The sequence below is a fragment of the Stenotrophomonas sp. STEN046 genome (genome assembly GCF_056759755.1).
The window spans coordinates 1-48193 of sequence record NZ_JBRRDR010000036.1 but is presented as its reverse complement, the minus strand read 5'-3'; the positions used below and the strand labels follow the sequence as shown (position 1 = coordinate 48193).

Annotated in this window: 40 protein-coding genes and 1 riboswitch; of the genes, 28 read left to right on the top strand and 12 right to left on the bottom strand. The window is 66.2% G+C overall.

What is annotated here, in order from left to right:
* A partial coding sequence (locus tag ACVOLJ_RS15685) for an IS3 family transposase (protein ID WP_481564529.1) occupies positions 1 to 124 on the top strand: 124 nt, incomplete at its 5' end.
* Positions 125 to 589: 465 nt separating this feature from the next.
* On the opposite strand, the gene ACVOLJ_RS15680 is transcribed toward ACVOLJ_RS15685, so the two are convergent.
* From ACVOLJ_RS15680 to hemH, 3 genes are all read right to left on the bottom strand, one after another.
* Positions 590 to 2686: a methyl-accepting chemotaxis protein gene (locus ACVOLJ_RS15680; RefSeq protein ID WP_481564528.1), complete on the bottom strand. Its 2097-nt coding sequence runs from the start codon at positions 2684 to 2686 to the stop codon at positions 590 to 592.
* A 291-nt stretch (positions 2687 to 2977) separates the two neighbouring features.
* Positions 2978 to 3835: an alpha/beta fold hydrolase gene (locus tag ACVOLJ_RS15675; RefSeq protein WP_481564527.1), complete on the bottom strand. Its 858-nt coding sequence runs from the start codon at positions 3833 to 3835 to the stop codon at positions 2978 to 2980.
* Positions 3832 to 4794 carry a ferrochelatase gene (gene hemH, locus ACVOLJ_RS15670; protein ID WP_475280825.1) on the bottom strand — a complete coding sequence of 321 codons (963 nt, stop codon included), beginning with the start codon at positions 4792 to 4794 and terminating at the stop codon, positions 3832 to 3834. The genes ACVOLJ_RS15675 and hemH overlap by 4 nt, the downstream gene beginning before the upstream one ends.
* A 166-nt stretch (positions 4795 to 4960) precedes the next feature.
* On the opposite strand from hemH, the gene ACVOLJ_RS15665 reads away from it, so the two are divergent.
* The 4 genes from ACVOLJ_RS15665 (at position 4961) to tatC (ending at position 7388) form a co-directional block, all read left to right on the top strand.
* Positions 4961 to 5857, top strand: a complete 897-nt coding sequence (locus ACVOLJ_RS15665) for a lipid-binding SYLF domain-containing protein (protein WP_475280667.1) — start codon at positions 4961 to 4963, stop codon at positions 5855 to 5857.
* Positions 5858 to 5931: 74 nt separating this feature from the next.
* Complete coding sequence (gene tatA / locus ACVOLJ_RS15660) at positions 5932 to 6159, top strand: Sec-independent protein translocase subunit TatA (RefSeq protein ID WP_475280668.1); 228 nt, start codon at positions 5932 to 5934, stop codon at positions 6157 to 6159.
* Positions 6160 to 6174: 15 nt separating this feature from the next.
* A complete protein-coding gene (gene tatB, locus ACVOLJ_RS15655) occupies positions 6175 to 6642 on the top strand; it encodes a Sec-independent protein translocase protein TatB (RefSeq protein WP_481564526.1) in 468 nt (155 codons plus the stop codon).
* Complete coding sequence (tatC, locus tag ACVOLJ_RS15650) at positions 6639 to 7388, top strand: twin-arginine translocase subunit TatC (protein ID WP_475280670.1); 750 nt, start codon at positions 6639 to 6641, stop codon at positions 7386 to 7388. Before tatB ends, tatC begins: the two co-directional genes overlap by 4 nt.
* Positions 7389 to 7458: 70 nt before the next feature.
* Here tatC and ACVOLJ_RS15645 read toward each other — a convergent pair whose 3' ends face one another.
* The 3 genes from ACVOLJ_RS15645 to ACVOLJ_RS15635 are packed head-to-tail and all read right to left on the bottom strand — an operon-like array spanning position 7459 to position 10980.
* The gene (locus ACVOLJ_RS15645; RefSeq protein ID WP_475280671.1) at positions 7459 to 8370 is read right to left on the bottom strand and encodes a BPSS1780 family membrane protein; all 912 of its coding nucleotides are present in this window, start codon (positions 8368 to 8370) and stop codon (positions 7459 to 7461) included.
* Between the two features lie 50 nt (positions 8371 to 8420).
* Positions 8421 to 9173, bottom strand: a complete 753-nt coding sequence (locus ACVOLJ_RS15640) for a glutamine amidotransferase (RefSeq protein WP_481564525.1) — start codon at positions 9171 to 9173, stop codon at positions 8421 to 8423.
* Positions 9145 to 10980: a GspE/PulE family protein gene (locus ACVOLJ_RS15635; RefSeq protein WP_153676200.1), complete on the bottom strand. Its 1836-nt coding sequence runs from the start codon at positions 10978 to 10980 to the stop codon at positions 9145 to 9147. Before ACVOLJ_RS15635 ends, ACVOLJ_RS15640 begins: the two co-directional genes overlap by 29 nt.
* 83 nt (positions 10981 to 11063) lie before the next feature.
* On the opposite strand from ACVOLJ_RS15635, the gene glyQ reads away from it, so the two are divergent.
* The 5 genes from glyQ (at position 11064) to ACVOLJ_RS15610 (ending at position 19980) form a co-directional block, all read left to right on the top strand.
* Entirely contained in the window at positions 11064 to 11975 is a 912-nt protein-coding gene (gene glyQ / locus ACVOLJ_RS15630) for a glycine--tRNA ligase subunit alpha (RefSeq protein ID WP_025878768.1), read from the top strand.
* A gap of 72 nt (positions 11976 to 12047) precedes the next feature.
* Positions 12048 to 14123, top strand: coding sequence for a glycine--tRNA ligase subunit beta (gene glyS, locus ACVOLJ_RS15625; protein WP_481564524.1), 2076 nt, complete (start codon positions 12048 to 12050; stop codon positions 14121 to 14123).
* A gap of 25 nt (positions 14124 to 14148) precedes the next feature.
* A complete protein-coding gene (locus tag ACVOLJ_RS15620; RefSeq protein ID WP_481564523.1) occupies positions 14149 to 14286 on the top strand; it encodes a hypothetical protein in 138 nt (45 codons plus the stop codon).
* Between the two features lie 34 nt (positions 14287 to 14320).
* Entirely contained in the window at positions 14321 to 16117 is a 1797-nt protein-coding gene (locus ACVOLJ_RS15615) for an autotransporter assembly complex protein TamA (RefSeq protein WP_475280826.1), read from the top strand.
* Complete coding sequence (locus ACVOLJ_RS15610) at positions 16114 to 19980, top strand: translocation/assembly module TamB domain-containing protein (protein WP_481564522.1); 3867 nt, start codon at positions 16114 to 16116, stop codon at positions 19978 to 19980. The genes ACVOLJ_RS15615 and ACVOLJ_RS15610 overlap by 4 nt, the downstream gene beginning before the upstream one ends.
* A gap of 155 nt (positions 19981 to 20135) precedes the next feature.
* Here the strand turns inward: ACVOLJ_RS15610 and ACVOLJ_RS15605 are convergent, their stop codons facing one another.
* The gene (locus ACVOLJ_RS15605; RefSeq protein ID WP_481564521.1) at positions 20136 to 20897 is read right to left on the bottom strand and encodes a hypothetical protein; all 762 of its coding nucleotides are present in this window, start codon (positions 20895 to 20897) and stop codon (positions 20136 to 20138) included.
* 330 nt (positions 20898 to 21227) lie between these two features.
* Here ACVOLJ_RS15605 and ACVOLJ_RS15600 point away from each other — a divergent pair, with 330 nt between their 5' ends.
* Positions 21228 to 23375, top strand: coding sequence for a S46 family peptidase (locus ACVOLJ_RS15600; protein WP_481564520.1), 2148 nt, complete (start codon positions 21228 to 21230; stop codon positions 23373 to 23375).
* 174 nt (positions 23376 to 23549) lie between these two features.
* A complete protein-coding gene (locus ACVOLJ_RS15595; protein ID WP_481564519.1) occupies positions 23550 to 27002 on the top strand; it encodes a hybrid sensor histidine kinase/response regulator in 3453 nt (1150 codons plus the stop codon).
* Positions 27003 to 27071: 69 nt separating this feature from the next.
* Here the strand turns inward: ACVOLJ_RS15595 and ACVOLJ_RS15590 are convergent, their stop codons facing one another.
* The 3 genes from ACVOLJ_RS15590 to acs all read right to left on the bottom strand — a co-directional run bounded on the left by ACVOLJ_RS15590 (position 27072) and on the right by acs (position 30731).
* Positions 27072 to 27647 (bottom strand): manganese efflux pump MntP, encoded by a 576-nt coding sequence (locus tag ACVOLJ_RS15590; RefSeq protein WP_475280678.1) that lies wholly within the window; start codon positions 27645 to 27647, stop codon positions 27072 to 27074.
* A gap of 88 nt (positions 27648 to 27735) precedes the next feature.
* A riboswitch (yybP-ykoY riboswitch) is annotated at positions 27736 to 27825 on the bottom strand.
* A gap of 175 nt (positions 27826 to 28000) precedes the next feature.
* On the bottom strand, positions 28001 to 28666 hold the full coding sequence (locus tag ACVOLJ_RS15585; RefSeq protein ID WP_006477308.1) for a response regulator transcription factor: 666 nt from the start codon (positions 28664 to 28666) through the stop codon (positions 28001 to 28003).
* Positions 28667 to 28787: 121 nt separating this feature from the next.
* Positions 28788 to 30731 carry an acetate--CoA ligase gene (gene acs, locus ACVOLJ_RS15580; RefSeq protein ID WP_475280679.1) on the bottom strand — a complete coding sequence of 648 codons (1944 nt, stop codon included), beginning with the start codon at positions 30729 to 30731 and terminating at the stop codon, positions 28788 to 28790.
* 245 nt (positions 30732 to 30976) lie between these two features.
* On the opposite strand from acs, the gene ACVOLJ_RS15575 reads away from it, so the two are divergent.
* Positions 30977 to 32398, top strand: coding sequence for a DcaP family trimeric outer membrane transporter (locus tag ACVOLJ_RS15575; protein WP_475280680.1), 1422 nt, complete (start codon positions 30977 to 30979; stop codon positions 32396 to 32398).
* Between the two features lie 78 nt (positions 32399 to 32476).
* Positions 32477 to 34132, top strand: coding sequence for an MFS transporter (locus ACVOLJ_RS15570; RefSeq protein ID WP_475280681.1), 1656 nt, complete (start codon positions 32477 to 32479; stop codon positions 34130 to 34132).
* Between the two features lie 140 nt (positions 34133 to 34272).
* Here the strand turns inward: ACVOLJ_RS15570 and ACVOLJ_RS15565 are convergent, their stop codons facing one another.
* A complete protein-coding gene (locus ACVOLJ_RS15565) occupies positions 34273 to 34938 on the bottom strand; it encodes a hypothetical protein (RefSeq protein ID WP_475280682.1) in 666 nt (221 codons plus the stop codon).
* A gap of 282 nt (positions 34939 to 35220) precedes the next feature.
* On the opposite strand from ACVOLJ_RS15565, the gene ACVOLJ_RS15560 reads away from it, so the two are divergent.
* The 5 genes from ACVOLJ_RS15560 to xth all read left to right on the top strand — a co-directional run bounded on the left by ACVOLJ_RS15560 (position 35221) and on the right by xth (position 39552).
* Complete coding sequence (locus ACVOLJ_RS15560) at positions 35221 to 35661, top strand: hypothetical protein (protein WP_481564518.1); 441 nt, start codon at positions 35221 to 35223, stop codon at positions 35659 to 35661.
* A 231-nt stretch (positions 35662 to 35892) separates the two neighbouring features.
* Positions 35893 to 36432, top strand: coding sequence for a Tli1a family immunity protein (tli1a, locus tag ACVOLJ_RS15555; protein ID WP_481564517.1), 540 nt, complete (start codon positions 35893 to 35895; stop codon positions 36430 to 36432).
* Positions 36433 to 36609: 177 nt separating this feature from the next.
* A complete protein-coding gene (gene tli1a / locus ACVOLJ_RS15550) occupies positions 36610 to 37152 on the top strand; it encodes a Tli1a family immunity protein (protein WP_475280685.1) in 543 nt (180 codons plus the stop codon).
* A gap of 124 nt (positions 37153 to 37276) precedes the next feature.
* Positions 37277 to 38686 (top strand): coniferyl aldehyde dehydrogenase, encoded by a 1410-nt coding sequence (locus ACVOLJ_RS15545; RefSeq protein WP_481564516.1) that lies wholly within the window; start codon positions 37277 to 37279, stop codon positions 38684 to 38686.
* 98 nt (positions 38687 to 38784) lie between these two features.
* Positions 38785 to 39552: an exodeoxyribonuclease III gene (gene xth, locus ACVOLJ_RS15540; protein WP_475280687.1), complete on the top strand. Its 768-nt coding sequence runs from the start codon at positions 38785 to 38787 to the stop codon at positions 39550 to 39552.
* A 76-nt stretch (positions 39553 to 39628) separates the two neighbouring features.
* Here the strand turns inward: xth and ACVOLJ_RS15535 are convergent, their stop codons facing one another.
* A complete protein-coding gene (locus ACVOLJ_RS15535; RefSeq protein ID WP_106469532.1) occupies positions 39629 to 39880 on the bottom strand; it encodes a GlsB/YeaQ/YmgE family stress response membrane protein in 252 nt (83 codons plus the stop codon).
* An 84-nt stretch (positions 39881 to 39964) separates the two neighbouring features.
* Between ACVOLJ_RS15535 and ACVOLJ_RS15530 the strand changes: the two genes are divergently transcribed.
* From ACVOLJ_RS15530 to ACVOLJ_RS15490, 9 genes are all read left to right on the top strand, one after another.
* The gene (locus ACVOLJ_RS15530; protein WP_475280688.1) at positions 39965 to 40564 is read left to right on the top strand and encodes a 4'-phosphopantetheinyl transferase family protein; all 600 of its coding nucleotides are present in this window, start codon (positions 39965 to 39967) and stop codon (positions 40562 to 40564) included.
* A 39-nt stretch (positions 40565 to 40603) separates the two neighbouring features.
* Positions 40604 to 41242 carry a 16S rRNA (guanine(527)-N(7))-methyltransferase RsmG gene (gene rsmG, locus ACVOLJ_RS15525; RefSeq protein WP_475280689.1) on the top strand — a complete coding sequence of 213 codons (639 nt, stop codon included), beginning with the start codon at positions 40604 to 40606 and terminating at the stop codon, positions 41240 to 41242.
* 112 nt (positions 41243 to 41354) lie between these two features.
* Entirely contained in the window at positions 41355 to 42152 is a 798-nt protein-coding gene (locus ACVOLJ_RS15520; RefSeq protein WP_475280690.1) for a ParA family protein, read from the top strand.
* The gene (locus ACVOLJ_RS15515; protein WP_475280691.1) at positions 42152 to 43075 is read left to right on the top strand and encodes a ParB/RepB/Spo0J family partition protein; all 924 of its coding nucleotides are present in this window, start codon (positions 42152 to 42154) and stop codon (positions 43073 to 43075) included. The genes ACVOLJ_RS15520 and ACVOLJ_RS15515 overlap by 1 nt, the downstream gene beginning before the upstream one ends.
* Positions 43076 to 43198: 123 nt before the next feature.
* A complete protein-coding gene (locus ACVOLJ_RS15510) occupies positions 43199 to 43924 on the top strand; it encodes a suppressor of fused domain protein (protein WP_481564515.1) in 726 nt (241 codons plus the stop codon).
* 45 nt (positions 43925 to 43969) lie between these two features.
* Positions 43970 to 44935 (top strand): NAD-dependent epimerase/dehydratase family protein, encoded by a 966-nt coding sequence (locus ACVOLJ_RS15505; RefSeq protein WP_481564514.1) that lies wholly within the window; start codon positions 43970 to 43972, stop codon positions 44933 to 44935.
* An 88-nt stretch (positions 44936 to 45023) separates the two neighbouring features.
* The gene (locus ACVOLJ_RS15500; RefSeq protein WP_481564513.1) at positions 45024 to 45746 is read left to right on the top strand and encodes a glycosyltransferase family 2 protein; all 723 of its coding nucleotides are present in this window, start codon (positions 45024 to 45026) and stop codon (positions 45744 to 45746) included.
* Complete coding sequence (locus tag ACVOLJ_RS15495) at positions 45746 to 46087, top strand: lipid-A-disaccharide synthase N-terminal domain-containing protein (protein ID WP_475280695.1); 342 nt, start codon at positions 45746 to 45748, stop codon at positions 46085 to 46087. The genes ACVOLJ_RS15500 and ACVOLJ_RS15495 overlap by 1 nt, the downstream gene beginning before the upstream one ends.
* A 260-nt stretch (positions 46088 to 46347) precedes the next feature.
* Entirely contained in the window at positions 46348 to 48120 is a 1773-nt protein-coding gene (locus ACVOLJ_RS15490; protein WP_475280696.1) for a DUF885 domain-containing protein, read from the top strand.
* The last annotated feature ends 73 nt before the right edge of the window (positions 48121 to 48193 follow it).

Here is a 48193-nt window from a genome sequence, read left to right as displayed (position 1 = left end):
GGAACAAGCCAGCCAGTCCATCGCTGCTTACATCCACGGCTTCTACAATCCAGCCCGGCTACACTCGGCGCTGGGCTACCATTCGCCTAACAACTACGCCCGGCAGCTCAGGACTGCCGCCTGAAACGGCTTCATGGCGTCCGTTTTCAGGGAGCCAGATCAGGAACCCCCATGCCAACCAAGGTTGGCAGCTACCAGGGGCAGGCTGCCTGCAGTAGATCCACGCCATGCGTGGATGCCCCCCGCGCTGGAACCCCGATGCCAACGAAGGTTGGCAGCTACCAAAGGCAGGCTGTCTGCAGTAGATCCACGCCATGCGTGGATGCCCCCGCGCCGGAACTCCGATGCCAACCAAGGTTGGCAGCTACCAAGGGCAGGCTGCCGACAGTTGATCCACGCCATGCCTGGATGCTCCCGCGTTGGAACCCCGATGCCAACCAAGGTTGGCAGCTACCGAGGGCAGGCTGCCGGCAGTAGATCCACGCCATGCGTGGATACCGTGCGCCCGCTGTCGTGCACCCAGCGCAAAGAAAAAGGGACGGCGCCCTGCGGGCGCCGTCCCTGCCAGAACATCAGTGTGAACCGCTGATCAGTCTGCCATCGCCGTCTCGCGCTGGCGGAACACCGAAACCGCCTGGTTCAATGCACCGGCCTGTGACTCCAGTTCGCGTGCGGCGGCGGTGGCTTCTTCCACCAGCGCCGCGTTCTGCTGGGTCGCCTGGTCCATCTGCACCACGGTCTGGTTGATCTGTTCAATACCGCTGGACTGCTCCTGCGATGCCGTCGATATCTCGTGCATCAGGTGGCTGACGTCCTCCACGCCGCCGACAATCACACGCATGCGCTGGCCAGCGTCGATGACCAGCTGCGCGCCGTCGCTTACCCGGTGCCCGGCCTCGTCGATCAAGCCCTTGATCTCCTGCGCCGCCGCCGCCGATCGCTGGGCCAGCACGCGCACTTCGCTGGCTACCACCGCGAAGCCGCGGCCCTGTTCACCGGCACGCGCTGCTTCGACCGCGGCGTTGAGCGCCAGGATATTGGTCTGGAAGGCAATGCCGTCGATCACGCCAGTAATATCGCCGATCCGCCTGGAAGCGACCTCGATGGCCTGCATGGTGTCGATCACCCGCTGCATCGCTTGATTGCCGTCGTTCGCTGCGCTCTGGGTGGAGCCTGCCAGCTCGCTGGCCTGTCGGGCATGCGCCGCGTTCTGGCGTACGGTCGCGGTCAGCTCCTCCATGGATGCTGCCGTTTCCTGCAGATGTGCGGCCTGGCGCTCGCTGCGCTCGGACAGCGCACCGTTGCCGGCGGCGATCTCGCTGGCTGCGGTGCTGATGGCCGACGCACACTGCTGGATGTGACCGACCATGGTTGAGAGCTGGCCGGCGGTGACATTGGCGTCGCGCTGGATGGCGGCGAATGCACCGTGGTACTCCCCGTGCATGCGCCGATCGAGGTCGCCGCTGGCCATGGCCGCGAGCATCTGTCGTACTTCATCGACCGTGTTGCCCAGCGTGTCCAGCAGTGTATTGATGCCGCCGGTCAGGCCTTCCAGGAAGCCGGCGCCCTCGCTGGCCTGCAGCCGCTGTTGCAGATCGCCATGTGCAGCGGCATCGACAATGCCGGCCACGGCGTTCTCCAGCACCAGCTCCTGGGTACGGTCGTGCCATTCCACGGCGAAGCCAAGGCGCACGCCCTGCGCGTCGAATACGGGAGTGACCACCTGGGCAAAGTGCACCGGGCCGATCTGTATCTTGCCGTTGTGGGTCACCTGCAGGTTGTTGAGGATGCCGCGGATGCGCTCGGGATTGGCGTGGAAACGATGGATGCTGCTGCCGACCAGGCGTTCGGCATCGAAGTCGGGGAAGGCCTGGCGCAGGTTGGCCTGCTGGTTGCGCAGCAGCGCAACCACGGATCGATTGACGTAGCGGATCACGTGATCGTTGTCGGCGATCATCATTGCCGTCCGCGAAACATCCAGGGCCAGGCGGATCTGCGCATTCTCGCCGTGGCTGTCCAGCTCGCGGGCGCGCTGCGCCTGGACGTGGCGGGCGGTGCTGGCCAGGGCATGCGCCAGCGAACCGGGCGCGTGCCCGGCAGGGTCGGTGTGCTGGCCAAGGTCGGCACCGGTGGCGATATCGCGCGCGAGGGCGGCCAGCCTGCGTGGCCCTTGGCCAAGGGCCTGGCTCTGCTCCCGCAGGCGCAGGGCGGTCTGGCCGAGCAGCACGGCCAGCGCCGCCAGCGCCGCCGCATTGAGCAGCGGCTCGCGCAGCCCTTCGCCCTGCATCAACGGCACCAATGCCGCCAGTACGCCGACGCTGCCGGCCAGCCACAGCGGCAACCGATCGCGATGTCCAAGCAGGGCACCGAGCAACAGTGCAAGCGGCAGGACGGCATTGACTGCGCCGATCCGGCAGAGCAGTGCCAACTGCAATGCCAGCAGCACGGCCAGGCCATTGCGCGCCAGCGGCTGCCCGGCCAACCGCAGACCGAGCCAGGTGGCTGGCAGCGCGGCGGCGGCGACCACGGCGGCTGCCGCTGGCGCGGTACTGCCGATGGCAAGTACCAGACCCAGTGCCGCCAGGCCGACACTGCACAGCAGCAGGCGGCGGTCGCCGCGCTGTGCCAGTTGCTGCAGATAGGGAAGGCGGCCCGGATCGGGCGGACGTGAGGCGACAAGGGACATCGGAAACTCCTGGATCAACGAACGACAACGGCCACGCCGCGCTGCCTGCGGAATGCATGGCAACGGCATGGACGGGAAATGCGTGGGAATGCGCTGCCGGCGGCGGCGCGAGGGACAGGCACCGTGGCCACATCCTGTGGATGACGGAGCAGCAGACGGGACATGCGCGCTTCCTTGCAGAACCAAGAACGAACCGCAGGCATGGTGCGCCCGCAAGCTGCGGGCGCAGGGGCCCGCTACCGTTCTATCGGCCGCGCGGCTGCAGAGTGAAGTGCGCGCGCCAGCGTCTGCTCAGCTGGCGTTGACGCTTCCGTTGAGGAATGCATCGATCACTGCTGCGATCTGCGCGGGATGTTCCATGTGCAGATGATGATTGCCGGGGAACACCGCCAGGCGGCCATCGCGAAGATGCTGCAGGCGTTGGCTGCGCATTGGTTCGGGATAGTAGGACTGCGCGGGAGTGGCGTAGATCACCTGGGTCGGGCAGGCGATGGCCTGCAGCAGGTTGTTGATCTGCCTCTCGCTGAGGCGGATCGCTGTGGGAAGCATCAGGCGCGGGTCGCTGCACCAGCGGTAACCGCCCTCGACCGGCTCCACGCCGCGCTCGACCAGCAGGCGTGCGCAGCCTTCGCTGAGCTGGTTGGTCATCATCCGCGCGCGGACAGGTGCGGCCAGATCGGGGAATACCCGCAGCGGCCTGCGCCCGAGCGCCCGCGTGGCCTGGACGTGCTCGCGCAGGCGGCTGGCGGTTTCCTCTTCCGGCCCGCGCAGGCCGCCGAGCGCTTCGATGGCGACCAGCCGTTCGACACGATCGCTGACCGCCGCGGTGAGGCTGGCGATGCCGGCGCCCATCGAATGGCCGATCAGGGTGAAGCGATCCCAGCCGAGCGCGTCGGCGACATCGAGCACGTGGGTGATCGCCGCCGGCGTGGTGTAGACCGCGCCACTGGGCAGGTGCGCGCTGTGGCCATGTCCGGGCAGGTCGATCGCCACCAGCTCCAGCTGCGGCAGATGCGGCGCCAGCGGTACGAAGCTGGCCGCATTGTCGAGCCAGCCGTGCAGGGCAAGCACGCGCGGACCCGTGCCTGCCTGGCGCAGCCCGGCAACGCGGGCACCGGCAACCTGCAGTTCAAACGGCTGCAGGCTCATGCCAGCGAAGCCACTGCCAGACGTGCCAAGGCACGGGCGTGTTCGGGTTCGGCATTGAGGCAGGGGATGTAGTGCATCTGCGTGCCGCGCTCGGCCAGCGTTTCGGTAAAGCCCATCGCGACCTCTTCCAGTGTCTCCAGGCAGTCGGTGGCGAACCCCGGACAGACCACATCGATCCGCTTCACCCCGGCTTCGGCCAGCGCCCACAGGCTGGGTTCGGCGTAGGGCTGCAGCCAGCGCTCGCGACCGAAGCGCGATTGATATCCCAGCTGCCAGTCATCCGCGCCGAGGCCCAGCGCGCTGGCGATCGCACGTGCGCTGGCTTCGCAGCGCTGCGGATAGGGATCGCCGGCATCGGCCAGGCGCTGCGGAATGCCATGGAAGGAGAACATCAGCTTCTGGCCACGGCCATGCTGCTGCCAGTAGCGCTGGATGGAACCGGCCACGGCGGCGACCCAGTCCGGATCGATCGAATAGTCCTGGACCAGGCTGACCGTGACCTGCGGATGCCTGCGCTGCCACGCGTCCACGCGGTCTTCTATCGAGGCGGTGGTGGTGGTCGAGTACTGCGGATACAGCGGCAGCACCACGATGCGGCGCGCGCCCTCGGCCGCCAGCCGATCCAGCTCGGCACTCAGCGCGGGCTGGCCGTAGCGCATGGCATGGCGCACGCGCAGCGTCGGCAGCAGTGTCTGCATGGCCTGCGCCAAGCGCCGGGTATGGACCATCAGGGGTGACCCTTCCGGTAGCCATACCTGCGCGTACTTGGCAGCGGAGCGGCCACTGCGCAGGGGCAGGATCAGCCCGCGCAGCAAAGGCTGCCACAGCAGTGCCGGGATCGAGACCACGCGCGGGTCGGAGAGGAATTCGGCCAGGTAACGACGTACGGCGGGAGCCGTCGGCGTCTCGGGCGTGCCTAGGTTGACCGCCAATACGGCGGTGTCGGGTGCGTCGAGCATGGGCGCTATTGTCGCCGATTCCATCGCCGCCCCGGTATGCAGCGTTCGGATCGATGTCATCGATGAGGTCAATGTGAGCAGCCAACGCTCATTGGAGATTCATGACAACACTACTAATTTCAGTCACTTGCTATATCTTCCTATGGACTGACTTCTGGAGCCTGCCATGCGTCGCCCGATCCAAGCCCTGCTGATCGCCGCCAGCCTGCTGTCCAGCCAGGCCATGGCCGGACCGCAGGAAGACCAGCGCGCCCGCAATGCGGTGCGTGTACTGGCTGAAATCCAGGAAATCCCTGAACAGGGCATTCCGGACAAGTTGCTCGACGAAGGCCGCGCGGTCATCGTCATTCCCGACACGATCAAGGCCGGACTGGTCATTGGCGGACGCCGTGGCCATGGCCTGATGTCAGTGCGGATGCCCAATGGCGCCTGGTCCAACCCGGTGTTCATCAAACTGACCGGCGGCAGCATCGGCTTCCAGGCCGGTGTGCAGTCGTCCGATGTGGTGCTGGTGTTCCGCAACGACCGCAGCCTGGACAATCTGGTCAACGGCAAGTTCACCCTCGGTGCCGATGCCGGTGTTGCCGCAGGCCCGGTCGGTCGCAACGCTGCCGCCGCCACCGACGGCCAGTTGAAGGCCGAGATCTGGTCGTGGTCGCGTGCCCGCGGCCTGTTCGCCGGCGTCGCCCTGGACGGCGCGATCCTGCAGATCGACGACTCCGCCAACCTGGATGCCTACGGCACCAACACTACTCCGCGCATGATCTTCGAAGGCCGCGCCGCCGGTTCGCCGTCGATGGATGTGGTGGCCTTCCGTGATCGTCTGGAAGAGGCGACCTACGCGGCGCGCAACAACCGCAACGGTGGCACTGCCGCGCCGCGACCGGCCGCAGCATCCGCCCCGGCGCCGGCGCCGGCGCCTGTTCAGGCGGCACCGGCGGCACCGGCCGAAGCGACCACCGCGCCGCTGCAGGCTGTTCCGCAGACCCCGCCGCCGGCCCAGCAGGGTTTCCAGCCGGTCAACGACGGCGAAATCCGCACTGAAACGCTGGGCAACAACTGACTTTCGTCACGCGCGCCGGCTTACAGCCGGTGCGCTATGCTCGACACTCTGATCACTAACGCAACGAGCGACTTATGGGCAGTTTCAGCATCTGGCATTGGTTGGTCGTGCTCGCCATCGTCCTGCTGGTGTTCGGCACCAAGCGCCTGACCAGCGGTGCCAAGGATCTCGGCTCGGCGGTCAAGGAATTCAAGAAGGGCATGCACGACGAGGACAAGTCGAAGCCGCAGCTGGGCGACGAGTCGCGCAGCCAGGACGCCTCGCGCACCGCGCAGGACGAGCACGACCGCAACGCACGTTGATCCGGAGCGGTTGCGGTGTTTGATATCGGCTTCAGCGAACTGCTGGTGATCGCCGTGGTCGCCCTGGTGGTGCTCGGCCCCGAGCGTCTGCCCAAGGCGGCACGCTTTGCCGGGCTGTGGGTGCGCCGCGCGCGCAACCAATGGGATTCGGTCAAGCAGGAACTGGAACGCGAACTCCAGGCCGAGGACATCAAGCGGCAGATGCAGGACGTGCGCCAGGGCATGCAGGACACCGAAAACCAGCTGCGTGCCAGCGGTGAGGCGGTACGCCGCGAGGCCGAGCAGATGCAGCAGCACAGCGATGCGCTGGCGCAGCAGGTTCGCGCGCCGGCGCCAGCGGACCAACCGCCACACCTGGCCGACGCGGCTGTGCCTTCGGCGCCGGAGGCTGATCCACTCGCGCCCACCGCAACCCAGTCCGAGGGCGATCCCGCCCCTGGAGCCCCGGCCGACGTGCCTGCCACCACGGAGCACCGGCCATGAGCGAGCACGACTTTGGCGAAAGCTCGCTGGTTGAACACCTGGTTGAGCTGCGCGCACGCCTGGTACGCGCGCTGCTGGGCCTGGGCGTCATCCTGCTGGGGCTGCTGCCCTTCACCCAGAAGCTGTACAATGCGCTGGCCGAACCGCTGGTTTCGCAGCTGCCCAATGGGCAGACGATGATCGCCACCAATCCGGCCGGTGCCTTCTTCGCACCGTTGAAGCTGACGTTCTTCGTTGCTCTGTTCCTGGCGGTGCCGTGGCTGCTGTACCAGCTGTGGGCATTCGTGGCACCGGGTCTGTATGCGCGCGAGAAGCGCCTGGCCGTGCCGTTGCTGGTGTCGTCGGTGGCGCTGTTCTATACCGGCTGTGCGTTCGCCTACTTCCTGGTGCTGCCAGCGGTGTTCCACTTCCTCACCACGTTCAGCCCGGACGTGATCGCGATCACTCCGGATGCGAACGCTTATCTGGATTTCGTGCTGGCGATCTTCTTCGCCTTCGGCGGCAGCTTTGAACTGCCGGTGGCGATGGTGATCCTGGTGCTGCTGGGCTGGGTGACGCCGCAGCAGTTCAAGGAAGGGCGCGGCTATGCGATTGTCGGCATCTTCGTGCTTGCCGCGATCCTGACCCCGCCGGACGTGGTCTCGCAGCTGATGCTGGCCATCCCGATGTGCCTGCTGTACGAGCTTGGCATCCACGCCGCGCGCTGGCTGGTGCCATCGTCGGTGGTCAAGAAGCCTGCGGCCTGATGCCCGGCGTTCGTGGGGCGAGATGACATCCATCCGCCGGGCATGGCCCGGCGCTACCGTTGAGCCCCGCTCAGGCGTGGAAGACGTCGTTGGCCGGTGGGGTGGTCGGCACCGGCGGTGCGCCACGGCTGCCGCGATGCACGAACATCTGCTTCCAGGCGGCATAGACCGCGCCGACATACAACGGCATCAGCACCGTGGTGAACACCAGCTGCGCGATGAAGGCCGCCGCCAGCGGGCCGCCCACCAGCATGCCGAGCTGGACCACGATCACAAACAGCACATACACGCAGAACGCGGCGATCAGGCCGAGCACGGTGAACACCGCGGTGGCGCCGATGTTCTCGATGCAGCCCTGCAGGCTCAGGCGCAGCGCGTGCATGCCGCTCTGGCGGTCGAACACCACCAGTGCCGGCTGGGTGAACATGGCCAGGGTCAAGGCGACGGCGGTGCAGAACACCAGCAGCATCCACAGTGCGATGCGCTGCGCCGGCAGGTTCGCCACCAGTTCGGCAGCGGTTTCCGGGCTGATCTGCTGCCCGCTGCGGCCGAGCTCCTGCATCTTGGTCATGGTGTCGCTGAAGGCGGCGAAGCCTTCGCGGCCGATCATCAGATACAGCAGCGCGCCGAGCAGCAGCACGACCAGCACCTGGATCGCCAGCGGCACCAGCAGGTGGCTGACGCGGCGGTCGCGGATCGGCTGCAGCAGGTGGCTGGCCAGGCCCGGACGGCCCTGGTCGATCTCGCCCATCGCGTAGAGCATGCCGCCGAACATCACCGGTGAAATCACCAGCGTCATCATCTGCAGGGCGAGGCCGGCAGTGCCGGGCAGCATCGTGCCCAGCAGGGTGACCACCCAGTTCACCAGCAGCCAGGTCAGGCCGATCCGGGCCAGCTGCAGCGGCGCACGCCGATACAGCGAGAACGTATCCAGCAACCACTGGGCGCCCGCCGAGGCTGGCAGCTTGCGAATCTCTTTCATGGACATCCGGGGAGGGACAGGAGGGGCCGGGCGGCTGCCCGTGGCGCCGATTATCCCTGTTTTACCGTCGGCTGGGCTGAAGATGACGACAGCCGCGCCTGGCGGACAAAACGGCGCAACAGCTGGCGCGCCAACGGTGCAGCGCTGACCGCGCGTTCGATGCTGCGCGCGCAGCCGCCATGGCGGCCGATGCAGTCGGCGCGGGCGCGCACGTAGCCGCGCATGTGGCGGGTGGCGAACTCGGGATGGAACTGCACGCCCCAGGCCTGGCGGCCCCAGCGGAAGGCATGGCACCCATCCAGCGGCGAGCGCGCCAGCACGGCGGCCCCTTCGGGCACACGCAGCACGGTCTGCAGATGGGTGGCGTGGGCGGCGAAATGCTGCGGCAGGCCCTGGAACAGCGGGTCCTGTGCAGCCTGCGGGTCCAGTGCCAGCTCGATCGTTCCCGATTCGCGCCCGGCCGGGTTGTAGGCCACTTCGCCGCCCAACGCATGGGCCAGCAGCTGGTGGCCGTAGCAGATGCCGAACACCGGCACGTCGTCGTGCGCGGTCTGGCGCAACCAGGCGGCACTGCGCTCGCTCCATTCGGCGTGGTCGGTGACGAAGGCGGCCGAGCCGGTTACCAGTACCCCGGCATACGCACCGGCATCGGGCAGTGCGTCGCCGTGTTCAACGTCGACCACCACCGTTTCGTGCTCTTCCAGGCCCGCCGCGACCCGGATCCAGTGCGGAAAGCGCCCGTAGCGGCGCAGCGAGGGCACCGGGCGGCCGGTTTCAAGGATCAGGAAGGGTGCTGGATTCATCCGGGGGCGGCAGTACTGACAGGACTTCCTCGATTGTAGTCAGCCCCTGGGCCACCTTTTCAAGCCCGGCCTGGCGCAGGGTTCGCAGTCCTTCAGCACGCGCGGCGCGGTGGAAACCGGCCAGATCCATGTCCGCCCGGATCAGTGCGCGCAGGCGCGAACCCAATGGCAGCAACTCATACAGGCCGATGCGGCCCAGGAATCCGGTACGCCGGCACTCCAGGCAACCCACCGGCCGACAGGGCGTGGCGGCATCTGGATATGCAGCTTGGCTATCAGCCAGCACGGCCCAATCGGTCCTTTCCAGGGTGTGCGGCTGCTTGCAGTGCGGGCACAGGGTGCGCACCAGGCGCTGGGCGAGGATGCCGTTGAGCGTGGATGCCAGCAGGTAATGCGGTACGCCGATGTCGAGCAGGCGGGTGATGGCCGAAGCGGCATCGTTGGTGTGCAGGGTGGACAGCACCAGATGGCCGGTCAACGAAGCCTGCACCGCCATCTGCGCGGTTTCCAGGTCGCGGATCTCACCGATCATGATGATGTCCGGGTCCTGCCGCAGCAGGGTGCGCACGCCGCTGGCGAAGTCCAGGTCGATGTTGGTCTGCACCTGCATCTGGTTGAACTCGGCCGCGATCATTTCGATCGGGTCTTCCACCGTGCACACGTTCACATCGGGCGTGGCCAGCCGCTTCAGCGTGGAATACAGGGTGGTGGTCTTGCCCGAGCCGGTGGGGCCGGTGACCAGCACGATGCCGTGCGGGCGTTCCACCAGCGCGGTCCAGCCGGCTGCTTCCTGCGGGCTGAAACCGAGCTGGTCGATGCTCTTGAAGGCCGCATCCGGGTCGAAGATGCGCATCACGCATTTCTCGCCGAAGGCGGTGGGCATGGTCGACAGGCGCATTTCCACTTCGCGGCCGCCGGGTGAGCGGGTCTTGATGCGGCCGTCCTGCGGGCGCCGGCGCTCGGCCAGGTCCATGCGCCCGAGCACCTTGATGCGACTGACCACGGCGGTCATCACCGCCGGCGGCACTTCGAACACCTTGTGCAGCACGCCGTCGATGCGGAAGCGCATGCGCCCCATCTCGCGGCGCGGCTCCAGGTGGATGTCCGAGGCGCGCTGTTCATAGGCGTACTGCAGCAGCCAGTCGACGATGTGCACGATGTGCTGGTCGTCGGCATTGACGTCGCCGGCACGGCCCAGTTCCACCAGCTGTTCGAAGCTGGGCAGGGTAGTACTGGTCTCGCCGCGTACGTCGCCGCGGGCGCCACGTACCGACCGGGTGACGCCGTAGAACTCCATCGTGTAGCGGTGCAGGTCCAGCGGATTGACCACCGCCAGCTCGATGCGACGACGCGTCAGGTGCTGCAGGTCACGCAGCCATTCCTGGGCCAGCGGTTCGCTGGTGGCCACCAGCACACGCTCGGCGTCCACCGCCAGCGGCAGGAAGCGGTGGCGGCGTGCATAGGCATGCGAAGCCACGGCGGTGACCGAGGCGACGTCGACCCGGGTCGGATCGATGCGCAGGTAGCGGCTGCCGGTGTGCCGGGCCAGCCATTCGGTCAGGCGTTCCAGGGTGAGATCGCCGCCCTCGCTGGCCGCCAGCTTGAGGTTGGACAGCAGCACCAGCGGGTGCACTTCGCTGGCATTGCGCGCGCCCTGCGCGGAAAAACGCATGCGCTCGCGCTCGTGCGCGGCGACCACGCCATCGGCCAGCAACGCGGCAGCCACCTGTTCGAACTGCAGGCGACCGGGCGGCAGTGGTGCCGCGCCTGGCTCGCCGGGCGTGCCTGCCGGCAGCCGGTGTTCCATCTGCCTGCTCCTTCCGGGTACGGAATGCCCCGCAGGTCGGCCGTTATACTAGCGCACCCCTCTGCCGGCCAAGACTCGTCCGCATGTCCGCGACCCCGACCGTTCCGATCACCTTCCAGGGCCTGATCCAGACCCTGAACCAGTTCTGGGCCCAGCAGGGCTGCGTGCTCATCCAGCCGCTCGACCTGGAGGTCGGCGCCGGTACGTTCCACCCGGCCACCTTCCTGCGCGCGATCGGTCCGGAAACCTGGAACGCGGCCTACGTGCAGCCGTCGCGGCGCCCCACCGATGGCCGTTACGGCGAGAACCCCAACCGCCTGCAGCGCTACTACCAGTACCAGGTGGCGATGAAGCCGGCGCCGGACAACATCCAGCAGCTGTACCTGGATTCGCTGAAGGCGGTGGGCATCGATCCGCTGGTGCACGACCTGCGCTTTGTCGAGGACAACTGGGAATCGCCGACCCTGGGCGCCTGGGGACTGGGCTGGGAAGTCTGGCTCAACGGCATGGAGGTGACCCAGTTCACCTACTTCCAGCAGGCCGGTGGCCTGGAGTGCCGGCCGGTGCTGGGCGAGATCACCTATGGTCTCGAGCGCCTGTGCATGTACCTGCAGAACTGCGACAACGTCTATGACCTGGTCTGGACCTACGGTCCGGACGGGCAGCCGGTGACCTACGGCGATGTGTACCACCAGAACGAGGTGGAGCAGAGCACCTACAACTTCGAATATGCCGATGTGGAAGAAATGTTCCACCGCTTCGATGCCTGCGAGCGTGAAGCGCAGAAGCTGGTGGAAGTGAACCTGCCGCTGCCGGCCTACGAACAGGTGATGAAGGCCAGCCACACCTTCAACCTGCTTGATGCGCGCCGTGCGATCAGCGTGACCGAACGCCAGCGCTACATCCTGCGCGTGCGTGCGCTGGCCCAGGCAGTGGCCAAGGCCTATTACGAGCAGCGCGAGAAGCTGGGCTTCCCGGGCGCGAAGAAGGCCTGAGGGCCGCTCTTTCCCACAACTTCAAGGGTGCTGGCCGCGTCGCGCGCTGCGCCCCACCATAGGATTGAACCGATGAGCCATTTGTCCCCCCTGCTGATCGAACTGGGCACCGAAGAGTTGCCGGTCAAGGCCCTGCCGGGCCTGGCCCAGGCCTTCTTCGACGGCGTTGTCGACGGCCTGCGCAAGCGTGGCGTTGCCGTGGAGCTAGGCGATGCCCGACCGCTGTCGACCCCGCGCCGCCTGGCCGTGCTGCTGCCGGGCGTGGGCCTGGAACAGCCCGAACAGCACAGCGAAGTGCTGGGTCCGTACCTGAACATCGCACTGGACGCCGAAGGCCAGCCGACCAAGGCCCTGCAGGGCTTCGCGGCCAAGGCCGGGATCGACTGGAGCGCGCTGGAGAAGACCACCGACAACAAGGGTGAGCGCTTCGTGCACCGCGCGGTGACCCCGGGTGCGCGCACCGCCGCGCTGCTGCCGGAGATCCTGCGCGAGGCCATCGCCGGCATGCCCATTCCCAAGCCGATGCGCTGGGGCGACCACAGCTGGGGCTTTGCGCGCCCGGTGCATTGGCTGGTGCTGCTGCACGGCGGTGATGTGGTCGAGGCCGAGCTGTTCGGCCTGAAAGCCGACCGCATGAGCCGTGGCCACCGCTTCCTGCATGACAAGACCGTGTGGCTGACCCAGCCGCAGGATTACGTCGAATCGCTGCGCGCGGCCTTCGTCCTGGTCGATCCGGCCGAGCGCCGCTCGCGCATCGTTGCCGAAGTCGAAGCAGCCGCCGGCAAGGCCGGTGGCAGTGCGCGCATCACCGCGGACAACCTGGAGCAGGTGGTGAACCTGGTTGAATGGCCGTCGGCGGTGCTGTGCAGCTTCGAGCGCGCGTTCCTGGCAGTACCGCAGGAAGCGCTGATCGAGACCATGGAGATCAACCAGAAGTTCTTCCCGGTGCTGGATGACGGCGGCAAGCTGACCGAGAAGTTCATCGGCATCGCCAACATCGAATCGAAGGACGTGGCCGAAGTGGCCAAGGGCTACGAGCGGGTGATCCGTCCGCGTTTTGCCGATGCCAAGTTCTTCTTCGACGAGGACCTGAAGCAAGGCCTTGAGGCCATGGGCGAAGGCCTGAAGACGGTGACCTACCAGGCCAAGCTGGGCAGCGTGGCCGACAAGGTGGTGCGCGTAGCGGCGCTGGCCGAGGTGATCGCCGCGCAGGTCGGTGCCGATCCGGTACTGGCCAAGCGTGCCGCGCAGCTGGCCAAGAACGACCTGCAGTCGCGCATGGTCAATGAATTCCCGGAACTGCAGGGCATCGCCGGCCGCCACTATGCCGTGGTCGGCGGCGAGTCGCCGGAGGTGGCACTGGCCATCGACGAGGCTTACCAGCCGCGCTTCGGTGGCGACGACATCGCACTGTCGGCGCTGGGCAAGGTGCTGGCGATTGCTGAACGCGTGGACACCCTGGCCGGTGGTTTCGCCGCGGGCCTGAAGCCGACCGGCAACAAGGACCCGTTCGCCCTGCGCCGCAACGCGCTGGGCCTGGCCCGCACGATCATCGAGAGCGGTTTCGAGCTGGACCTGCGCGCGCTGCTGACCAGCGCCAACGCCGGCCTGGCTGCGCGCAACGTGCAGGCTGACGTGGGTGAGCTGTACGACTTCGTCCTCGATCGCCTGAAGGGCTACTACAGCGACAAGGGTGTGCCGGCCAGCCACTTCAACGCGGTGGCTGAGCTGAAGCCGGCCTCGTTGTATGACTTCGACCGCCGCCTTGAAGCGATCGGTACGTTTGCCGCGCTGCCGGAGGCCGAGGCCCTGGCTGCGGCCAACAAGCGCATCCGCAATATCCTGCGCAAGGCCGAGGGCGCCATTCCGGGCCAGATCGACACGTCGCTGCTGCAGGAAGATGCCGAACGCGCGCTGGCTGAGGCGGTGACCGCGGCCATCGACGATACCGGTGCCAGCCTGCACCAGAAGGACTACGTGGCCGTGCTGGCACGGCTGGCCCGCCTGCGTCCGCAGGTGGATGCGTTCTTCGACGCGGTGATGGTCAACGCCGAGGATCCGGCCCTGCGCGGCAACCGCCTGGCCCTGCTGACGATGCTGGGCGAGCGGCTGGGCAAGGTGGCAGCGATCGAGCATCTGTCGAGCTGATCACCCACCGCAGGTAGCGCCGGGCATGAGCCGGCGCTACCGGCGGATGTCCATCGGGGTCATCACCAGCATCAGGACGCTGGCGACATCCTGCGTGATGAATCACGACGATCGCCACAAAGGCGCGTTTTTTGACTGCCACTTAACAACCGATCCCCAATGACGTGATGCATTTCGCATCGTCACCTCCGGTCGGTATGCTGTGCCGCATGCAGCCAACGAAATACGCCCTGCCCCTGATGTTCCTCTCGCTTGCCGCCACCTCCGTGGCCCATGCGCGCGGCACCATCGACAAGGTGGACATCAAGGGATTGGACAAGGGCGACGACGCCGCGATCATCGAGAATATCCAGGAATCGCTGTCGTTGTACGACACCATCGGCAAGGAACAGGGTGAATCACGCCTGGAGTACCTGTTGTCGCAGGCCGAGCGGCAGACCCGCCAGGCGCTGGAACCGTTCGGGTACTACAACCCGGTGATCAAGGTCGAGGCGCCGCGCCAGGACGAGCACGTGACCGTGCAGATCCACGTGGACAAGGGCGAGCCGGTGCGGGTGCGCCGCGAGCACATCGACATCACCGGCCCTGCCATGTACGACCAGTACCTGCAGGACGACCTGACCACGTTCAAGCCACGCAAGGGCCAGCGGTTCGAGCACACCCAGTACGAGGCCAGCAAGATCACCGTGACCCGGCGCCTGGCGGAGCGCGGTTACTTCGACGCCGACTACACCCAGCGCCAGGTGCAGATCACCCGCGCCGAAAACGCGGCCGACATCGACCTGACCTGGGACAGCGGCCGCCGCTACAACATGGGGCCGGTGACCTTCGAACAGAACTACTTCGACGACAAGCTGTTCGATCCGCTGGTGTACTGGGACCAGGGCAGCTACTTCCACGAAGGCAAGCTGGATCGGTTGCGCGAGTCGCTGACCAAGCTGGACTACTTCAGCGTGATCGACATCCAGCCGCGCCCGGACCAGGCCGACGGCGACGGCGAAGTGCCGGTCGATGTGAAGCTGACCCGGGCCAAGCGCAGCATCTATTCCTACGGCCTGAGCTACGGCAGCGAAAGTGGCGCCGGTGTGCGTGGTGGCCTTGAGCGGCGCTATCTCAACAGCCGCGGCCACAAGATGAACACCCAGCTGGACTATGCGCAGAAGCGCAAGAGCCTGATCACCAGCTACCGCATTCCCGCCTTCACCTGGCTCGATGGCTGGTACACCTTCGCCGCCAGCGCCTACGACGAGCAGACCGATTACATCGACCTGCGCAACTTCAAGCTGATCGCCAGCCGCAGCGGCGAGATCAACGAGAACTGGACCGCGATCGCTTCGGTCAACGCGCTGCGCGAGCGCTGGCGCTATGCCTCGGGCACCGAGTTCACCGATGCGATCTACAGCACGTCCACGCTGCTCTACCCGCAGATCGTGGCCGACTACGTGAACGTGGACGACGAGCTGTTCCCGCGCAAGGGCATCAGCGGCACGGCGACCGTGCGTGCCGGCGTGGAAGGCGTGGGCTCGGACACCAGCTTCGTGCAGGCCAATGCCGTGCTGCGCTGGTACATCCCGGTGGGGCCGACCAACCGCCTGATCCTGCGCGGCGAAGGTGGCACGACCTGGACCAGCGATCTGGTGGCGATGCCACCCAGCCTGCGCTACTTCGCCGGTGGCGATCGCAGCATCCGCGGCTATGCCTACCGTGAGGTAGGGCCACGCACGCCCAAACCCGACAAGTACGCGCTCGGTGCCAAGCATCTGGTGGTCGGTTCGGCCGAGTACGAGCACTACTTCAACGGCGGTCCGTGGGGTGCAGCGGTGTTCGTGGATACCGGCAGCGCCTTCGACACCAACATCGACCTGCATACCGGTGTCGGCTTCGGCGTGCGCTGGAAGTCGCCGGTGGGCCCGGTGCGGGTGGACATCGCGCACGGCCTGAACAACCCTGATTCGCAGTTCCAGCTGTACCTCAACATCGGAGCGGACCTGTGAGCACGCCCGCACCGACCCCGTCGCCGAACACGCCGCCGCGCGTGCGCTTCTACCGCCGTCGCCGCTTCTGGGCATGGTCCGGCGTGGGGGTGATCGGCCTTGTGCTGGTTGCGTTGCTGGCGGTGTACTGGTTGCTGCAGACCGTGGCCGGCCGCGATGTGCTGCTGGCGCAGGTGGTGGCACGCCTGCCGGTCGGCGCCAGCTTCACCTGGGACAAGGTGGACGGTCCGGTCGCCGGGCCGCTCACCCTGTACAACGTCGACTTCCGCTACGACGACATCCATTTCCATGCCGAGCGCGCGCACCTGGAGCCGGACCTGCGCCCGCTGCTGGGCCGCAAGCTGCTGCTGGACAAGCTGGAACTGACCAACGCGACGCTGAACCTGGCCAAGAGTGATGAGCCGTTCAAGCTGCCATCGTGGCCCGATTCGCTGCCGCAGATCGAAATGCCGCTGGCGATCCAGGCCGACGTCATCGCCATCGATGGCTTCCGCATCAGCCAGGCCAACGAGCCGTTGATCGACATCCGCCGCGTTCGCGGTGGCATCGAGATCGCCAACGGTGAATTCCAGGCGCGCAAGCTGGTGGTGGACAGCGACATGGGCGATTTCACCGCCCAGGGGCGCTATATCCCGGCCAAGGATTACGACACCGACGTCACCGTTACCGCCGTGCTGCCGGCGCCGCGCGGGCGTACTGCGGCCACGGTGGGCCTGGTTGCACGGGGCAACCTGGCGCACATGGAAGTAGGGGTGGCTGGACGGGCGCCGAAACCGCTGCGCGCGATGCTGGTGTTCGACGGCCGTACCGACCCGACCTGGACGGTCACCGCGCACAGCGACGAGCTGGACCTGGCGCTGTTGTCGCCGGCGCTGGCGACGTCGGCGATCGCGCCGCTGGCGTTGGAATTCAGCGCCTCGGGCAAGGGTGGCAACGCCAACCTGCATGGCAGGGTGAAGCAGGGCGAGCAGGAACTGGAACTGGCGCCTTCGATGATCTCACTGCAGGACCAGGTGTTGAAGGTCTCGCCGCTGGTGGTCAGGGGCCTGGGCGGCGAAGCACGCCTGCAGGGTACTGCCGACTTCAGCCAGGAAGACCAGCAGAAGCTGAATTTCTCGGTGATCGCGCAGGACCTGACCTGGGTGCCCGCCCCCGACCCGAATACCGCCGGCAGTTCGCCGGTGCCGGTGACGCTGAAGGAAGCGCGCTTCGGCCTGGCCGGTACGTTGAAGGCGTGGGCGGCGATCGGCCGCGCCGATGTCGAGCGCGAAAAACAGAAAGCGCAGCTGCGCTTCGACGTGCGTGGCAATGACCAGGCCGCTGAGATCCGCGAGCTGCAGGCGCAGACGCCCGGCGGGCAGCTGCAGGTGGAAGGCAAGGTGGCCTGGGCCCCGCAGCTGGACTGGGATGCGAAGGCCACGCTGAAGGATTTCGACCCCGGCTACTTCGCGCCGGGCTGGGACGGACGCCTGTCCGGCAATCTGGCTTCCAAGGGCCGCCTGCTGCCGCCGCCGGCCAATGCGCCGCCGGGCACTGCCGGCGTACTGGAAGCTACGGTCGACCTGCCGTCGTTGAAGGGCACGCTGCGCCAGCGCAACGTGGATGCGCAGGGCAAGTTCGCATTGCAGGGCGAGCAGGGCCAGGGTGAATTGAAACTGGCCGTGGGCAGCAGCCGTGTGACCGCTTCGGGCAAGGTCGGTGACCGCCTGGACATCGACGCGCGCTTCGAGCCACTGCAGCTGAGTGACCTGCTGCCTGGCGCCGACGGCGGCCTGCGCGGCCAGGTGCAGGTGAAGGGCCCGCGTGATGCGCCGGACATCACCGCCGATCTGGTCGGCAACAATCTGAACTGGGACGGCTACGGTGCTGAAAGCCTGAGCATCAAGGGCCGCCTGCCGTGGCGTGGCGACAGCGGCACGCTGGCGATCCAGGGCCAGCAGGTCAACGCCGGCATGCTGCTGGAGCGGCTGAACATCGATGCACAGGGCAGCGTTTCAAACCTGCGTCTGGCCGCGCAGACCCGCAACGAGCTGGGCGCGCTGGACCTGCAGGGCAGCGTGCGCCAGCAGGGTGAGCAGTGGCGTGGCGAACTGGCCGCGCTGCGTATCGCGCCGGTGAAGGGGGATGCCTGGGCACTGCGTGCGCCGGCGGCATTCGCCATCAACGGCAGCAACTACACGCTGGGCGAAACCTGCCTGGGCGCCGCCACCGGTGGCGCGCTGTGCGCGCATGCCAACTGGCCGCGCGAAGGCCTGGTGGTGCGCGGCGATGCGTTGCCCTTGGCGCTGGTGCAGCCGTGGCTGCCGCCGCAGTCCGGCCGCCGCATCTACCTGCGTGGCGAGCTCAACATGGACGCGCAGATCCGTCCGCGCGGCAATGCGTGGGAAGGGCATGTGGAAGTGCGCTCGAAGGAAGGCGGCGTGCGCCTGGGCGAGAACCGCAACAGCAGCGTGGGCGCCGATGCCAACCGCGGCGAGCTGGTGCGCTATGACCAGTTCTCGCTGAAGCTGGACATGACCCCGGCCAGCATCAAGGGCTACCTGGGCATGGGCTTCCAGGGCAACGGCTTCGTCGATGCGAAGATGCAGACCGGTTGGGAGCCCAGTGCGCCACTCAACGGTGAGCTCTACCTCAACATGTCGCGGCTGTACTGGCTTGAGCTGTTCTCGCCGGACGTGGTGCGCCCGACCGGCCTGATCGAAGGCCACGTGAGCCTGCGCGGCACCCGCGGCCAGCCCTCGCTGGGCGGCGACGCGCAGCTGAGCAACTTCAAGGGCGAGTTCCCGGCACTGGGGCTGACCTTCGACCAGGGCAAGGGCAGCTTCGTTGCCCAGCCTGACGGTTCGGCCAAGATCACCGCGCAGGCCAACTCGGGCAAGGGCACGCTGTATGTCGACGGTGGCCTGTCCTGGTTCGGTGATGCGCAGCCGCTGCAGCTGAAGATCCACGGCGAGAACGTGCTGCTGTCCAACACCAGCGAACTGCGCATCGTCGCCAACCCCAACCTCGATTTCACCCTGGCCAAGGCGGCGATGGAGCTGCGTGGCGTGGTCCACGTGCCTGAAGCGGACATCGACCTGGAACGACTGGACCGCGGCACTTCGGTATCCGAGGACGTGGTGGTGCTGGACCCGGCCGATCCGGAGGAGTCGCGCACCTCGCCGCTGGACATGGAGCTGACCGTCAGCCTGGGCGACAAGGTGAAGATGACCGGCTTCGGCCTGAAGGGCGCGCTGACCGGGAAGATGCAGGTCTGGGCCAAGCCTGGTCGCGAGATGACCGCCAATGGCGGCCTGGAAGTGAGTGGCCGTTACAAGGCCTATGGCCAGGATCTGACCATCACCCGCGGCAACCTCAACTGGAACTACAACGCGGTGTCCGACCCGCGCATCAACATCCGCGCCGAGCGCCGGATCGGTGATGTCACCGCCGGCATCGATGTAACCGGGCGAGCACAGCAGCCGCGTGCCGATGTCTGGTCCGACCCGGCGATGTCGCAGTCCGAAGCACTGGGCTACCTGGTGCTGGGCCGCAGCCTGACCGGTGCCAGCAGCGACCAGACCCAGCAGGTCAACGCCGCGTCGGCGGCACTGTCGGCCGGCAGCGGCCTGCTGGCTTCGCAGCTGGGCGCCAAGCTCGGCCTGGACGATGCCGGCGTGAGCCAGTCGCGCGCGCTGGGCGGTTCGGTGATCGGTGTGGGCAAGTACATCTCGCCCAAGCTGTACGTGGGCTACGGCGTATCGCTGGTGGGTGCCGGTTCGGTGATCACGCTGAAGTACCTGCTGCGCCGTGGTTTCGATGTGGAAGTGGAATCGAGCACGGTGGAAAACCGCGGTTCGTTGAACTGGCGGCGGGAGAAGTAGAGCCACGCCATGCGTGGCTGCGGTAGTGCCGGGCCCGGCGCTGCCGTAATCCACGGTTGGGCCAGCGCAGACGGCCGCACTGGACCTGCAGGCTTTTCATCCAGCAGGCCTGCACCTGGATGATGCCGAGTACAGTGCCGCTGTCGATCAATCGCTCACGTACTGGCTTCATCGGGTGCCTGTAATACCAAGCGATCTCCCCTTGTATCGCTGGTGCTGGCGATAGAAGCCCTGTGGGCTATCGCCCAGGCGCCCAACAGGGTGCACGCCAACAGCAGCGCCACGACAACGCGCTGCCACAGGGGCCGTCGGCGGCGCGGCGCTGAATTCAGCCGATTACCGGCCGCTGCTGCCCAGAACAGGACCTGCTTGCGCTGCAACGGCGGTGGCGGAACGACGAACCACATGATGGGCTCGCCGACCAGGTAATGCAGAGTGTCGCGCATCTCGCGTCGCGTGTGCGCTGACCTCGCCTGCCAGCGTGCGCTTAGTGGTCGCCAGGGCCCACTCAACCGAGCCACGCGCACCTGGGCCTGTGCCACGGAAACCGGTGCATCATCGCGATGCATGTAGCGAGCAAGAGCAGCCTCGTTGCCTCGCAACAGCAACCAGCGGATGTGCATGTTCTGGCCATGCGCGGCCATGTCGTAGGATTCGCGTACGTTGCCGTGGTCGTACCACTGGAAGTGTGCGTCAAGCCGCTCGAAATTCGCGCGCTGCAACGGCACGTTCCCGCCCATCAGCAGCCGCCATGTTGCCAGCTTCAGTTCTTTGCAATCGGTCAGCTTCTGCAGCTCCAGGCACTGCTGGAACCACAACGCGAAGGCTGCCGGATCGCATTGCTGGCCCTTGGCGATGATGCGGTAGGCAAGGGCCTCGGCGGCAGCGCGTTTGGTCAGTATCGATGCGTCGCTCATGTGTGGCAGCTCCAGAAATGGGGCGATGGATTGCGCACCCCCAATACCGGCGGCAATAGTCCCTCACAGCGGAAGCTGCGATCGCACAGCCGGATCTGACGGCCGGGGCCCATCCGGCGCTTGAAATTCGCCAGGCCGTGCACCGGATGGCTGGCAACCGAAGGCGCCAGTAGTTCGCCCGATCATGCCGCTTCCCTGACCGCATGTGATGGGGTATCGATTGTAGGCGGCGAACATTGTTAATGAACGCGCCGCCCCAACCATCGGCCGTTGCCGCATCCGGCTCCAACAGCTATGGTCCCGGGCTGTTCTGTCGTACCGGATTGCCTCATGTCGCCACGCAAAGCCCTCCCCACCGCCCTGGCCCTGGGCCTGACCCTCGCTGCCAGCGCCCATGCCGATGAAGGCATGTGGATGCCGACCCAGCTGCCGGAGCTGGCCAAGCCACTGCAGGCCGCTGGTTTCAAGGGCAATCCGGCCGATCTGGCCAACGTCACCGCGCCGCCGCTGAGCGCGGTGGTGCGCGCCGGTGGTGGCACCGGTTCGTTTGTTTCCGCCGATGGCCTGCTGCTGACCAACCATCACGTGGCGATGGGCGTGATCCAGTACAACAGCTCGCCCGAGCACGACCTGATCAACGGCGGCTTCATCGCCAAGGGCCGCGCCGACGAGCGCCCGGCCAATCCTGATTTCCGCGTGCTGGTCACCGTCGGCTTCGACAAAGTGACCGACCAGGTACTGGCACAGGCCCGCGGCAAGACCGGCCGTGCCTACTTCGACGCCGTGGATGCGGCCAGCAAGCAGATCGTGGCCGAGTGCGAGAAGGACGGCAGCGTGCGCTGCTCGGTGGCCAACATGTACTACGGCACCGATTTCTATCGCATCGCCCAGCTGGAGCTGAGCGACGTGCGCCTGGTCTACGCGCCGCCGCGTGCGATCGGCAACTACGGTGATGAGATCGACAACTTCATGTGGCCGCGCCACACCGGCGATTTCACCCTGCTGCGCGCCTACGTGGGCAAGGACGGCAAGCCGGCTGCCTACAGCAAGGACAACGTGCCCTACCAGGCGCCGGCGCACCTGCAGATGTCGGTGGAAGGCCCGAAGGAAGGCGATTACGCGATGCTGGCCGGCTACCCGGGCATCACCTACCGCCATCGCACCGCCGCCGAATTCGCCGGCCAGATCGATACCGTGCTGCCGCGTCGCGTATCGGTGTTCCAGCAGATGATCGACACCATCGAAGCGGCCAGTGCCAAGGACGCGCAGGCGCGTACCCGCTATGCCTCGCAGCTGCAGTCGCTGAAGAACAACCGCAAGCGTGCCGCCGGTGAACTGGAAGGCCTGCTGCGCAGCGATGCGAAGGCGCAGCGTGCCGCCGACGAGACGGCCATGCTGGCCGCCACCGAGCGCAGGTACCAGGGTGACATCAAGGCGCTGCTGGCCAACCTGTCGCAGGGTGCGGCGGTGGGCGAGCGCGACCTGCTGCTGGACCAGATGGCCGCGCAGAGCCAGCTGCTGCGCTCTGCGCTGCTGCTGGAGCGCCTGCGCATCGAGTCGGCCAAGCCGGACGCGCAACGCGAGAGCGGCTTCCAGCAGCGCGACCAGGCGATGATCGAAGGCGTACTGAAGCAGGTGCAGCGCCGCTACGCACCGGAGGTCGAGAAGGCGCTGCTGACCACGCTGCTGACCCGCTACCAGCAGCTGCCCGATGCGCAGCGCGTGGCCGAGTTCGACGCCGCCTTCGGCCGTACACCGGCCCAGCTGGCGCAGGCCCTGGAAACGCTGTACGCCGGCACCGCGCTGGGTGACGAGACCCAGCGCCTGTCCCGCTTCGCCGCTGCCCGTGACGGCAAGGCGCTGGCCGCCGATCCGCTGATCGCCGTGGCCGGCCCGCTGGTGGCCGCACAGCTGCGCATCGAAAACGAGAGCAAGACCCGCGAAGGCGAGCAGCTGCGCCTGCGCCCGGCCTACATGCAGGCGCTGTTCGCCTGGCGGGCCAAGCAGGGCCGTGCGGTTTACCCCGATGCCAACCGCACCCTGCGCATCAGCTACGGCAAGGTCGAGGCGCTGCATCCGCGTGACGGCGTGACCTACTCGCCGGTGACCACGGTGGCCGGCATCGTCGAGAAAAACACCAATGCCTACCCCTTCGATGCGCCCAAGCCACTGCTGGCAGCGATCGCCAAGGGGGATTTCGGCAGCACCGCCGATCCGGCGCTGAAGACCCAGACGGTCAACTTCCTGACCAACCTGGACACCACCGGTGGCAACTCCGGCTCGCCGGTGCTCAATGCCAAGGGCGAGCTGATCGGCCTGAACTTCGACAGCAACTGGGAATCGGTCAGCGCCAGCTGGTGGTTCGACCCGCGCTACAAGCGTGCCGTGCACGTGGACATGCGCTACCTGCGCTGGCTGCTGGCCAAGGTCTATCCGGCGCCGGAGCTGCTGAAGGAAATGGGCGTTCCGGCGCAATAACGCCGGTTCCTGGTGGGTGCCCACCGCCTCCCGGTAGGTGCCCACTGTCAGTGGGCACTGAAACCTCCGTCACGACCAACGGTCGTGACCTACCTTCGCCACCCTGTGGCCGTGACCTACCATCACGACCAACGGTCGTGATCTACTGGCCCCTGTCCTGACGGAAACGCGCGCGTGGTCTCCAGCTGGATCCTGCTGCTGGTCTCGGTTGCCTATGCCGCGCTGCTGTTCGGCGTGGCGTGGTGGGGCGACCGTCGGCCGATGTACCCGGACCGGCCCTGGCTGCGGCCGGTGGTCTACAGCCTTGCGCTGGCGGTGTACTGCTCGTCGTGGACCTTCTACGGCGCAGTCGGCACCGCCGTGCGCAACGGCGTGGGCTATCTGCCGATCTATATCGGCCCGCTGCTGTTGCTGCTGTTTGGCTGGCGCATCATCGAACGGCTGGCGCTGATCGCACGCAGCCAGAACGTGGTGTCCATCGCCGACTTCATCTCCTCGCGTTTCGGCCGCTCCCGGCGGCTGGCGGCGCTGGTGGCGATCATCGCGCTGATCGGCATCGTTCCCTACCTCGCCCTGCAGTACAAAGCGGTGGCGATGAGCCTGCAGGTACTGACCGGCAACACCGGCCCGACGGGTTACTTCAGCGACCCAGCGCTCTATGTGGCGCTGTTGATGGCGCTGTTTGCCACCCTGTTCGGTACCCGCCAGGTCGATGCCACCGAGCACCACCACGGCATGATGCTGGCCATCGCGCTGGAATCGGTGATCAAGCTGGTGGCGATGGTGGCCGTGGGCGTGTTCGCCTACGTCTGGCTCAGCGACCGCAACGAAGCGGTGGTGGAGTCGGTGCATACGCTGTTCACCGGCCTGCCGCCGGTGGGTTTCCTCTCGCAGACGCTGCTCAGTTTCCTGGCCATCATCTGCCTGCCGCGCCAGTTCCATGTCGCAGTGGTCGAGTGCGGCGACGTGCGTGATGTGCGGCGTGCGCGCTGGATGTTCGGTGGCTACCTGGTGCTGATCTCGGCGATGGTGCTGCCGATCGCCACGGCCGGTGTCAGCCTGTTCGGTATCGGCAGCGGCGTGGCCGACGACTCGATGGTACTGGCGTTGCCGCTGGCCGAAGGGCGCAATGCGCTGGCGCTGATCGCCTACATCGGTGGTTTCTCGGCGGCCACCGGCATGGTGATCGTGTCATCGATCGCATTGGCGACGATGGTCAGCAATGATCTGGTGATGCCGGTGCTGCTGCGCCGCAGCGGCGACCACCAGGAAGCGGCGGATGTTGCCTCGCGCGTGCTGTGGATCCGCCGCCTGGCGATCCTGCTGCTGGCGCTGATGGCCTACAGCTACTACCGCAGCAGCAGCAACGACAGCACGCTGGCCTCGTATGGGCTGATGGCCTTTGCTGCGGTGGCGCAGTTCGCACCGGGCCTGATTGGTGGCCTGTACTGGCGCGGTGCCAGCCGTCGCGGCGTCGAGGCCGGCATGCTGCTGGGCTTCGCGACCTGGCTGTACACCCTGCTGCTGCCAGCGATGACCATCGCCGGTTGGATGGATGCCGGCTGGGTGCAGAACGGCCCGTTCGGGATCACCTGGCTGCGCCCGCAGCAGTTGTTCGGCATGACCGGCTGGGATCCGCTGACCCATGGCACATTCTGGTCATTGCTGGTCAACGCGGCGACGATGATGCTGGTGTCCGCGCGCTGGCGTCCCGGCGTGGACGAGCGCCTGCGCGCTGCGCCCTTCCTCGACCCGTATGCCGAGCGCCCCTCGGTGGCCGGTGGCTGGCCGGGCCACGTGCACGTGGGCGACCTGCTGGCGTTGGCCTCGCGCGTGGTGGGTGAGCGCCACGCACGACGCTCGTTCTTCGAACAGGCACAGTCACTGGGTCGCGAGCTGCAATCCTCGGCACCGGCCGACCGGCCGTGGGTGCAGTTCACCGAGCGGCTGCTGGCTGCATCGATCGGTGCGGCATCGGCACGCCTGCTGCTGACCAGCCTGCTGCGCGGTTCGGGCATGGACCTGGGTGAAGTGGTGGCGGTGCTGGATGAAGCCGGGCAGGAACTGCGCTTCAACCGCGAGATCCTCTCGACCACGCTGGAAAACATCAGCGCCGGGGTCAGTGTGGTCGACCCGGACATGCGCCTTACGGCGTGGAACCGCCGTTACCAGGACATGTTCGGTTACCCCGATGGCATGCTCTACGTCGGCCGCCCGGTGGCCGACCTGATCCGCTACAACGCCGAGCGTGGTGAGTTGGGCGAGGGCGATATCGAAATCCAGATCAACCGCCGCATCGGCTACATGCGGGCCGGCTCGCCGCACGTGTTCGAGCGTACCCGCAGCGACGGCAAGGTGATCGAGATGCGCGGCCAGGCACTGCCGGGCGGTGGCTATGTGACCAGCTACAACGACATCACCGACTACAAGCACGCCGAGCGTGCACTGCTGGAAGCCAACGAAACGTTGGAACAGCGTGTGGCCGAGCGCTCGCACGAGGCTGAAGTCGCGCAGCAGTCCAAGACCCGTTTCCTGGCCGCGATCAGCCATGACGTGCTGCAGCCGTTGAATGCCGCACGTCTGTTCGCTTCGGCACTGCGGGACAGCGACCATGTGAGTGACGAGCAGAAGCACCTGGCCGAGCGCGTGGATGCGTCGCTGCGCGCGGCCGAAGAGCTGCTGGACGGCCTGCTGGATGTTTCGCGGCTGGACGCCGGCGGCCTGCATCCGGTGATCGGCGAATTCGATGTCAGTGCGTTGATGCGTGAGCTGGCCGCGCAGTACACGCCGGTGGCGGCCGGCCGCGGCCTGCGCCTGGATCTGTTTGCACGAACCACCTGGGTGCGCAGCGACCGCCGCCTGTTGCGTCGCGTGCTGCAGAACTTCCTTGCCAATGCGCTGCGTTACACGCGGCAGGGACGCATCGTGCTGGCCGTGCGCCAGCGCGGCGACGAAGTGGAGCTGCAGGTGTGGGACACCGGCCCGGGTATTCCCGAGCACCACATGCGGCAGATCTTCGACGAGTTCCACCGTTACCAGCAGCCGTTCGACTGGGGCGAGCAGGGGTTGGGGCTGGGACTGTCGATCTGCCAGCGCATCTCGCGCCTGCTGGATCATCGGTTGAACGCACGCAGCCGCGTGAGCAGTGGTTCGATGTTCTCGATCATCCTGCCGCGGGTGGCACCGCTTCCCGGTTACACCGACGCAGTGACCCCGGCGCAGCCGGCACCACCGGTACGCAGCGATTCACTGGCGGGCCTGCGCGTGCTGTGCGTGGACAACGACGAGGAAATCCTCGACGGCATGCGTGCGCTGCTGGGACGCTGGCAGGTGAAGGTGATCACCGCGTCGACGGTGGACCTGGCGCTGGAAAAGATCGGCGAACGCCCGCAGGTGATGCTGGTGGATTACCACCTGCACGATCGCATGGATGGCCTGGATGCGCTGGTGGCGCTGCGCGAGGCGGCAGGCTATGCGCTGCCCGGCGCCCTGCTGACCGCCGATGGCCGCGATGAATTGAAGCGGATGGCGCGCGAGCGTGGCTACCGGGTATTGACCAAGCCGATCAAGCCAGCCTCGCTGCGTGCCTTCCTGGGCGCGCTGCGCGACGCCGGCAACAACGAGTAGATCCACGCCACGCGTGGATGACACCCTTCAGTAGCGCCGGGCCGTGCCCGGCGAGCGCAGCAGTGTCGATTACCCTGCGCCGTGCAGGTGTTCGTACAGGATCGTCGCGCCGATGATCACCAGGATCACGCCGCCGATGATCTCGGCGCGCTTGCCGACCATGCTGCCCAGCACGCGACCCAGCATGATGCCGGCGGTGACCATGGTCAGCGTGCACAGGCCGATGACCGCTGCCATCACGCCGATATGCACGTCCATGAACGCCAGGCCGATGCCCACCGCCATCGCGTCGATGCTGGTGGCGAAGCCGGTCAACGCCAGCTTCCAGAAGCCATGGTGCTGGGAGGGATCTTCGTCTTCCTCGGCGTTGTCTGGGCGCAGGCCGTTGACGATCATGTGGATGCCCAGGGCGCCGAGCAGGCCGAAGGCGATCCAGTGGTCGAACGCTTCGACGTACTGCAGGGCGGCGCGGCCGAGCAGCCAGCCGATGATGGGCGTGATCGCCTCGATGACGCCGAAGATGATGCCGGCGCGCAGCGCATCGCGGAACACCGGCTTGCGCATGGCCGCACCCTTGCCGATGGCTGCGGCGAAGGCATCGGTGGACATGGCGAAGCCGATCAGGAGGATCGAGATGGGGGACATTGGCGGCTGCTGAGGTTGGGCAAGGACGGACGCACGGCCTGCGCTCGCGCCCAACCTGATGTTGCGCGCGCGGGCCGCTGGTCTCGCCAACCATCATGGTTGTCCACGCCACGGCGCACTGGCCGAGTATGTTGACGTGGACGATTCCTGCGAAGAAATCCGGCTACTCCCCAAGGGGACGCGAAGCTTAGCACCGCGATCCGCGCGTGGTGCATTTCCAGCGAAACGCGCAGGCAGGGCTGGTTTGTATAGCGATGGCTATATCCGGGCAACCCGGTAGTGCCGGGCCATGCCCGGCGAACGCAGCGGCGAGGCGGTTTCTGGTGATTGCCGGCCAGCGGCCGGCACTACCCTCAGTCTTCTTCCGGCGGCAGCACGATGGCGTCGTCGTCGATGGCCAGCTTGCCGGCCATCAGCACCGCCTGGGTGCGGTTGGTCACGCCCAGCTTGCGCAGGATCGCGGTCACATGCGCCTTGATCGTTGCTTCGGACACATTGAGGTCGTAGGCGATCTGCTTGTTCAAGCGACCGGCGCCGAGCATCTGCAGCACGCGGAACTGCTGCGGGGTCAGCTCGCGCAGGCGCTGGCCGACTTCGCGTTCTTCGCTGCCGGTGGGCGGCACGTTGTGTGCTTCCGGCGGTGCCCAGGTTTCGCCGTCGAGGATGGTACCGAGCGCGTGGCCGATGGTGTCCGAATCGGCAGACTTCGGTATGAAGCCCAACGCGCCATGGTCAAGCGCGCGGCGCATCACCGTCGCTTCTTCGCGTGCCGACACCACCACCACCGGCAGGTGGGGATGCAGCGAGCGCATATGCACCAGTGCGTTGAAGCCCTGCGCGCCGGGCATGTTGAGGTCCATCAGGACCAGGTCGGCGTCGTTGTGCTGGTCGGCCAGCGCGTACAGCGCTTCCACGCTGTCGGCCTCGAACAGCTGCACGCCCGGGATGACCCGCTGTACGGCCCCACGCAGGGCTTCGCGGAACAGCGGGTGGTCATCGGCAATCAGGAGGGTGGTCATGGGTCGAGCTTATCGATCAGGAAAAGGGGCGACGTGACGGCCGGCACAGGACGGGTTGAAGAAGGCCGGGTCCCTCCGCCCGGCCAACTTCCTGGCGCGTCCTGCGCCCGCGTTCACGCCATCAGCGGACTTTGCGCTCGTCCACCAGCGACGCCACGACCGAGGGATCGGCCAGGGTCGAGGTGTCGCCCAGCTGGTCCGGTGCGTTCTCGGCGATCTTGCGCAGGATGCGGCGCATGATCTTGCCCGAACGGGTCTTGGGCAGGCCCGGCGCCCACTGCAGGTGGTCGGGCGCGGCGATCGGGCCGATCTCCTTGCGCACCCAGGCAATCAGCTCCTTGTGCAGCTCATCGCTGGGCGCCTGGTCGGCGATCAGGGTCACGTAGGCGTAGATGCCCTGGCCCTTGATGTCGTGCGGGAAACCGACCACGGCCGCCTCGGCCACCTTCGGGTGCGAGACCAGCGCGCTTTCCACTTCGGCGGTGCCGATGCGGTGGCCGGATACGTTGATCACATCGTCCACGCGGCCGGTGATCCAGTAGTAGCCGTCTTCGTCGCGGCGGCAACCGTCACCGGTGAAGTAGCTGCCCGGGTAGGTACGGAAATAGGTATCGATGAAGCGCTGGTGGTCGCCGTACACCGTGCGCATCTGGCCCGGCCAGGAATCACGGATGATCAGGTTGCCTTCGGTCGGGCCGTCCTTGATCTCGCCATCGGCGTTGACCAGCGCCGGCTGCACGCCGAAGAAGGGCAGCGTGGCCGAGCCCGGCTTGAGGTCCATCGCGCCGGCCAGCGGCGAAATCAGGATGCCGCCGGTCTCGGTCTGCCACCAGGTATCGACGATCGGGCAACGGCTGTCGCCGACCACCTCGTAGTACCAGCGCCAGGCTTCGGGATTGATCGGCTCGCCGACGCTGCCGAGCAGGCGCAGCGAGGCGCGCGAGGTCTTCTTCACCGGCTCCTCGCCCTCGCGCATCAGTGCACGGATGGCGGTCGGCGCGGTGTAGAAGATCGACACCTTGTGCTTGTCGATGACATTCCAGAAACGCGAGGTGTCCGGGTAGTTCGGCACGCCTTCGAACATCAGCGAGGTCGCGCCGTTGGCCAGCGGCCCATACACGATGTAGCTGTGGCCGGTGACCCAGCCGACGTCGGCGGTGCACCAGTAGATGTCGTCCTCGCGCAGGTCGAACACCGCTTCATGGGTGTAGGCCGCGTACAGCAGGTAACCGGCGGTGGTGTGCAGCACGCCCTTCGGCTTGCCGGTGGAACCGGAGGTGTAGAGGATGAACAGCGGATCCTCGGCATTCATCGGTTCCGGCTCGCAGCTGGCCGGTTGGCTGTCGACCACATCATGGAACCAGCGGTCGCGCGGGGCCTGCATGTCCACCGCACCACCGGTGTGGCGCACCACCAGCACGGTTTCCACGGTATTGGTGCCGGGCAGCTTCAGCGCCGCATCGACGTTGGCCTTCAGCGGAATCTTGCGGCCGCCGCGCAGGCCTTCGTCGGCGGTAATGATCAGCTTGCTCTGGCAGTCGCTGACACGGTCGGCGATCGAATTCGGGGCGAAGCCACCGAACACCACCGAGTGGATCGCACCGATGCGCGCGCAGGCCAGCATGGCCACGGCAGCGTCGACGATCATCGGCAGGTAGATGGTGACCCGGTCGCCCTTCTTGACGCCCAGGTTGCGCAGCGCGTTGCCCAGGCGACAGGTGCGCTCGTACAGCTCGCGATAGGTCACGTGCTGGGCCGGCGCGTCCGGGCTGTCCGGCTCGAACAGCAGCGCGGTCTTGTCGCCGCGCTTTTCCAGCTGGCGATCCAGGCAGTTCACGCTGGCGTTGAGCTCGCCATCCTCGAACCACTTGATGCGGAAATCGGCCAGGTCGTAGCTGACGTTCTTGATCCTGGTCGGCTTGCGCGACCAGTCCAGCCGCTCGGCGGCCTTGCCCCAGAACGCATCCGGATCGGACACCGAGGCCTGGTACTGCTGTTCATAGGAGTTCTTGTCGATACGCGCCTTCGCGGCGAACTGCGGATCGACGGGGTAGAGATCAGCCATGGCACCCTCACTTGCACGTTGACTTTGTGTGTGCAGCCGCAGCATTGCAGCGGCCGTTCCCCCTCAGTTTGCCCCATCCACCCCCCGCCGCGTCACCACCACGCTTAGACCTTGGTCGAAAGTGGGGGCTCTGGAGGCCCAGCTTCGACCAATGGCCAATAGCCGGTGTGCGCGAACGCCCCGCAGTCTCGGCTCGACCGTGCCCCACGCGCGGCATCACCTTGCCACTTGGGAGAGAGGGCAACATGAGCCACCGTACGTTGAAAGCCGTGCGCACCCCTTTGGCGGCCTGCCTGTTGGTCGCCCTGGTCGCACCGGGCATGGCGTTCGCAGAGACCGCCAAAGAGAAAGCCCTGGAAACCCGCGTCGCCGAACTGGAGCGCCAGGTGCAGGCGTTGCTGGCTTCGCAGCAGCAGCAACAGACCCAGATCGTGCAGACCCAGCAGGCGGTCACCGACGTCCGCACGGTGCAGGCCGAGCAGAGGCCGGCAGTGCCGGCGGGCAAGCAACCGATCCAGGTCACCACCATCACCCCGGGCGCAGCGCCGGGCACCACGGTCAAGATCGGCGGCTTCATCAAGGCCGATTTCCTGGCCACCCAGACCAGCGATGGCCAGCTGGCCGACGATGCCACCGGTCGCGCGCTGTACCTGCCGGGGCAGACCCCGGTGGCCGGTGCCGGCGGCAGCGGCGAGCGCTCGGACGTGGACTACAACGCCCACGCCAAGTTCTCGCGCTTCAACATCGGCATCGACAACGTGAGCGAATCGGGCAACAAGTCCGGCGCGATGTTCGAGATGGATTTCTTCGGCAATTCGCTGGGCAACCAGACCGCCACCAATACCTACGGCGTGACCCTGCGGCATGCCTACATGTACTGGAACAACTGGCTGGCCGGCCAGACCTGGTCCAACTTCATGGATGCCGGTGCACTGCCGGAAGCGGTCGACTTCGTTGGTCCCACCGATGGCGTGATCTTCGTGCGCCAGGCGCAGCTGCGCTACACCCAGGGCGGCTTCAGCGTCGCACTGGAGAACCCGGAAACCACCACCCTCACAGGCACGCGTAATCCGGTCACCGGCGCCTGGACCAATGCCAGCGCCAACTCCGATCGCGGCAGCCTGCCTGACCTGACCCTGCGCTACGGCTGGAAAGGTGACTGGGGCACGTTCGGCGTGGGAGCCGTGGTGCGCCAGCTGAAGGTCGACAACCAGGCCACCGGCGCCGACGCCGACAAGATCGGCGGCGGCCTGACCCTGGGCGGCAAGTGGGTGATGGGCAGCAGCGATTCGCTGCACTACCAGCTGACCGGTGGTGAAGGCATCGCCCGCTATATCGGTCTCGGCGTGACCGCCGATACCGCGTACGACGTCGCCCGCGACGAGCTCAACCCGACCGGCGTGCTGGCGGGCTATGTGGGCTGGCGGCACGCGTTCTCGCCGAAGCTGCGCACCAACCTGATCTATGCGCGCAGTGACTACGACAACGACGGCAGCCTGGGCCCGCTGGTGACCAAGAGTGTGCAGAGCATCCGCGGCAACATCTTCTACACGCCGATGCCCAAGGTCGATATCGGCGCGGAGTACATGTACGGCGTGCGCGAGATCGAGGATGGCCGCAAGGGTGACATCAACCGGCTGCAGTTCACCACGAAGTACAGCTTCTAACTGAGTGCCGACCAACGGTCGGCACCTACCGGGATTGCATGCCGACCAAGGTCGGCATCTACAGAGGGAAAACGTCTCATGTCCAGCACACCTGCGCCGGCGAAAGCCCAACTTACCCAGGGACACAAGAAGGTCATCTTCGCGTCCAGCCTGGGCACCGTTTTCGAGTGGTATGACTTCTTCCTGTACGGCTCGCTTGCGGCGATCATCGCCAAGCAGTTCTTCAGTGGCGTCAATGAAACCACGGGCATGATCTTCGCCCTGCTGGCGTTTGCCGCCGGCTTCTTCGTACGTCCGTTCGGCGCGGCCTTCTTCGGCAGCCTCGGCGACCGCATCGGCCGCAAGTACACCTTCCTGGTCACCATCCTGATCATGGGCATCTCGACCTTCCTGGTCGGCGTGCTGCCCAACTACGCCTCGATCGGCTTCGCCGCACCGGTGATCCTGATCGTGCTGCGCCTGGCCCAGGGCCTGGCGATGGGCGGTGAGTACGGTGGCGCTGCCACCTACGTGGCCGAACATGCACCGGCGGACAAGCGCGGGCTGTACACCAGCTTCATCCAGTGCACCGCCACGCTCGGCCTGTTCATGTCGCTGCTGATCATCCTGGCCTGCCGCTACTTCCTCGGCAACGAGGCCTTCGAAGCCTGGGGCTGGCGCATTCCGTTCCTGGTGTCGATCGTGCTGCTGGGCGTGTCGGTGTGGATCCGCCTGCAGTTGAGCGAATCGCCGCTGTTCCAGCAGATGAAGGCCGAGGGCAAGGGTTCCAAGACCCCGTTCCGTGACAGCCTGAAGGGCGGCAACCTGAAGTTGATGCTGCTGGTCCTGCTCGGCGCGGCTGCCGGCCAGGCCGTGGTCTGGTACGGCGGCCAGTTCTACGCGCTGTTCTTCCTCAGCAGCATGCTGAAGGTCGATGCCACCACTTCCTACCTGCTGATCGCGGCCGCGCTGGCACTGGGCGTGCCGTTCTTCATCTTCTTCGGCTGGCTGTCCGACCGTATCGGTCGCAAGAAGATCATCCTCGCCGGCTGCCTGCTGGCCGCCGTCACTTACATCCCGATCTTCAAGGGCCTGACCCACTTCGCCAACCCGGCCATCGAAGAAGCCCGCAGCAACTCGCCGGCACTGGTGGTGGCTGATCCGAACACCTGCTCGTTCCAGTTCGATCCGGTCGGCCTGCGCAAGTTCACCAGCTCCTGTGACGTGGCGACCGCCGCGCTGACCAAGGCCGGTGTGCCGTACGACGTGCAGCCGGCGGCAGCGGGTTCGCTGGCGATGGTCAACGTGGGCAGCGCCAGCGTCACCTCGTATGAGGCCGCCGGTCTGACCAAGGAAGAAGGCAAGGCCAAGGCCGATGCGTTCGGTGCCGAGCTGAAGGGCGCACTGACCACTGCCGGTTACCCGGCCAAGGCCGATGGTTCGCGCATCAACTTCGCCGGCACGATCTTCATGCTGTGGCTGCTGGTGCTGTACGTGACCATGGTCTACGGCCCGATCGCCGCCTACCTGGTCGAACTGTTCCCGACCCGCATCCGCTACACCTCGATGTCGCTGCCGTACCACATCGGCAATGGCTGGTTCGGCGGCTTCCTGCCGGCGATCTCGTTCGCGCTGGTGGCCGGTACCGGCAACCTGTACTACGGCCTGTGGTACCCCATCATCATCGCGCTGATGTCGGTGGTGATCGGCGGCCTGTTCCTGCGCGAGACCAAGGACGTGGATATCACCAAGTAACCGGTGTGCCGACCAACGGTCGGCACCCACCGGGTTTCAGGGGCCGCGGTGCAGACCGCGGCCTTTTCGTTTGTGGGGTGGCGACTGGGGTCGAATCCCTTTCGCGCGCGAATGGGCTCCGATCCCAACCGCAGGACGTGCTACTCCGAGCATCCATCGCTCAGCTCAAGCTGTCGCCTTGAAAACGCTTCGATGCAGAACCTAAGCTGCGCACTGTCATCGCCTGCTTGGCGGATCTGCCTGAGCAACTGATCGACTCCTGGGCAACGCGCAGCGCGAGTGGCAACGAGGTTGCACACAGGTACATACGGGAAGTGCACCTCATGGCGAGGGATGTTCAGCTTTCTGTCCCAGGCCTCGAACGGAAAGAGCACATGTAACAAGCCATCTGCCGCTTCATCCTCGCTTGGTCGCGTGAGGGCGACATCCGGTGCATCCCTGAGCAACGTCGCATAGGCGTCCAGGAAGCGACGGCCGTACCGATCATGCTCCGCCGGTGTGCTCGCCTGCCGCAAGGCGGTGTAGTACGGGAAGAGGCTGTCTACATCGGGTCCGCTGCAGATCATGCCGAACGAACTTGAGCTGTCATTGATGGGAATCTGTACACGGCAGGTCGTACGTTCGAGCCTCTCTGCAAGCGCCTCGAGCACCCTGCCAATACTGGCACCGGGTGTAGCATCGCCCTCGAGCTCGCCGACGACGGCGGCCAGGGTGTCGCCCAGCAATGGGATGTGTCCGTGCTCGGCGTTCAGGTCGATTGCCGCGACATCAATGGACTGCTCGCTGGCATCGGAAGCTCCGGCCATGAGAAGACATCCGATCAGAAATGCATGTGCGCGTCGCATCTATGCATGTTATTGGAGGTGGGACACTACCTTCAGCGCGCTGACTTCCTGCGGCAATGAAACAAGTACGAATCTACATATCCGCCCAATACTCAATCGTACCGGTGCGAGGTGACGTATCCAGCCACACGGAACACTGGGACTTCTAGCAAGAACTGCCAACTTATGACGCAAATGGCCCGAATTCCCTTTGTTCGCCAGTGCGTCCCATAGCATGGGTGATTCATCGAATCGGATCGGGGCATGCGCAGCGTACTTCTGGCAGCGATCATCACTGTCTCAGCGTCATCGCCCGACGCAGAAACGCATGTAGCTGCCGACGGTGCGGCACCGCAGGGAAGCCTGCGAGTCGAGGAAAGATCGCCCGTGATCAAACAACTATGCAAGAAAGACACAGTCTGGCTGTCCTGGAACAACGCCGTACCAAACGCAACATTGGTGACCTGCGATTGCAGTTGCACATCGCATGACAACTCAGGATGGCTTGTCGAGGCACAACCGGGAGACGACACCTATCGGGTACATCGCGTCTCTCTCGGAAAGGTTTCCAGTCCCACGGAGTTCCGTCGGGCGGGCGTGCGGATTCAGGACATCGTCTCGTCGCATCCGTGGTGTTCAGTCGCCAAACCGAGCATGCCGATGAATGCGATCTTTGCGACGTTGGTGAAGCAGCCCACGGAATAGGGCGATGAGCCCTACTGCTTTACGCCCCACTTCTTCGCAGGCGATCGGAATGTCTCCCTGAGGAGGATTCCAATGTCGGGCGAACAGTTCTCCGACGCGCCCGCAGCAGAATCAGCACTGATCACGCGGGAGGTCGAGATCCTGCGTGACTGGAGGCGGAAGTTTGCACCTGAGTAGCGCATTCGTTCCCTCGGACAAAGTATGAGGGCTATACATTCTGGAGTTTCAGTGATGTTTGTTTTGAAGCGCGTGGCACTGGCATTTCTTGCCGGCCCACCTCTGCTCTTATCTGCTGACGCTGTGGATGCCAGTGCGATCTACGGCGTCAACCACACCCATTGGGCCATCAACCGATTCAGTGTCGATGGCCGTCCAGCCGTTGACATCATTGGCCCGTATCAAGGTGGCGGTGGAGGGTGCTGCTACGGTGCACCAGAGCGCTGGCATCCCGGCCTGACGGTGCGGGTTGACTGGGAAACGGGCGCCGGAAGCGCAATGGATTTTCCTGGGACAGAGGATTGGTCAAAAGTTCTGGCTTGGAGAGAAAAAATCCTGGCGCAGAAGCGCAGGCACAGTAAAGTCGTCCCCGTCCCGGATTACACCGGCCAGGACGTCTGTGGCATCACCGTGCATTTCCTGCCCTGCGATGAGATTCAGGTCACCACTTCCTGTTACGCCTACGGCAGCCCCGAGTACCCGATCAAGATCCCGCTTGAGTTGCCAGAACCGCAGTCATGCCCGGCACAACGAACCGACCAGCAGAAGGCGTAGTGATGGTCGGGTTTGCATCCGAGAGTGGACGCATGCGAGGCGTGGGGATGTGTCCGAATGAGGCCATGGCCACGGCTTGATGGTTGGCATGCGTGACTGGGGGCTGGAGTTTGCGCCTGAGTAGCGCATTGGTGCCCTCGACAAGATTTGAGGACTACACCTTATGGAGTTTCAGTGATGTTTGATTTGAAGTCCGTGCTGCTGGCATTACTTGCTGGCCCACCTCTGCTCTTATCTGCTGACGCTGTGGATGCCAGTGCGATCTACGGCGTCAACCACACCCATTGGGCCATCAACCGCTTCAATGTCGATGGTCGTTCAGCCGTTGACATCATTGGCCCGTATCAAGGTGGCGGTGGAGGGTGCTGCTACGGTGCACCAGAGCGCTGGTATCCGGGGCTGACGGTGCGGGTTGACTGGGAAACGGGTGCAGGAAGCTCGATAGATTTTCCTGGAACCGGAGACTGGCCCAAGTTTTTGGCTTGGGAGAAGAAGATCCTGGCGCAAAAGCGCAGGCACAGTAAAGTCGTCCCTGTCCCGGACTATACCGACCAGGACGTCTGCGGCATCACCGTGCATTTCCTGCCCTGTGATGACATTCAGGTCACTACCTCCTGTTACGCCTACGGCAGCCCCGAGTATCCGATCAGGATTCCGCTTGAGTTGCCAGAACCGCAGTCATGCCCGGTAGAACGTACCGACCAGCAGAAGGCCCAGTGATGGACGCGTTCATTGGGAAGGGTGCACGCATGCACGTTGGTGGCGAAGTTCCCGAATGAGGCCACGCGCCACGGTGTGAAGGTTGGCATGCGAGTCGAGCACGGCTCGACTCTACAATCGGCCCATGACCACCACCACGCCGACCGAGCTCCCCGCCATCCTGCACACCCTGCGCGGCGCCTGGCAGGCGCGGCGCCCGTCGCTCGGGCAGCGTGAAGCCGACCTGCGCCGCCTGCGTGAGGCGCTGAAGTCGCGGCTGGACGAAATGGCCCAGGCCATCGCCGAGGACTTCGGCCATCGCGCCCACGTCGAATCGAAGCTGGCCGATGGCATGAGCGTGCTGTCGGCCATCGACCACCTGCGCCGCCACCTGCGGCGCTGGTCGAAGCCGCGTCGCGCATCGGCTGGCTGGAAGCTGTGGCCGGCGCGCGCGCAGCTGCGGCCGACGTCGGTGGGTGTGGTCGGGGTGATCTCGCCCTGGAACTACCCGGTTACGCTGGCACTGGTGCCGCTGGCGACGGCTATCGCTGCCGGCAACCACGTGCTGCTCAAGCCTTCGGAACACACGCCGCGCACCAGCGCGTTCCTGGCCGATCTGCTGGCCAGTGTGTTCCCGCCCGATCGCGTGGCGGTGGTGCAGGGCGGGGCGGACGTGGCCGCTGCGGTGTCTTCGCTGCCGCTGGACCATCTGGTATTCACCGGTTCCACTGCCGTGGGCCGCAAGGTGATGGCGGCCGCCGCCGAGCATCTGGTGCCGGTCACGCTGGAGCTGGGTGGCAAATCACCGGCGATTGTCTGCCGCGATTTTCCGTTGGAGAAAGCCGCCGCACGGCTGGCCACCGGCAAGTGGTTCAACGCCGGGCAGACCTGCATTGCGCCGGATTACGTGCTGATCGACACCGCGCGCCAGCGCGAGTTCGTGCAGTCGCTGCAGCAACAGGTGCGCGAACGCTATGGCGACTTCAGCGATGCGGACGATTACACCCGCATCATCAATGAGGGCCAGTACCGGCGCCTGCAGGGTTATCTGGCGCAGGCCCGCGAACGCGGTGTGCCGGTCATTCCGTTGGCGCAGGTGGATGAAGCACGTGCTGACCGCGAGCGCCTGCTGGTGCCGACCGTGGTGCTGGATCCGCCGGACGACCTGGACCTGATGCGCGAGGAAATCTTCGGGCCGATCCTGCCGGTGCGGGCCTACCCGGACCTGGATGCGGCGTTGGCCGACCTCGTGGCCCGCGACCGGCCGCTGGCGCTGTATCCCTTCAGCCACGACACCGCGACGGTGGAGCGCATCCTCGCCCAGGTGGTGGCCGGCGGGATAACGGTCAACGACACCCTGCTGCACTTCGCTGCCGATGGCCTGCCATTTGGCGGGGTAGGCGCCAGCGGCATGGGCGCGTACCACGGGCAGGCCGGGTTCGATGCGATGAGCAAATTGCTGCCGGTGCTGTGGCAATCGCGTTGGGCGGCCAGCGACCGGCTGCGGCCGCCGTATTCGAAGATTGCCGGGTTGTTGAAGCTGTTGCTGCGGTGATCGGGTTCCGGTAGGTGCCAACCTTGGTTGGCACGCATCTGCCCAAAGCGCCGACCAAGGTCGGCCTCTACCAAAGCAGGGCCGGGTAGAATGCCCCCATGAAGATCGCCTCGTGGAACGTCAATTCGCTCAATGTCCGCCTGCCGCACCTGGAGCAGTGGCTCAAGGATTTCGGCCCGGACATCGTCGGTATCCAGGAAACCAAGCTGGAGGATCACAAGTTCCCCGATTCGGCGCTGATCGCCGCCGGTTACCGCAGCGTGTTCGCTGGCCAGAAGACCTACAACGGCGTGGCGCTGCTGTCGCGTGAGCCGGCACAGGACGTGCAGATCGGCATTCCCGGCTTCGAGGACGAGCAGAAGCGCGTCATCGCCGGCACCTTCGGCGACCTGCGGGTGATCAACCTGTACGTGGTCAACGGCCAGGACATCGGCACTGACAAGTACGCCTACAAGCTGCGCTGGCTGGAAGCGGTGCACGCCTGGATTGCCGAAGAAATGCAGCGCCATCCGAAGCTGATCGTGATGGGAGACTTCAACATCGCTCCCGACGCGCGTGATGTGCACGATCCTGAGGTCTGGAACGAGAACCACATCCTGACCTCCACCGCCGAGCGCGGCGCGCTGGAGAAGCTGCTGCAGCTGGGCCTGCACGATGGCTTCCGCCTGCACAACGACGAGGCCGGTGTGTTCAGCTGGTGGGATTACCGGGCAGCGGGCTTCCGCCGCAACCTTGGCCTGCGCATCGACCTGACGCTGGTCTCCGGTGCGCTCAAGGCCAGCGCGGTGGCTTCGGGCATCGACCGCGAGCCGCGCACCTGGGAACGCCCCAGCGACCATGCGCCGGCGTGGGTGCAGTTGGGTTGAGGCAGCGCCGGGCCATGCCCGGCGAGCGCAGCGGATGGTGGGAAACGCCGGGCATGGCCCGGCGCTACCCGTCAGTTCAGCGGATGCTCTTGCGGGTGAACAGGTTGACGATTGCCAGCAGGATCACTGCCCCGATCAGCGAGAACAGGAACGTACGGATCGTGATCGCTTCGTTGATGCCGCCGCCGAACAACCAGCCGGAAATCAGTGCGCCGACGATGCCGACGACGATGTTGAGGATGATGCCCTGTTGGCCATCGCGCTTCATGATGATGCTGGCCAGCCAGCCCACGATGCCGCCGACGATCAGCCAGATGATGATGCCCATGATCGAATCTCCGGTGGATAACCGAGCACAGTTGACGCGCTGCGCTGTGAACCCGTCGTGCAATTCCGTGATGGGCGCGTGCGGATGAGTCTGCCAGCCACCCTGGATGGCCCCTGGCGGTTCGGCCCGGTCACGGTCTGGCGCTGCCCGCATGTGCCCGGCCAGCGTGGCGAACCGCAGGCGCGGCAGGTGCTGGCGCGGGTGCTGGGCGGCGAGCCGGAGGCGCTGCCACTGGTGCGCGATGACAAGGGTCGGCCGGAGCTGTCCGGCGACCTGGCCCACTATGGCACCGGCTGGAGCCACAGCGGCGAGGTGCTGCTGGTGGCGCTGGGTGAGCGTGTGCGGCTGGGCGTGGACCTGGAACTGCTGCGCCCGCGCCCGCGCATCCTGGAGATCATCCAGCGCTTCTTCCATCCGGAGGAGGTGGCGTGGCTGGAAAGCCTGGACGTGGCTGACCGCGAGCATTGGTTCTTCCGCCTCTGGTGCGCCAAGGAGGCGATGCTGAAGGCCCACGGGCAGGGCATCTCGTTCGGCCTGCACCGGCTGCAGCTGGCACCGGCCGCCGATGGCGCCCTGCACCTGCGCTGGTGTGACCCGGAACTGGGGCAGGCCGAGCACTGGCACCTGCACGAGTGGCAGGCCAGCGGCCAGTTCCGCGCCGCATTGGCCTGGTATCCACAGTGAAGCGGCGAATCAGCCGCGAAAACCGGCGATAATGGCAGCATGAGCGAACACGATCTTCCCGCCAGCGTGGCTGCCACGCTGGAACAGGGCCTGGCCAGCATGGGCCTGGACGCCGCACTGGCGCCGCCGCTGCTGCGCTATCTGGCCCTGCTGCACCGTTGGAACGGCACCTACAACCTCACCGCCATCCGCGACCCGCAGGAGATGGTCACCCGCCACCTGCTCGATTCGCTGGCGATGCAGCCGTTCGTGGCCGACGGCAGCCTAGCCGATCTGGGCACCGGCCCCGGCCTGCCGGGCATCCCGCTGGCGATCGCCTGCCCGGGCCTGCAGGTCACCCTGGTGGAAAGCAATGGCAAGAAGGCGCGCTTCATGCGCGAAGCCGTGCGCCAGCTGGGCCTGGGCAATGCCCGCGTGGCCGAGTCACGTGCCGAGGCGCTGGCCGAGCCCGGCAGCTATGACCAGTTGACCGCGCGCGCGATGGACACCCTGGCTGGCATCGTCCGTGTCGGTGGCCACCTGCTGCGCCCCGGTGGCGTGCTGCTGGCCATGAAAGGCGTCTACCCCCATGAAGAGATCGCAGCGCTGCCGGCTGGCTGGCAGGTGCGCGAGGTGACCCCGCTGCGCGTGCCCGGCCTGGCCGGCGAACGCCACCTGGTCGCCGTCACAGGCCCCTGAACCCCGCCGCCGGCCCCTTGTGGAACAAGAGGTTGGCGATCCACGATTTCCGCACGGGGCCGGTTGTACGCATAATGACCGGTCCCAGCACACGTCGACGAGGCACACCCGCATGGCCCGCATCATCGCCATCGCCAACCAGAAGGGTGGCGTCGGCAAGACCACGACCGCCGTCAACCTGGCCGCTTCCCTGGCCAACGCACCCAAGCGCGTGCTGTTGGTCGACCTGGATTCGCAGGGCAACGCGACCATGGGCAGTGGCGTGGACAAGCGCGAAGTGGCCGCGTCCACCTGCGACCTGCTGCTCGGCGAAGCCACTGCGGCCGAAGTCCGGGTCACCACCCCGGAAGGCTTCGACCTGCTGCCGGGCAACATCGACCTGACCGCTGCCGAGATCCAGTTGATGGACCAGGGCGAGCGCGAGCAGCGCCTGAAGCGTGCGCTGGCACCGATCCGCGATGAGTACGACTACATCCTGATCGATTGCCCGCCGGCGCTGTCGCTGCTGACGCTGAACGCACTGGCCGCCGCCGATTCGGTGATCGTGCCGATGCAGTGCGAGTACTACGCCCTGGAAGGCCTGAGCGCGCTGGTGGAAACCATCGAAGCGCTGCGCGCCAACCTCAATCCGGCGCTGGTGATCGAAGGCGTGCTGCGCACCATGTTCGATGTGCGCAACAACCTGGCCAACGCGGTCTCGGCCGAGCTCACCGAGCACTTCGGTGACCGCGTGTTCCGCACCATCGTGCCGCGCAACGTGCGCCTGGCTGAGGCACCCAGCCATGGACAGAGCATCGTCGGCTACGACCGCGCCTCGCGCGGTGGCGTGGCCTACCTTGGCCTGGCCGGTGAGATCATCCGCCGCAACAACGAACGCAACAAGGCCGGCACGGCCGTGGAGACTGTCTGATGACCAGCAGCAAGCCTGCAGCCAAGAAGCGAGGTCTCGGCCGCGGCCTGGACGCACTGCTCGGTCCGAAGGGCGCGGTCAGCCAGGCGCAGGCCAGCACGGCGGTGATCGAACCGTTGCCGGGTGAAGTGCTGCGCAAACTGCCGGTGGGCCAGCTGCAGCCGGGCAAGTACCAGCCGCGCCGCGAGATGGACCAGGGCAAGCTGTCCGAACTGGCCGACTCGATCAAGTCGCAGGGCGTGATCCAGCCGATCCTGGTGCGCCAGCTGCCGGCAGGCAATTTCGAGATCGTTGCCGGTGAACGCCGCTGGCGCGCCTCGCAGCTGGCCGGCCTGGACGAAGTGCCGGTGGTGGTGCGCGAGCTGGAAGACCGCACCGTCATCGCGATGGCGCTGATCGAAAACATCCAGCGCGAAGACCTCAACCCGCTGGAAGAAGCCGAAGCGCTGCAGCGCCTCATCAGCGAATTCACCCTGACCCATGCCGAGGCCGCCGAGGCTGTCGGTCGCTCGCGCGCCGCCGTATCCAACCTGCTGCGCCTGCTTGAGCTGCCGATCGCCATCCGCCTGCTGCTGGAAACCCGCCGGCTGGAAATGGGCCACGCGCGTGCGCTGCTGACCCTGGCCCCGGAACTGGCCAGCAAGCTGGCGCAGGAAGCGGCCGATGAAGGCTGGTCGGTGCGCGAAGTCGAGCGCCGTGCGCAGGCGTTCGCGGCCGGCAAGGTACCGAGCAACCGTCCGGTGCCGGCGGCAAAGGTGCAGCAGGCCGACATCGCCTCGCTGGAAACCGAATTGTCCGAGGCACTGGGCACCAACGTGGCGATCAGCCACGGCCGCGGTGGCAAGGGCAAGCTGATCATCCACTACGCCAACCTGGATACCCTGGACGGCGTGCTGGAACGACTGCGTACGCGCCAGGGCTGAGCCCGGCGCAGCGACAGCGGGCGCGGCCTGTTCCTGCCGCGTACCCTCACCGACACGGAACGCACCGCCGCGCGCCGGGGGATGCACTGCTCTCCGGCCCATGGCCCATCCAGGGAGCAGGACATGAGCAACGAACACGACGACGTCAGCCCGGGCGGCAGCCCGATCCTCGTGCACAGCCGCGAGAAGGATTTCACGCCGGCGCACGGCGAAGAACATATCGAGGCGATCAGCGCGCACATCGAGCGCCATCTGGGGCCGGTGTCCGGGGTCTTCCACGAAATCATCTCCGACATCGTGCATATCGACGTGCACGTGGTGCCGGCCACCGAGCAATGCCCGTACCTGCGGCTGGTGACCTCGGGCATGAGCGATCTGCCGATGACGCTGCCCGAAGGTGCGCCCGGCTCCGCGTACATGGAGTTGATGGTGACCCTGCCGGCCGACTGGCCGATCAGCGACGGTGCCTTCGAGGATGAGCGCAACTACTGGCCGGTGCGGCTGTTGAAGACGCTGGCGCGGCTGCCGCACGAGTACGACACCTGGCTGGGCTTCGGCCACACCATTCCCAACGGCCATCCGTCCGAGCCGTATGCCGATGGCGTGGGCTTCGACGGGGCCATCGTGCTGCCGCCGGTCACCACCCCGGACGATTTCGGCTCGCTGGAGCTGGATGATGGCAAGACCATCCAGTTCATGGCGATCGTACCGCTGTACCCGCAGGAGATGGACCTGAAGCTGAAGAAGGACGCCGAGACCCTGCTGGACCGCTTCGACGCCAAGGACATCAAGGATGTGATCGAGCCTGGGCGCGTCAACGTGGCGAAGAGGCGTTTCGGTTTGTTCTGAGACCGGTAACATCAGGGGCCTGTATTTCGTTTCCAGGCCCCTGCCATGACCGTCCTGCTCACCGGCGCTGCCGGCTTCATCGGTGCCTACACCGCCCGTGCCCTGATCGATGCCGGCCAGGCCGTGGTCGGCCTGGACAACTTCAACGACTACTACGACCCGCAGATCAAGCGCGACCGCGTGGCCGCGCTGTGCCCGACGCTGGATCTGCGCACGCTGGACCTGACCGACCGCCAGGGCCTGGCCGCGCTGTTCGATGAAGTGCAGCCGACCACGGTCATCCACCTGGCCGCGCAGGCCGGCGTGCGCTATTCGCTGGAGAATCCGCAGGCCTACGTCGACAGCAACCTGGTCGGTTTCGTCAACATGCTCGAGCTGTGCCGCCATCGTGGCCTGCAGCACCTGGTGTACGCCTCCAGCAGCTCGGTCTACGGCGATTCGGCTACGCCGCCGTTCTCCGAAGACCAGCGCGTGGACCAGCCGCGCTCGTTGTATGCCGCCACCAAGGCCGCCAACGAGCTGATGGCCTATACCTATGCGCAGCTGTACGGCCTGCATTCCACCGGCCTGCGCTTCTTCACGGTGTACGGCCCGTGGGGCCGGCCGGACATGGCGCCACTGCTGTTCTCGCGGGCGGTGCTGGCCGGGCGACCGATCGATGTGTTCAACGAAGGCCGCATGCAGCGCGATTTCACACATGTCTCCGACATCGTCAGCGGTATTCTCGGCGCCCTCGCACACCCGGCCGATGGTCCGGTGCCGCATCGGGTATTCAATCTCGGCAACCACACGCCGGTCGAGCTGGAGCGCTTCATCGGCGTGATCGAGCAGGCCGCGGGCCGCCCCGCGCAGAAGGTGTACAAGCCGATGCAGCCGGGCGACATGGTGCGCACGATGGCCGATACCCGGCGCGCGCATGACGCATTCGGCTTCGACGCGGTGACCCCGATCGAACAGGGTCTACCGGCCGTCGTGCAGTGGTGCCGCGAATACTTTGGCGATCGCGCGTGAGGACGGTTCCTCACACAGCCGGATTCATCTTCGGATAACCTCGGCATCGGAAAATGCGCGGTCTTTGTTCCCTTTGGCCGAGTCCCCCATGAGCCAACCCGAGCTGTCTGTCGTAGTTCCCGTATTCAACGAGCGCGACAACGTCGCGCCGCTGGTGGCTGAAATCACCGCCGCGCTGCGCGGCCGCCTGCCGTTCGAGATCGTCTACGTCGATGACAACTCGCGCGATGACAGCCTGGCGGTACTGGATGGCCTGAAGGCGACGACGCCCGAGCTGCGGGTACTGCATCACGTCAACCAGAGCGGGCAGAGCACTGCCGTGCGCAACGGCGTCAAGCAGGCGCGCGCGCCGTGGATCGCCACCCTTGATGGCGACGGCCAGAACGATCCGGCCGATATTCCCAAGCTGCTGGCCGCGCGCGACGCCGCCGAAGCCCAGGTGAAGCTGTTCGCCGGCTGGCGCGTCAACCGCCAGGACAGCGGCAGCAAGCGCTGGGCCAGCAAGTGGGCCAACGCGATCCGCGCGCGCATGCTGCGCGATGACACCCCCGACACCGGCTGCGGCATCAAGCTGTTCGAGCGCAGCGCCTTCCTCGACCTGCCGTACTTCGACCACATGCACCGTTACCTGCCGGCGCTGATGCAGCGTGCCGGCTGGAAGACCACCAGCGTGCCGGTCAACCACCGCCACCGTACCGCCGGCGTGTCCAAGTACAACAACCTGGGCCGCGCGCTGGTGGGTATCCGCGACCTGCGCGGCGTGGCGTGGCTGATCACCCGCAGCAAGCGCACCCCGGTGGAGGAGCGTTGATGGAGCTGCACTGGCTCGACCAGCCGCTGACCTGGCTGTACTGGACCGGCCTGCACGTGACCGGCTGGAAGCTGATTGGCTACACCGGTGCGCTGATGTTCGGCGGCCGCTGGCTGGTGCAGTTCGTGGCCTCCCGGCGCGCGGGCAAGCCGGTCATCCCGCGCCTGTTCTGGTACATGAGCGTGGTCGGCAGCCTGATGACGCTCAGCTACTTCCTGTTTTCGGCCAAGCAGGATTCGGTGGGCGTGCTGCAGAACCTGTTCCCGGCGTTCACCGCCTTGTACAGCCTGAAGCTGGACATCAAGCACCGCGGCTGGAAGCGGGACAGGGCCAGCCACTAGCTCTTCGGTAGATGCCAACCTTGGTTGGCGCTGCTTTGGTAGCGCCGGGCCATGCCCGGCGGCAGTGGCATGGTCGCCAACGGCGGCCGCGCTGCGCGCTCGCGGGGCATGGCCACGCGCTGCCTCGCGCCTTCGGCGCTGGGGCCCAGGCCTGCGGCCGGTTCCCGGTCCTGCCTGCGGTGCAGGCAGGACCTTCGTCCCATGCCACGCGCACGTGGGGGTGCCATCATCGGGGTCTGCCTTCCCGGGAACCTGTGCTCGTGAAAACCCGTCTTGCCGTTGCCCTGCTGCTTGCCCTGTCCACCCCCGCCGTGGCCCTGGCCGCGCCACCCGCTGCCACCGCGCCGGCCAGCGTGGCCTCCGAATCAGCTGCCGATGCCGCCTTCCGCGCGCTGTACGAAAAGGAATGGAAGTGGCGCCAGGACGGTGGTGGTGAGGCCAGCGAAGATGGCGACGCACCGGCCAATGCCACCCGCCTGCCCGATGTCGGCGCCGCCGCCCAGCAGGCGCGCCTGAAAGTCTGGGACCAGGCCCTTGCCGATCTGAAGCGCATCGACCCGAAGACACTCTCGGCCGACAACCAGATCAACTACGCGATCTACCACGACCAGATCTTCAACCTGGCCGAGGAAGTGCGCCTGCGCGGCTATGAAATGCCGTTCAACGCCGATTCCTCGTTCTGGTCGAACCTGTCCTTCATGGCGCGGCGCGAGATGAAGACCGCACAGGACTATCGCAACTACATCGCGCGCTTGAACGACGTGCCGCGCTATTTCGGTCAACAGACCGAGAACATGCGCGCCGGCCTGAAGCGCGGTTTCAGCGTGCCGCGTGCGGTGCTCGATGGCCGTGAAGTGTCCATCGCCACGGTGGCCGAACTGAAGGATCCGACCGAGTCGCCGCTGTATGCGCCGTTCAAGAAGCTGCCCAGCAGCATTCCTGCAGCCGAACAGGCCAAGCTGCGCGAACAGGCGTCGGCAGCGATCAGCGGCAAGGTGGTGCCGGCGTTCCAGCAGCTGCGCGTGTTCTTCGTCAACGAATATGTACCGCAGGCACGCACCACCCTGGCCGCCGAGGCGATGCCCGATGGCAAGGCGTACTACAAACAGCAGATCCACGAATACACCACGCTGGACCTGTCGCCGGACGAGATCCACAATATCGGCCTGGGTGAAGTGGCGCGTATCCAGAAGGAAATGAACGGCATCATCGAGCAGGTCCAGTTCAAGGGCAGCTTCGGTGAATTCCTGACCTTCCTGCGCACCGACCCGCAGTTCTACGCCAAGACCCCGAACGAACTGCTGTACCGCGCGGCGTGGATCTCCAAGCGCATCGACGGGGTGATCGGCAAGTACATGACGCTGCCGCGTGCCCGCTTCACCATCGTGCCGGTGCCGCCGGACATCGCCCCGTTCTGGACGGCTGGCCGGGGTGGCATGGGTACCTATTGGCTCAACACCTACAACCTGCCCGCACGCCCGCTGTACAACCTGCCGGCACTGACCCTGCACGAATCCGATCCGGGCCATGCGCTGCAGGGCGCGCTCGCGGCCGAGCAGGGTGAGCAGCCCGAATTCCGTCGCAACGCCTACATCTCCGCCTACGGCGAAGGCTGGGGCCTGTACAGCGAGAAGCTGGGCGTGGAGATGGGCATCTACGAAACCCCGTATGAGGATTTCGGCCGCCTGACCTACGAGATGTGGCGCGCCGCGCGCCTGGTGATCGACACCGGTGTGCACAGCAAGGGCTGGACCCGCGAGCAGGCCATCGCCTACCTGCGCGACCACACCGCGCTGAGCGAGCACGAAGTGACCACCGAAGTGGACCGCTACATCTCCTGGCCGGGCCAGGCATTGAGCTACAAGCTGGGCGAGATCGCCATCGTGCGCCTGCGTGCGCAGGCCGAGAAGGAACTGGGCGACAAGTTCGACGTCAAGAGCTTCCATGACGCCGTGCTCAAGCAGGGTTCGGTGCCGCTGCCGGTGCTGGAACAGCAGATCCAGGCCTACATCGCGCAGCGCAGGAAGGCCTGACCCGGAGCGTCGCCCGGCAAGGCCCGGCGAGCGCGGAGCGCGGCAGACGGGGTCGGATCGCAGGATCCGACCA

Excerpts from the sequence above, each read along its gene's own strand:
- ACVOLJ_RS15505 (WP_481564514.1), top strand. The coding sequence starts at position 43,970 with ATGACCGTCCTGCTCACCGGCGCTGCCGGCTTCATCGGTGCCTACACC.
- ACVOLJ_RS15495 (WP_475280695.1), top strand. The coding sequence starts at position 45,746 with ATGGAGCTGCACTGGCTCGACCAGCCGCTGACCTGGCTGTACTGGACC.
- xth (WP_475280687.1), top strand. The coding sequence starts at position 38,785 with ATGAAGATCGCCTCGTGGAACGTCAATTCGCTCAATGTCCGCCTGCCG.
- ACVOLJ_RS15565 (WP_475280682.1), bottom strand. The coding sequence starts at position 34,938 with ATGGCCGGAGCTTCCGATGCCAGCGAGCAGTCCATTGATGTCGCGGCA.
- tli1a (WP_481564517.1), top strand. The coding sequence starts at position 35,893 with ATGTTTGTTTTGAAGCGCGTGGCACTGGCATTTCTTGCCGGCCCACCT.
- ACVOLJ_RS15500 (WP_481564513.1), top strand. The coding sequence starts at position 45,024 with ATGAGCCAACCCGAGCTGTCTGTCGTAGTTCCCGTATTCAACGAGCGC.
- ACVOLJ_RS15600 (WP_481564520.1), top strand. The coding sequence starts at position 21,228 with ATGTCGCCACGCAAAGCCCTCCCCACCGCCCTGGCCCTGGGCCTGACC.
- ACVOLJ_RS15680 (WP_481564528.1), bottom strand. The coding sequence starts at position 2,686 with ATGTCCCTTGTCGCCTCACGTCCGCCCGATCCGGGCCGCCTTCCCTAT.
- glyQ (WP_025878768.1), top strand. The coding sequence starts at position 11,064 with ATGTCCGCGACCCCGACCGTTCCGATCACCTTCCAGGGCCTGATCCAG.
- tatA (WP_475280668.1), top strand. The coding sequence starts at position 5,932 with ATGGGCAGTTTCAGCATCTGGCATTGGTTGGTCGTGCTCGCCATCGTC.
- tli1a (WP_475280685.1), top strand. The coding sequence starts at position 36,610 with ATGTTTGATTTGAAGTCCGTGCTGCTGGCATTACTTGCTGGCCCACCT.
- ACVOLJ_RS15640 (WP_481564525.1), bottom strand. The coding sequence starts at position 9,173 with ATGAATCCAGCACCCTTCCTGATCCTTGAAACCGGCCGCCCGGTGCCC.
- ACVOLJ_RS15560 (WP_481564518.1), top strand. The coding sequence starts at position 35,221 with ATGCGCAGCGTACTTCTGGCAGCGATCATCACTGTCTCAGCGTCATCG.
- ACVOLJ_RS15635 (WP_153676200.1), bottom strand. The coding sequence starts at position 10,980 with ATGGAACACCGGCTGCCGGCAGGCACGCCCGGCGAGCCAGGCGCGGCA.
- rsmG (WP_475280689.1), top strand. The coding sequence starts at position 40,604 with ATGAGCGAACACGATCTTCCCGCCAGCGTGGCTGCCACGCTGGAACAG.
- ACVOLJ_RS15620 (WP_481564523.1), top strand. The coding sequence starts at position 14,149 with ATGAGCCGGCGCTACCGGCGGATGTCCATCGGGGTCATCACCAGCATC.
- ACVOLJ_RS15605 (WP_481564521.1), bottom strand. The coding sequence starts at position 20,897 with ATGAGCGACGCATCGATACTGACCAAACGCGCTGCCGCCGAGGCCCTT.
- ACVOLJ_RS15665 (WP_475280667.1), top strand. The coding sequence starts at position 4,961 with ATGCGTCGCCCGATCCAAGCCCTGCTGATCGCCGCCAGCCTGCTGTCC.
- tatC (WP_475280670.1), top strand. The coding sequence starts at position 6,639 with ATGAGCGAGCACGACTTTGGCGAAAGCTCGCTGGTTGAACACCTGGTT.
- hemH (WP_475280825.1), bottom strand. The coding sequence starts at position 4,794 with ATGCTCGACGCACCCGACACCGCCGTATTGGCGGTCAACCTAGGCACG.
- ACVOLJ_RS15510 (WP_481564515.1), top strand. The coding sequence starts at position 43,199 with ATGAGCAACGAACACGACGACGTCAGCCCGGGCGGCAGCCCGATCCTC.
- glyS (WP_481564524.1), top strand. The coding sequence starts at position 12,048 with ATGAGCCATTTGTCCCCCCTGCTGATCGAACTGGGCACCGAAGAGTTG.
- ACVOLJ_RS15575 (WP_475280680.1), top strand. The coding sequence starts at position 30,977 with ATGAGCCACCGTACGTTGAAAGCCGTGCGCACCCCTTTGGCGGCCTGC.
- ACVOLJ_RS15520 (WP_475280690.1), top strand. The coding sequence starts at position 41,355 with ATGGCCCGCATCATCGCCATCGCCAACCAGAAGGGTGGCGTCGGCAAG.
- ACVOLJ_RS15645 (WP_475280671.1), bottom strand. The coding sequence starts at position 8,370 with ATGAAAGAGATTCGCAAGCTGCCAGCCTCGGCGGGCGCCCAGTGGTTG.
- ACVOLJ_RS15545 (WP_481564516.1), top strand. The coding sequence starts at position 37,277 with ATGACCACCACCACGCCGACCGAGCTCCCCGCCATCCTGCACACCCTG.
- ACVOLJ_RS15515 (WP_475280691.1), top strand. The coding sequence starts at position 42,152 with ATGACCAGCAGCAAGCCTGCAGCCAAGAAGCGAGGTCTCGGCCGCGGC.
- ACVOLJ_RS15570 (WP_475280681.1), top strand. The coding sequence starts at position 32,477 with ATGTCCAGCACACCTGCGCCGGCGAAAGCCCAACTTACCCAGGGACAC.
- acs (WP_475280679.1), bottom strand. The coding sequence starts at position 30,731 with ATGGCTGATCTCTACCCCGTCGATCCGCAGTTCGCCGCGAAGGCGCGT.
- ACVOLJ_RS15615 (WP_475280826.1), top strand. The coding sequence starts at position 14,321 with ATGCTGTGCCGCATGCAGCCAACGAAATACGCCCTGCCCCTGATGTTC.
- ACVOLJ_RS15530 (WP_475280688.1), top strand. The coding sequence starts at position 39,965 with ATGAGTCTGCCAGCCACCCTGGATGGCCCCTGGCGGTTCGGCCCGGTC.
- ACVOLJ_RS15585 (WP_006477308.1), bottom strand. The coding sequence starts at position 28,666 with ATGACCACCCTCCTGATTGCCGATGACCACCCGCTGTTCCGCGAAGCC.
- ACVOLJ_RS15675 (WP_481564527.1), bottom strand. The coding sequence starts at position 3,835 with ATGAGCCTGCAGCCGTTTGAACTGCAGGTTGCCGGTGCCCGCGTTGCC.
- ACVOLJ_RS15535 (WP_106469532.1), bottom strand. The coding sequence starts at position 39,880 with ATGGGCATCATCATCTGGCTGATCGTCGGCGGCATCGTGGGCTGGCTG.
- ACVOLJ_RS15590 (WP_475280678.1), bottom strand. The coding sequence starts at position 27,647 with ATGTCCCCCATCTCGATCCTCCTGATCGGCTTCGCCATGTCCACCGAT.